We start from the raw sequence: 57,671 nt of genomic DNA, 5'->3' as shown, positions 1-57,671 counted from the left end.
TAGTTATTGTTTAAAAAAATTTCTTTAGTGAAAATATTTAGTAATATCAATATTTTAAAAAATTGATATGATAAAAAACATTCCGCAACTTAATAAAAAATATTGATTTTTTGTACAAATAAGTTAGTATAATTTTTATATTAATAATTCATAAGGAGAATTGATATGAAAGTCAAAAGTATTTCACGGTTCTTTTCAATGAAGAAAGTGACGCTAAGTTTCGTTACCGTATTTATTGGAGTAGGGACAATAGGTTCATTTAATCAGTATGCTGATGCAAGTACGAAAACGCAACAAACACATGTAACTAAGACATCTCCAACTCAAAAGACGACGTCCAATTTTAAACGTTCAGTTAAAGATACGGTTGTTAAATCTAGAGCTACATCAACAAAAAGAGCTATATCACCCAAAACGTCATCAACTAAAAAAACTACAATAGCCAAAAAATCTACAACATTAAATAAAACGCGCACAACAACCAAGACTCAGCCTACCATTCGTAAGAGTTCAACAACTTCAACACGTTCAAAAACAATGCCTACTTCTGTGAAACGCACAACTTCTCATAAAGCAACTACTGTGTCGCCAACTTCTAAAGCTAAAATATCAACAAAAACACAACAATCAACTAAAAGTCATACAACTTCAGTTAAAAAAACACTACACAACTTAGTAAAACAAAATCACCGTCAGTATCAACAAAATCTAAAACAGTTCAATCCTCTACGACAAAGGCACAACCTACTTTAACGACTCAAGTTAGTACAACTACTAAAGCAAAGCAACTTTCAACGTCACCTACTTCTAAAATCAATAATAGTAAAGAATTAGTGGGAGTGGCACCTGTTGAACGTAAAACAGATAAATATCAATCGATGACACAGTTAGAAAAAGAAACAACTGAAGGTGTAGATTGGAGAAAAGATACAAAAAACACAGGGAATCAAGTACTCATTGTGGCTCCACATGGTGGAAGTATTGAACAAGGTACAACAGAATTAACTAAAGCATTAGCGGATAAAGGTAATTATGATTATTATTCATTTGAAGGCATTCGACCTAAAAATAACTCTGAATTACATGTTACGTCTACACATTATGATGATCCGACATTAAATCAAATGATTAAAAACCGTACTGCAACTGTTTCAATCCATGGCGCATCAGGTACTGAGGAGATTATCTATCTTGGCGGGCCTCGTTCAGATTTGAGAAATGCTATAGAGAAGCAACTTGTTAGAAGTGGATTTACTGTTAAAGTTCCACCAGAGTATCTAGGCGGTCAAAATAATAAAAACTTCATTAATAGAGAAGACAATAACACTGGCGTTCAGTTAGAATTAACGACTGCTTTAAGAAAAGCATTCTTTAAAAATGGAGATACTAGTACAAAAAATCGTACGAACAAAGAAAATTGGACACCCACAATGCAAGAGTTCGTTAATGCTTTATATGAAGCTATCAATCAAACCTATCATTAAGTTAAGGTGGCAGAGATGAGATGACAAAGAACTGAGTATATATATTATAAGCTGTAAAATTTTAATAATAACAAATTCAACGGTTATGTCTGAGAATATTTTAAGGACATAACCGTTTTATTTAAAAGCTTTGATAATTGCGATTCATAATCGAAACTTAGTCATTATCTATCTTTAATTTTATAACTCTTGATTTGTAGGACGTATGACTATTTCATTTAAAGATGTATCTTCTTCCGAATTAATTGCATAAGCAATAGCATTTGCTACCCTTTCTGGTGGGACAGCCAAAGCTTCGTAACCTTTACGCACATGTTCAGCAACGTCTTCATCATTAACTGAATCAGGTAAGTTCGTATCAATGATACCAGGTGAAATAACAGTTACTCTAACATTAGATTGTGCCTGTACTTCTTCTTGACGCAGTGTTTCACTTAAGAAACGGACTGCCATTTTAGTTGAGCCATAGATTGCTGAACCAGGTGAAGTTTTATGACCTGCGACAGATGAAATGTTAATAAAGTGTCCAGATTGTTGTTCTCTCATTGTAGGTAACGCTGCGTTGATACCGTATAAAACCCCTTTAATATTAAGATCAATCATATGATCCCAATCTTCAACACGTCCATTACCAATAGGTGAAAGTGCCATAACGCCTGCATTATTCATCCAAACATCAATACGACCATATTGTTGTAAAGTGAATTGGGCTAAAGCTTTAAGATCATCATGTGAAGTCGCATCTGTTACTTTGTAAGTGGCTTCTCCCTCGATATGATTGACAATGCTTTTTAATTTTTCTTCACGACGTGCAGCTAAAACAACTTTATGACCATCTTGTGCAAGACGTTGTGCAGTAGCTTCTCCAATACCACTAGATGCACCAGTTATTACAATAACTTTACTATTATTCATCAATTTCAACTCCTTATAATTGATAATCTATAGTATCCTCCCTTAGACTAGGTCTAAGTCAAAACAGATGCTTTGAAGAGAGGAGACAAAAATTGCGAATTACAGATGTTGCTAACCTTTATCATGTCAGTACGCATGCGATTCGTTTTTATGAAAAGAAAGGACTCATTAACATACCAAGGGATGCACGTGGTCACCGCCAATTTGGTAATGATACTTTAAAAAAATTAGAAGTTATTGTTCATTACAGAAAGGTAAATATGCCTATTGAGGATATTAAGAAAATTTTAACTCATGCACATGACCATGACTTATCAAGTCAGTTATTAAATAAGCTCAAAGTCAATATAGAAAATGATATAACAAAACTAAGACAAAATCTTAAATATGTGAGGAATAAAATAGAAATTCATGAAGCATTGAGAGATAAATGTAATCGTAAATCGTAACTTAAGTTGTAAAATAAATCTATGTATTTTCAAAATTAATAATGAATTTTAGAAAATAAGGGAAAAATTACGTTAATTTGAAATTCAAGTTTTTAAAAATAACTATAAAACGTGTATAATAGTAATTAACTATTGAACATTTTGTTTGTTCAAGAACCGCATCTTTGAAAGGAGTGTTATTAAGATGAAAAAATTAGCAGTTATTTTAGCATTAGCTGGTGCAGCGTTCTATGGTTTCAAAAAATACCAAAATCATGTAAACCAAGCTCCAAACATTGAATATTAAGATTCACTAATGATAATTATATGAAGACACGACTAGGTCGATTGCGACCATGTCGTGTCTTTTTTAATTTTAAAATTCAAAATTATTTTAATTATATACAAAGTAGATAAAATTCCAAATATTAAGTATAATATCTTTCGCGAGTTCTACATATTAAAGATGAAATAATTTAATGTATTTGGGAAGTGAGATATTAAATGAAGATTAACATATTTGGATATAATATCTTCGACAAGGGCGGAACATCAAGAAGTAATATTAACTTAGTGAAAAGCTTATTAGAAATTGGACATGAGGTACACTACTTTAATTATAAGAACTATAATAAAAGTGATATCACAAAACTAATTATTTACGAAGGGTTGAGCACAAAGCATCTTCATATTTATCAATTTAATAGTGGAAAAGAACTTGCTCATGGAGACCTACTTATAATTACTAGAGAAACCTTTTTTAATCATGCATATTTAGTTAAAAAATTAAATAGCAAGATTAAGATTGTTGGTGAAATACATGGTCCATTGGAATATATTAATGAGAATATAGATTTAGCATTAGACTGTATTGATTGTGTTCGAGTGAGTACAGCTAGAATCAAAAATGAGTTTATAGCTAAATATGACTATCATCGGGTTTTTAATCAATACGTAAATGCACAACATATCGATTTAAAATCAGAGCCAATAAATACTAAACGAAATTTTTTAATTAAAGCACGTTTTGAGGACGAAGTTAAAGATATTTCATATATTATTAAATTGTTTAATTACATCATTAAAAACCAAATTGTTGACGATGCTCAACTTTATTTAATAGGATATGGTCCTTCAGAAATGCTTTACAAAAATTTGATAAATTACTATCATCTTAATGATTATATTCATATTAATGAAAAAGAACCAGAGAGTTATATTTATATATCTAGTTCACCATATGAAACGCTCGGCTATTCTATATTAGAAACGATTGCTCAGGGGAATAAAGCTCTAGTTTACTATGGTGATGATAACGTGTTAAAGGATATCTATGCACCATATGAAGCGATACGTTTTTTAACCAAAGATATGATTAAAGATAGTAAAATAATTAAAGACTTTCTAGACTATAAATATAGTCACTGTGATCGACAAAAAGATTATCGACAGTTGGAGAGTACGTTTAAATGCATTAACTATGGACAGGAATTTTTAAATCACGTTGAAACTTTTTCTTCATCTCAACATGTAAAAGTGAAGAAAATTCATCAACATCTCTGTAGTGAAAAACAAATAGATATAGCAAGTCGTTTAAAAGAAAGTCGTTGGATGAATTTAATTAGAAAAAATAAATATTTATTTAATAAATGTAAAACGTACTATGAAAAAAGAAAGCATATGAGCTATATCAAAAATTTAAATCAAATACCTGTAGACGCAGACTCAATATTTATAGAGTCTTTCCATGGTAAGAATTTCAGTGGAGATCCTAAATATATTGCTCTCGCTATTAAAAGACAGTATGCTCATAAAAAAATATATGTGAGTTCAACCAATTCACTTGTCGATATGGAAATCAAACGTTACGGTTTTACACCTGTTCGATTTGGAAGCGAGAAATATATTAAAACGTTTAGAAAGTGTAAGTATGTTTTTATCAATGGTAACTCATGGGATAAAGTGTACAAGTCTTCAGAGCAGATATTTATTCAAACGTGGCACGGTTTTCCATTAAAGAAAATGGTTAATGATTTAAATGAACAGCATGAAAGACAACAACAACTAGAGGCATTCATACCACGCATGAAAAAATGGGATTACATTTTGACATCATCAGATATTAATACGACGTTGTTAGAATCAGCCTTTATGCTAAATAAAAATCCAAATCTTAAAGTTCTAGAATACGGCGCACCTAAGAATGAATATTTAATAAATAATAATAATTTACAAGAGCGCCAGCAGTTACAGCTTAAATATATGTATAAGATAGATGATGATAAAAAATATATATTATATTGTCCCACATGGAGAGGAAATCAAAGAAAAGAAGTCACTCAGATTAATTTAAAAGATTTACTTAAATATTTACCAGAGAATTACGAGATTATTGTGAAACTCCATCCTAATGAAAGTCATTTAAGAACTAGATATAATCAAATAGATAATCGAATTCATTGTTATTTCAATGAACTTGTTGATATTCAAGAACTGTATATTCTGAGTGAATGTATGATTACAGATTACTCGTCGACCATTTTTGACTATATACATTTAAACAAGCCGGTGTTTATTCTTCAAGAAGACGAGCAACAATATAAACAAAGTGTTGGTTTTTATTTTGATTTGTTTGAAGTGGGTGATTTTCTTAAAGCCTCTTTAAATGAACGCATGTTAGCTAAACAAATTTGTAGCACTGATTATATAAATTATTCAAAAGTGGTTCATCGTTTGATGAAACAAGATAGTTCGAAAAGCAGTGAAAAGTTAATGACCAAAATTCTTGGGGAACCAGAATATCCACGTTCATCAATCTGCAAACAACAGATTTCTTAAAGAAAGTTGTTATTTACTGGGAAATAATATAAGTATGGATACTTTGAGACAAGAATCATGTGAATCTTGTCTCAGTTTCATATTTTTGGGTAAACATTTAACATATAGCAATGATAACCAATACAAATTTAATAAGTATACAATCTAACTATTTTTCTAGAACATTAAAACACATTCTAAGGGGGAGTATATGTCTAAAATTTTACTAACTGGTGCATCAGGTTATATTGGTAGTCATCTCAAGAATAAATTAAAAAAAGATCATGAAGTGATAGCTATATCGAGAAATACTCATAATAAAACGGATGAAGAAAATGTCACGTGGAAGTCAGCAGACTTATTTGATTTGGACGAAATTACAAAAGTAATGAAAGATGTAGATACAGCGATTTATTTAGTACACTCTATGATGCCATCAGCAAAATTAACGCAGGCTAGCTTCGAAGATATGGATGTATTGTTAGCGGATAATTTTGCGCGTGCGGCTCAAAAGCAGGGTGTTAAGCATATTGTCTACATGAGTGGTTTAATACCAGAAAATGATGAGCTATCTGCGCATTTAAGAAGTCGACTTGAATGTGAAAAAATTCTTGGTGATTACGGTATACCAGTTAGCACATTACGTGCAGGTTTAATTATTGGTGCAAAAGGAAGTTCTTATCCAATTCTTAAAAGACTAGTTGAGAGATTGCCAGCAATGGTTTTGCCTAGTTGGGCTTACAATAAAATTGCACCTGTTGCCATTGACGATGTGATAGATGGTTTAGCAGCATTGGTGAATCGAACACCCAAAGATAACGAAGCAATTGATATCACAGGTCCTGAAGTGATGAATTATAAAACGCTGATACAGCGCACAGCTAACGTACTTGATAAGCGACTACCTATGCTTGATTTACCTATTATACCCATTATCGTAAGTCGTTATTGGGTACAACTGATTTCAAATGTACCGAAAGAAATGGTATATCCATTAATGAATAGTTTGATTCACGATATGGTACCACATCGAAAACGCGTTGTGTCTAACTTGGCCGTAGGAAATATCACCTTTGAAGATAGTGTGAGAAGAGCACTAAGAGAAGAACAAAAGACTTCTAAGAAAAAGTCGGATTCGAAAAATTCTCAATCATTTGGGCGTATGCATCAAGAAATTAAAGATGTACGAGCCATTACACGGTTTAAAATTCCGGAAGGTTATTCGATTAAAGATGTGACTAAAGAATATGCAAAATTTATCAATAATATCACACTACATCTCGTTAAAGGTACGATAAATGAACGAGAATTTAATATGAATTTGCCCTTCATTAATAAATTCATTTTAAAAATGGAACGTGATGAAGCTGACTCTACAGAAGATATGGTGGTATATAATATTGTGGGTGGCGATTTAGCACATTCAAATGATGGTGGAAATGCACGCTTTGAATTCCGAAGAATAAGAAACACCAATGAGGGTATTATTGCTTTACAAGAATATGAACCTACATTACCTTGGGTAGTATATAAACTAACTCAAGCTAAAGCACACAAGACTGTTATGAATATTTTTAAAAATAAGATGGCACGTTTAGCACAGCAAAAAAATGTGAAAGATGAAAAGAATATGTCTAATCGTGTAACTATTGGAGTAACAGTAGCATCAACGTTCGTTATTGGAAGCGTAGTAGGGTTCCAACTTTTTAAAAAGTATCAAATCAAAAAGAGCACAATGTCGAATGCAGAATTATAAGCGATTTATATTTAATAGTTATTACATTTTATGTGTATAAAATATACTATTTACTTGATAAAGGGACAGTGGTCATAACGACGACTGTCCCTTTCTTATTATATTAAATTTAAACTTTATAACTAATTTTGATTTGATGTTACATTGTTTCCGAAAAAGTCAAATATGTTTTTAGCGCTTTGGGTATTTTCCATATTCCCTTTGAATTTATTAGAACCTGGCCCATATGCATATGTGTTAACATCTACACCTGTATGGCCATTGGTTGTCCAACCTGTGTGTGAAGCATCGTTAATTGGTTTTTGAATTGCATTTTGTAATTTTGTTGTTTGTTCTACAACTTTTTCGTCTTTGTCATCTTTACCTTCTTTTTGTAGTTTGTGAAGGTCGTCTGCTGCTTTTTTGACTTTATCGAGTTGTTTGTTTGGAAAATCAATGCCGTATCCATCTTTAATTACTTTTTTAGGATCTTTTCCATCAGCGATTTGTTTTGTCATATACATTCCAGAATGTTTCATCTTGTGAATAGCCTCTGGATTCCATTTATAATCTTTACCTTTTGCGGTTGATAGACCACCAGTTGAGTGGTCTGCAGTTGCTACAACAAGTGTATCTTTATGTGTCTTTGCATAATTAATAGCATTATCAAAAGCTGTTTCGAAACCAGACATTTCAGACATCACACCAGTGATATCATTAGGGTGGGCAGCTTTATCAATTGAAGCACCCTCAACCATTAAAAAGAATCCCTTATTATTTTTACTTAATTTATTTAGTGCACTGTTTTGCATGTCTACTAGCAACGGATTAGATTGAGGTGCATCTATTTGTAATGGCATATCTTTTTCTGAGAAAGTACCTAAGACTTGCTTGCTTTGTGATTGATTTAATTCATCTTTATTAGAAACGATATCATAACCGTCTTTTTTGAATTTTTTCGCTAAATTTTTATTTTCTTTACCGAAGTATTTTGCTCCGCCACCTAACATCACATCGACTTTATGTTTGCCATTTATTTTATCATTATAAAATTGCTGTGCAATTTCATCTTTTTTATCGCGTGAATCTATATGAGCAGCATATACAGCAGGTGTTGCATCAGTAAGTTCAGCAGTAGTTACTAAACCAGTTGATTTTCCTTGTTCTTTAGCTTGTTCTAGCACAGATTTAATTGGTTTTTTATTTGTATCAACACTAATTGCACCGTTATATGTTTTGTGACCGGTACTAAAAGCTGTTCCTCCAGCAGCAGAGTCTGTAACATTTTCTTTAGGATCATTAGAATAAGTACGATTTGTTCCTTTTAGATATTTATCAAAAGCGGTTGGAGTCATTTTCTTAGCACCAGGCTTATTTTTATAATAGCGATATGCAGTGTTAAAAGAAGGTCCCATACCATCGCCAACCATGAAGATGACATTTTTTGGATTTTTTGTGTTGCCGAAAGCAATGGCTTCGTTTTGTGTTTGCTTAGTTTGAGCACCTTGTTCTGAGCTGCCTGAAGCATAGGATACGTTCACTGTACTTAAAACGGATGCTGCTACGATTGATGAAGCAAGCGTCGTCTTGCCCATTTTATTCATAAATTTCATAAATAAATTGCCTCCCAATATGTATGATAATTTAAGTATAGAAGACAAATTTTGACTGAGAGTTAGTTTTTAGTAAATATAATGTAAAGTAATATTATTTTTACATATTATAAAATTTTATCACTTAAATAAAATGTATGGCTCTATATTCGATGCCCTTTTATATCTCTCAAAGTGATAATATTGTTAAAATAATACCATCATGTCAATGTATTTCTTAGTAATAAACATGTAAAATAATCTATAATAGGTATCATAATTATTAGGGGTTAGAGCCCCTAGGAGAAGGTGAGACAATGATATTTGTAATGTTATCTCCAATATTAATTATTTTGTTTATTGTACTAAGCGTATTAGAAGAAAAACGTAGAAAGAAAAATTCAAAAGAACAAAATTCGAATCATGTAGAACAGCAACAACCTGATTATATCGACAAAGAACAACAGCAAAATAAAAATTCAGATGATGATAAATAAGAGTGAAAAGATAGTGAAAGGTGAACATATATGAAGATTTTCATTGTAGAAGACGATTTAGTGATTGCTGAAAGTTTAGCTAATGAGCTATCTAAATGGAATTATGAGGTTCATGTGGTTGATAATTTTGAAAAGATAATGGAAGATTTTCGCAGAGTAGAACCACAACTCGTATTATTAGATATCAATCTACCAACCCTTAATGGCTTCCATTGGTGCCAAGAAATACGAAAAGTATCTCGTGTGCCTATTATGTTTATTAGTTCAAGAACAGATAATATGGATCAAATTCTGGCTATTCAAATGGGTGGCGATGATTTTATCGAGAAACCATTTAACTTGTCTTTAACAGTAGCTAAAATTCAGGCACTATTGCGTCGCACTTATGATTTATCAATAGCTCGTGATGAAATAGCTGTTAAAGGTTGTAAACTAATTGTTGATGAGGCGAAGCTTAGCAAGGATAATGAACATGTTCAACTTTCCTTAACAGAGCTACAGATATTAAAATTGTTATTTCAAAATGAAAATAAATATGTAAGTCGTACAGCTTTAATTGAGAAATGTTGGGAGTCTGAGAATTTTATTGATGACAATACGCTAGCAGTAAATATGACGCGATTACGAAAAAAATTACTTTCTATCGGTGTCGATAATTTAATTGAGACAAAGAAAAATGTAGGATACAGGGTTTGAGACATATGAAGTTTGCATATATTCAATCGATTCGTAATGAGATTTCAATTATTTTAATAATTCTATTATTTTTTGCACTTATATTTTATGTATTTTCTTTACCTTTTGATGCATACGTACTAGCAATCAGTATCATATTACTATTGATGTGTGTACGTTGGTGGATAAAGTATTTAAATTTTAAAAAGAACGAACATCTTAAAGATAAAGTGGCATATTTAGAACATGAGTTAGCACATGTTAAGAATCAGCAAATTGAATATCGTAATGATGTTGAAAGTTATTTTTTAACATGGGTACATCAAATTAAAACACCTATCACTGCCTCACAATTACTTTTGGAGAGAAACGAGGAGAATGTAGTTAATCGTGTTAGACAAGAAATTGTGCACATTGATAATTATACAAGCCTCGCATTAAGTTATTTAAAATTATTAAATGAAGAGTCAGATATGACAATTACCAAAGTGACAGTTGATGATTTGATTCGGCCGTTGATTTTAAAATATAGAATTCAGTTTATTGAACAAAAGACGCAAATCCATTATGAAAAAAGTGAGGACATCATTTTAACCGATACACAATGGGCTTCTATAATGATAGAGCAACTTTTAAATAATGCTTTAAAATATGCTAAAGGTAAAGATATATGGATAGATTTTGATGTTGCCAATCAAACTCTACAGATTAAAGATAATGGTATTGGGATTAGTAAAGCAGATATTCCTAAAATTTTTGATAAAGGATACTCAGGATTTAACGGTAGATTGAATGAACAATCAACAGGTATAGGTTTATTTATAGTGCAACACATTGCAAATCATTTAAATATACAAGTAACTGTACAATCAGAGTTAAATCAGGGGACAGTATTTTTTATACATTTTACTAAAGAAAAATAATAAACTTTCAAAATTGTAAGTTTGCCAATGATATTTGTAAGATATTATGAATGTTATTGGCATTCTTTTTATTTTATGATGTAGTAGAAAGGGAGAAAGGAGTTTGCATAGTGTTATTAGAGGTTAAAAATGTAAAAAAGGTCTTTGGCAGAGGTATGAACACGACAATAGCTTTAAATCAAATGAACCTTGAAATTGATGAAAATGAATTTGTAGCAATCATGGGCGAGTCAGGTTCAGGTAAATCTACATTACTCAATTTAATTGCTACTTTTGATCGTACAACTGAAGGATTAATAAAGTTAGACGGGTTGCCGCTTAATCAATTGAAGCATAAAGACATTGCACGCTTTCGCAGAGAAATGATGGGATTTGTGTTTCAAGATTTTAATGTGTTGAATACGATGTCGAACAAAGATAATATTTTGATGCCTCTTGTACTTGCAAATGAACGTCCGAAAATAATGCAAAAACGCTTAACGGAAATAAGTGAACAATTAGGAATTGAAGACTTGCTTGAAAAATATCCGTCTGAAATATCTGGGGGACAAAGACAACGGATAGCTATAGCCCGTGCGTTGATAGCACGACCTAAATTATTATTAGCTGATGAACCCACTGGTGCACTTGATTCAAAAACCTCTAAAAACCTTATGTGTTTATTTCGAAAAATTAATCAAAAGCATCAAACTATATTAATGGTGACACATTCAAATATTGACGCGTCATATGCGAACCGTGTCATCTTTATCAAAGATGGTCGTTTATATCATGAGATTTATCGTGGTGAAGAATCGCAAACAGATTATCAAAAGCGTATTGCCGATAATTTGGCCATATTGAATGGAGTAGGTGACTAATATGACTTTCAAGATTTTGTGGAAAATGATTAAACAAAATTTTGTTAATCAACGTCATATCATTGTTCCATTTATTAGCGTAATAAGTATTTTATTCGGTATTGAATACATATTGTTATCGTTAACCACTAACATTTATTTTAATGAGCATCATCCTGAATTAAAAATATCTGCGATGATTGGAATAGTGTTTATGACGATGTTATTATTCATATTTTTAATTTATGCAAATCACTTTGTTATGAATCGTAGGAAAAAGGAATTTGCCTTAAATATGGTTCTTGGCATGGAGAAAAAACATCTAAGACTCATCATCTTGATTGAACTTCTCATTCAATTTATTATATCTGCAATATTGAGCATTGTTGGAGGTTACTTATTTGGTGAGCTCTTTTTTATGTTATTTAATAAACTAGTTAATACGCATCAACCTCAGTTGTCAGATTATCCATTTGATGTTTTGTCAATGAAAATCACATTAACCATGCTACTCAGTTTGATGATCATATTGTTTGTTATTAACAATTTTAAAATATCATTTAAAAACTCCTTACAGTTACTGCTTAAAAATAAAAGTAAGACACATGAAAAATCCCGTGTACTGTTAATAATATTTTTAATTTTAGGATTAATTTTTATAGGAATGGGCTATTATTTAGCTATAAAACCTAACACGGCTATCGGTTCCTTGGGGATTATATTTTTTGCGATTTTGTCAACGCTTATCGGTACCTATTTGCTTTTTGTTAGCTTAGGGTCAATAGTTTTAGAAATGTTACAAAAATTAGATCATTATTATTATAAACCCAATCATTTTTTCTTTATTGCAGGACTTAAATCACGCGTAAAATCTAGTGCGATTGGTTTAGCTACGATTTCATTTATGTGTACATTTCTGATTGTTACGTTAAGTATGACAGTCTCAACTTATAGAAATATGGATCACAGGTTTGAATTTGCATTTAAAAATGATTACGCAGGTTATTATATTGGTGATTTTCATAAAAATAGCAAAATTCAACGTAAGATAGAAAATTTAAAAAAAGATATTCGCCAAGAAGTTCCAACTGGTCAATTTAAAATTTATGCACGAGGTATGGTGGGAGCTGAATTGCAGGGAGGCTTAAAACATAAAAAGCTAAAAAGACAAACTGTATCGAGTGGTTTATTTAATTTTGGAAATAAGCGAAAATTCAACTCCTTTATTTCTATATATAATAAAAGTGATTACAATAAAAACAATAAAAAAATAAAATTAAATGATGATGAAATTGCAATTAGTACAAGTGTGTCATTATTTAAAAAAATGAAAACGCTCAATATATTCGGGAAAACATACAGAGTTAAATATATTGAGTCTACAAATATGGATAACTTACTCTATGCAGATGGTATAACTTTAATTGTGAATCAACAACAACTGATGGATCGTATTGTTAATGAATATCGTAATCATAATGATGAAAATTTAATCATCACTCCTAATCAAGTACAAACTGCCGTTGAATTTAATGTATTAAAAGAAAAGGATAAGTTGAATCATCGCATTAAGAAAATAGGGGTTCAACATGATATTGAATTTCAAGTGAAAAAACAAAATCTATTGATGTGGAAACAAGTCAACTCAAGTTTAGTTTTTGTTGGAAGTGTTGTATCTCTAGTTTTATTGATAGGTATATTTCTTATGATGTATTATAAACAAGTTTCAGAAGGTCATGAAGATAGAGATGCATATATAACGATGAAACAACTTGGATTAGATGAAAATTTAATCAAAAAAACAATTAATAAACAAGTAATATGGGTATTTCTCATTCCTGTAATTGTTGCAATTATACATACGTTAGCTGCTTTTCGCATCATATACTCTGTATTAGGAATCGTTGGTCAATATGACTTGGGACTATATGCTACAAGTTATGTAGGTGTGATAGTTGTATTTATTATTTTTTATTCAATGATGTACTGGATTACTTCTAGAATTTATTATACGATGATAAACGGTAAGCATTAATATTTATATATTTTAAGAAAGATAAATTACAATATATCTAATTTAATGCATATGTTTAAAAAAATTAGGGAATTAAATGAATAGGTGAAAAGGAGGAACAAGAATGATACAACGTAAAGGTGAATTAATACTTTCATGGATTGGCAATGGATTACATCTGTTGTATGTATTTTTAATAGGCATATTTTTCATAATGACACAAACAAGTGATTTTAAAAATGGAATGATTCAAGGATTTATAGAAGAAAATCCAGGGGAATATGATTTAGCATACCAAACTTATAATATTATGTTAGGTTTAGGTGTCGTTTTCATTATTATACTTCTCATTTTATTAATTGTATCAATAGTTGCCGCTATTTTAATTGGTAAAAATGCAAAAGTATCAGGAATATTACTCGTTATTACAGGAATCATTGGTCTCTTTTTAAGTTTTATGGCTGGTGTCTTATGGTTAATAGCAGGTATCATGCTTTTAGTACGTAAACCACAAACACAAAATGACCAAATCAATTCTCAATACAGTAATGACATACATTCACATGTTGTGCCAGAAGAAAAGAAACGTGAACAACAACAATATAATATGAATGAACCACATATTGGTCAACCATCAACATCTCATCATGATCACGCCTTGAATGATCAAAATAAACGAGAAAACCATAATCATGATAATCAACCATACAAATAGTACAAACGATTTAAAGGTTGAATACCTATATCAAATGTTTTGATGTTTGAAATTTTTATTATAAATAAATGAATTGAAAAATGCTTGTTACTGACTGTTTCGAATCATAGTCAGTTGTACGGGAGCGAGACGACGAATCTGAAAAGAATCGGTCTCGCTTTTTTAGTATAAAAATTTAATTATTATTTTAAAATGATGAAGTGATTTCTATAGTTAAATTTAGTGCAAGGATACTTTAAAAAATATATTGGAAAAATGCCGCTATTAAAAAATGTTCTAAAGTGTACAATTCATTTTAAAAACAAAAAAGAAGTTTTAAAATTTATATTTCTGTCTATATATGAGTTGTGCACGAAATGACAAACCCAATTCACATATGAAACATTTATCACTTTACAATAATATGTTGTTAAGTTGATGTAGATACATTCATTGTTTTACGTATAAGTCACTATCGTTGTTTTTTAGGATCTATTTTAATTATATCCAATCGACAAAAGTGGAAAGGAGTAACATATTAAATGAATTGGATATCGATTATTTTATTTATTATGGTCGTAGGTGGCATTTCTTTTTATGCCTATTTGCAATCAAGAAAAATTAAAACGAATAGTTCAGATGGTTATTTTATGGGAGGAAATAGCCTTACTGGATTTACAGTTGCTTCAACAATTATCATGACCAATTTGTCGACAGAACAAATTGTTGGGCAAAATGGTTAAAGCTATGCACAAGGAATGGAAGTAATGGCTTGGGAAGTTACGGCTGCCGTAGCAGTTGTATTGTTGGCATGGGTCTTTCTTCCTAAATATTTAAAATAGGGTGTTAATACAATTTCTGAGTTTTTGGAATTACGTTATGATACATTTACTAAACGTTTTGTCTCCATTTTATTTATCTTCACCTATGTCGTATCTTTCTTGCCTGTAGTATTGTACTCTGGTTCACTAGTGTTCAATAAAATGTTTAAAGTTGATAAATATTTAGGTGTAAGTAGTTCAACAGCTGTCATCATTATTTCATCTATTATTGGTATAATTGGTATTATTTACTTATTTGTAGGTGGTTTATCGTTAAGTGCTTTTAGTGATTCAATTTATGGCATGGCTTTAATCATAGGTGGACTTGCGATTACAATATTAGGTCTAGGTCAATTAGGAGATGGCAACTTCCTACATGGCTTCGACAAAATCGTGCAAGACACACCTGAGAAATTGAATGGTTTTGGTAAGGTGGACTCGGATGTTGTGCCTTGGCCAACCCTATTCTTTGGTATGTTCTTTAACAATTTATTCTTCTGGTGCGCAAACCAGATGATAGTTCAAAAAGCACTCGCAGCTAAAAATTTAAAAGAATCTCAAAAAGGTGCAATATATTTAAGCTTATTTAAAGTGTTCGGACCATTATTTACAGTCTTACCAGGTGTAGTAGCATTTAACTATTTTAATGGTAGTCTTGATAAATCAGATAACGCTTACCCTGCACTTGTAACTTCAGTATTACCAGAATGGGCATTCGGCTTATTTGGTGCGGTTATTTTTGGTGCAATATTAAGCTCATTTGTTGGCTCATTGAATAGTACAACTACACTATTAACACTCGATTTCTATCAACCTATTTTTGGAAAAAATAAATCAGATAAACATATTGCTCGAGTAGGCCATATTGCTACTGTAGTCATTGGAGTTATTGTTGTAGCACTTGCACCAGTCATCTCATTATTCCCTAGTGGTCTTTATGCATTAGTTCAACAGTTTAATGGTGTGTATAGTATGCCTGTGCTAGCTTTGATTTTAGTCGCTTTCTTTTCTAAACGCACATCTAAATTGGGCGCTAAAGTGACACTCTTCACACATATAATTTTATATGCCATCATCAGCTTTGTATTTACAGAAATTAATTATCTATACACATTTAGTGTATTATTCTTTGTAGATTTAATTATAATTTTGATCTTTAACAAAGTTAAACCATCTAGTGAGTTTGATTTAAACACGCATCAACCGAAAGTAGATATGACGCCTTGGAAATATCGTTACGTTGCAGGTATTATTGTTCTTGCATTAGTAGTAGTAAGTTATATTATCTTCTCACCACTCGTGTTAGCAAAATAAATGTTACAATTAAAACTTAATGAGTAACAAAACAAAAGTGTACGTTAAGAACGTTTATCAGCGTGATAACGTGCACTTTTTAACTATGAATAGAGTTGATTTAAAAATTAGAAAGGAGGGACAACGACGATGCAAACAGTCGGAATTATACCTTCACCAGGTATAGCGCATCAACATGCAAAAAATATAATTCCAAATGTTAAACAGTTATTGTCAAAGCGGACTAAACATAATCGATGGAATTTCGAAATCAAAGTCGATCTCATGATAGGATCTGCAGAGGATATACATGAAAGTGTTGAAAAAGCAGCACAAATTAAAGAGGCACATCAGTGGGATTACGTTGTTTGCCTGACAGATTTGCCAAGTATTTCAGATAATAAAGTGGTAGTCAGCGACTTTAATAGTGACAAACATGTTGCAATGCTATCATTACCGTCACTAGGTTTTATTGATTTAAAGCGCAAGCTAGTTAAAACGATGACTTCATTGATTGAACAATTATATTATAATCAACCGAAAAACAAAAATGCGCCACATCCTTTTGTACGCGTGAAGGCTGTAGAACCAGACGAAGACGCAACATCAAAGCAACGATATATTAATATTTTATTTATCATAAGTTGGATTCAGTTAATTGGTGGACTGACACGAGCAAATCAGCCTTGGAAAAACATCTTTAATTTTAAGAAAATCATTTCAGTTGCCTTTGCAACAGGAACTTATGTCTCCATATTTTCAATGCCATGGGAATTAAGCGTGATTTATTCACCGCTTCGACTTATCATATTGATGGTGATTGCCATACTTGGGATGGCCGGATGGCTATTCTATGCGCATCAATTGATTGAAAAGAAAACTGCTAAATCTCAGCGTGTATATCGATATATTTATAATTCAACCACACTTGTTACACTAAGTTTGATTACACTCATAAATTATGTCATTTTGTATTTATTGTTAATCATCAGTATCACACTCTTTGTCCCTGTGGAATTATTTAATAGTTGGACGAGTGCCCAAGCACAATTTACGTTCTCAAATTATATGAGATTGATTTGGTTTGTATCATCATTAGGGCTTTTAGCTGGGGCTATGGGATCAACTGTTGAAAATGAAGAGAAAATACGTCGTATTACTTATTCTTATAGACAATATCATCGCTATAAAGAAGCTGAGCAAGAACAAAAAGAACAAGAAACTTCTCGTGATGTATCACAACAAAATGTCGAACAACAAACTTCAAGTAAAGATGGAAATAATGAACAATATGAAGGTAAAAAACAAGGACATAGAGAGGAGGATGACGCATGACAAATCAAAAAACTGTGGGTCTAGTCGTCGCTCCAGGTGTTACTGAACATCTTGCAGAAAATCTTATACAAGAAATGCCTAAAATGTTATCTACGCATTATGATCATCAGCAAGAATGGATTTTTGATTTAGTTACTGATCCGCTTACTGGTTTTGCTGAATCTGTAGATGAAATTTTTGAGAAAGTAGCTGATTATCACGATAAGAGACAATGGGATTATGTGATAGCAATTACAGATTTACCGATGTTTGCTGACAAGCAAGTGATGGCATTAGATATTAATATGGAAAATGGTGCAGCTATTTTCTCATACCCGGCATTTGGCTGGCGTCCAGTTAAAAAACGTTTCAAGCATGCGATTTATAATATTATTCAAGAATTAAATGAAGCTGAACAAGAAAGTCGTAATTATGATAATAATAATCAAATAGAAAATTCAGTGAAAAAGCAATTTCCGCTCTCTAAAATAGACAAAGAAACAATATATATGAAAGAAACAGACTCTTATCACTTAAGATATTTATCTAGTTCACGTTCTAGAGGCATGTTTCGTCTTGTTAGTGGAATGACCTTTGCGAATAATCCATTAAATATGATGGCAAGTTTAAGTAATATAGTAGCTATTGCATTTACTACAGGTGCATTTGGACTTGTATTTACAACGATGTGGCAAATGGCTTATAACTTTTCAATGTGGCGCTTATTTGGAATTTCAATTATTGCGATTATTGGAATGTTAATATGGATAATGATGTCACATGAGTTATGGGAACCAGTTAATAAAAGCAATCATAAGCAAATTACTTGGTTATACAATCTTACAACAATAATGACATTGATTTTTGCCATTATCATTTATTATATTATTCTATATTTACTCTTCTTAATTGCTGAAATCGTATTATTGCCATCAGGATTTTTAGGTCAGCAAGTTGGATTAAAAGGTCCTGCAGGCATTGATTTGTATTTAAGTATTCCATGGTTTGCAGCTTCAATTTCGACAGTTGCAGGTGCAATTGGAGCTGGTTTACTTAATGATGAACTCATTAAAGAGAGCACATATGGATATCGTCAACGCGTAAGATACGAAGAGCAACGTCGATAAAAGCAGTCGCTTTTATCGACGTTTTATTTTGCAATACGAAAATTAACAGTTTATCTGTCATAGAATATAGCGATTTTATGAGAATTAATTTAAAATATTGATAACAACTTTTTTATAGAGATAACTTGAAAGTAGGGATTGAATTGATTTGTTCTAATTGTGGGTCACATTTAGAGAAGGATGATAAATTTTGTGTTAATTGTGGACAGAGTGTGTTAGATAATCCAAAGACAAAAACTGAACATTTTTTTAGTAGTCAAGAAAGACAATGTCCAAAGTGTCACAAAGTAGTAAATGTCGATGATAAGTTTTGTATTAATTGTGGTCATTTTCTTCAGCAAACATTATCAAATGCAAATGACAACATAGGGTCACATACATATTCAAACACAAAACCTGAAATTGAAAATGAAACTGCAGATCGCATTCGATTAACAGAAGAAGCCAAGCATCTATTTAATAACACAACGAAATCAATAGGTAGGCTAGCAGGGAATGATGAAAGTTTAAAATTGAATTTGCGTGATATGTTTTCTGAGGTGTTTAAATCTCACACCAAAGATGAAGCGGATGATGTATTTATTGCTGGAACAAAGCGTACGACGCCACATATTAATGAAGTTTCCGAAGAGTGGGGGAGACCTTGGGTATTCTCGCGTGTATTTTTAGCTTTAGGTATCACTTTCCTAGCGTTATGGGTATTAACAAATGTATTTGGTAATGCCAATGCCATACCAGGAATGATATTTATTGGCGCACTATTAGTTCCTATTTCAGGGTTAATCTTCTTCTTCGAATCTAATGCATTTAAAAATATTAGTATCTTTGATGTAATGAGCATGTTTTTTATTGGTGGTGTATTGTCACTTATTAGTACAATGATTTTATATCAATTTGTTACATTTAGTACTGAATCGCAATATTATGGAATTATGACTATAACAGATGCATTCATAGTAGGATTTGTTGAAGAGGTTGGAAAAGCAACTGTTGTTATTTTGTTTATCAATTATTTAAAAACAAATAAAATACTCAATGGATTACTTATCGGTGCTGCTGTTGGTGCAGGGTTCGCGGTGTTTGAATCAGCCGGTTATATATTTAGGTTTGGATTTAATTTAGTTGATGGAGTTAATAATATTACTGAAATTACTATACAAAGAGGTTGGACAGCTTTAGGCGGTCACCTCGTTTGGGCAGCTATTGTTGGTGCTGCGGCAGTAATAGTGAAAGAAACAAACCATTTCGAATGGTCGAATATCATCGATAAACGTTTTATATTTTTCTTTTTTGTGGCAGTGACATTGCACGGAATATGGGATACGGAAATAACACTTTTAAGTAGTGGTTATTTAAAATATATTCTATTAATTATAATTGCATGGCTATTTATATTTATACTTATGAAAGCAGGGCTAACTCAGGTGAATCAGTTGCGTGAGGAATACAATCGTTTAGAGGAAAGGTGATATAAATGAAATTCTGCCCTCATTGTGGAAATCCGGTAAAAAAGGAACAGTCATTTTGTAATAAATGTGGAAAACATTTACAGACATCGACACAAAGAAAAAGTGAAAATCAAATTGAACATATGCGTGAACAGCAATCGTATATTTCTCGTGAGGAAAGACAAGATCATGATTCAACATTTTATAAAGGACAGAAACATACAGGTTGGTTGATTGTACTATCAATTATATTTGTCTTGTTGATAGCAGCACTATTGTATGGTGCGTACTATGCTTACAATCATTATATTAGTGATGAGCAAAGTCATCAAACAACACAGTCTCAACAATCAAATGAAAGTAATCAAAATAGGGACCAATCTACTGGTCCAAGCATTGATGTTTTTAGTAATGACTTTGATCAAGGTTATATGAAGTCAGCTTCAACAAGTGGATATAGAGGTGTTTATAATGGAATGACACGTGAAGAAGTTGAAGATAAATTTGGAACATCCAATGGTTCTGTAGAAAGTTTGAAGTGGAGTTATGAAACATATGGTGATTTAGCTGTAGCCTACGATGATAATGAAGTTGTTAGCGTAGGTGTAGCACCTAATCATATTTCAGAAGATCAATTTTTAAGTATGTATAATGAACCGGATGATAGAAATTCAAGCCAGCTCATTTATGATAGTAACAAAGATAATGACTTCTCTGTGTTAGTTAATGTTAAAAATGGAGACGTTACCGTCATTGAAAATGTAAATCAAATTTAAATATAACGCTTATGGAAAGCCTAAGAACTCAAAGAGTGTCTTGGGCTTTTTCTATGATTAGTGGTCAGGGTATCTTGAATATAGTATTATTCCAAGTCTTTTTAACTTTATAGTTGATGTTTAAATAAGAAAATTTTATTTGTGAGCATATATATTGTGAAAATGTGCGAGTCATTTTACACTATAATCAATCGCGCGCGATTGAAAAGAGGTGAATATGTGAAACAAGAACAAATGAGGTTAGCGAATCAGCTTTGTTTTTCAGCATATAATGTAAGTCGTTTATTTGCTCAATTTTATGAGAAAAAGTTAAAACAGTTTGGTATAACTTATTCTCAGTATTTAGTATTACTGACGTTATGGGAAGAGAATCCTCAAACATTAAATTCAATCGGTAGACATTTGGATTTATCCAGTAACACTTTAACTCCATTACTAAAAAGACTTGAGCAATCTGAATGGGTTAAAAGAGAACGTCAACAATCTGATAAACGACAGTTGATAATTACGTTAACTGACAATGGACAACAACAACAAGAAGCAGTTTTTGAAGCAATTTCAAGTTGCTTACCACAAGAATTTGATACAACGAAGTATGATGAAACGAAGTATGTGTTTGAAGAACTAGAGAAAACATTAAAACATCTCATAGAAAAATAAGAAAGGATGAGAGTTAATGAAACAATATGATGTAGTATTTTTAGGAAGTGGTCATGCAGCTTGGCATGCTGCGTTAACATTAAAGCAAAGTGGTAAGCAAGTAGCTATAGTTGAAAAAGATACCATCGCCGGTACATGTACTAACTATGGTTGTAATGCGAAAATTTTATTAGAGGGACCTTATGAAGTGCTTGAAGAAGCCAAACAATATCCTAATATTATTGATAGTCACAGTTTAGAAGTGAATTGGAAGAATTTAATGCGTTACAAAGAGCAAGTCATTAATCCTATGTCTGAAACCCTCACATCTATGTTTGAACAACAGGGAATTGATGTAATCATGGGGAAAGGTAAAATTGTAGATGCTCATACAATAGAGGTAAATGATACAACATTACAATCAGATTATATTGTTATAGCAACTGGACAACATAGTCATCAATTAGATATCGAAGGTAAAGAATATACGCATGATAGTCGGGAATTTTTATCAATGCAATCTTTACCGAATAGTATAACTTTTATTGGAGCAGGTATTATCAGTATTGAATTCGCTTCTATCATGGTCAAATCTGGTGTAGAGGTCAATGTGATTCATCATACAAATCAGGCACTTGAAGGGTTTAACGAATCTCACGTCAATAAATTAATTCAAAAGTTAAAAGATGAAGGTGTTAAATTTTACTTTAGTGAGAATACCAAGTCAGTTAGACCGAATGCGCAACGTTTTATAGTAGAAACTGAGTCTGGAAAAATGATTGAAACAGATTATGTACTGGATGCAACAGGTAGAAAGCCTAATGTTGAGCAAATAGGTTTGGAAAAAGTGGGTATACAATTTAGTGATAGAGGTATTGAGGTTGACGATTATTTAAGAACAAATGTAAAAAATATATATGCAAGTGGGGACGTTATCGATAAAATGATTCCTAAGCTTACTCCTACAGCTACATTTGAGTCTAATTATATCGCTGCCCATATCCTTGGATTGAATACAGAGGCCATCCAGTATCCACCAATACCTTCAGTGCTTTATTCATTGCCTCGTTTATCTCAAATAGGTGTCACAGTAAGCGAGGCTAAGAAAGATGATACGTATATAATTAAAGATATACCATTCGGAAGACAAATGGTATTTGAGTATCAAAACGAAACAGAAGCTGAAATGTCAATTGTATTAGATAGTCAAAAACGTTTAGTAGGAGCAGAGATTTATGGGAATGACGCTGGTGATTTGGTTAATCTCCTAGTCTTTATCATTAATCAAAAACTTACTGCACACGATTTAAATCAAAATATTTTTGCATTTCCTGGAGCTTCCAGTGGCGTTATAGATTTATTGAAATTGGCGATGATGTAGAGGTGTAACTAAATGAGTATTTATGATATTGCGGTAGAGAATTATGATGGTTCTACCTATTTACTAAAAAAATATAAAGGGAAAGTGCTCATTATCGTAAATACTGCAACTAATTGTACTTTGAATGATCAATTTAATAAATTAGAAATGCTTTATAAAAAATATCATAAGTATGGTCTTGAGATTTTGAGCTTCCCCTGCAATGATTTTAATAATCAGGAGCCAGGATTAATCAAAGATATTTATCGCGTATATAAATATAAGTTTGGTATTACTTTCCCCATCCATGCTAAGATTAACGTTAATGGAGAGCATGAGCACCCTTTGTACATATTATTAAAATGTAAACAACCAGGATTATTTGGTTCGCAAATTAAGTGGAATTTTACTAAATTTGTAGTCGATCAACAGGGAAATATTGTTAAACGATTTTTACCTTGTGATAATCCTAACCAAATGGAGGAATTAATAAGACAATTATTAAAATAAATGCCTGTCTTATACTTGAATTAAAGAATAAAATAATCTTGTTTCATTTGTAATATTTTGAATGAAGCCACGATAAACGAATGGAAAAGAAATTATTAAAGAGTCTGCCATATCATATGTGTAGGCTCTTTAAATTTTTTTATGAGCATATAGGACAAAAAATTTAAATTAATCTCATCTTTATTTCGATAATTTCTCGAGTTACCTTGACTTTCGTTATAAAAGTAGTTAAAGTATTAAACATAATTATTCTGACAATTCTGATATGTTTTGTTGATTTGGATGGGTTGATAAGGTGATAGGGGGGCTCCACAAATGTCTATAAAAAGAATTACTTATGACAATTTTCAAAACGATCCATTTATAAATGAATTAGATATTAATGATGAGACAAAAGGTGCTTATGAGATTTTAAAATGGGCATATCAAACTTATGAAAATGATATTGTTTATTCTTGCAGTTTTGGTGCTGAGAGTATGGTTTTGATTGACTTGATTTCTCAAATTAAACCCGACGCACAAATTGTATTTTTAGACACTGATTTACATTTTCAAGAAACATATGACTTAATAGATAGGGTGAAAGATAAATATCCACAATTACGCATTAAAATGAAAAAACCGGAACTTACGTTAGAGGAACAAGGTGAGAAATATAATCCTGCTTTATGGAAGAATGATCCTAATCAATGTTGCTACATACGCAAGATTAAACCTCTAGAAGACGTATTATCTGGTGCTGTAGCTTGGATATCAGGTCTTAGACGAGCACAATCACCAACACGAGCACATACAAATTTCATTAACAAAGATGAAAGATTTAAATCAATTAAAGTGTGTCCCTTAATCTATTGGACAGAAGAAGAAGTATGGTCTTATATACGTGATAAGGACTTACCTTATAATGAATTACATGATCAAAATTATCCAAGTATTGGTTGCATTCCATGTACATCACCCGTATTTAATTCTAATGATTCACGTGCTGGTCGTTGGTCAAATTCTAGTAAGACTGAATGCGGATTACATGTAGCTGATAAACCATAAGAGATAGTCAAAAAATTTTAATTTAAAAACATAGTATTCCGATAAGAAATAAGGAATTGTTTATTAAAAGCTGATACAGCTTTATTTATAAGCGATTATCTTGAGTAATCAAAGTTTGTATTGCACTTTGATATTATGAATTGTCTTTTCGATTTTAGTTATCATTTGAGTATTACATTTACTGAAAATAATAAATGGTACATACTAGAATTGAAGATATAATTAATAATTTTCAAATATAGACATATATAAACTAATGACAAATATCGGAATAACAAAGTATAAGAGGTGGATAAGATTGAACTTAAGTGTTACCAATAGTCCTTTTACGGAAGGGCAAGCTAAACAAATCAATGAATTGCTTCACACTTTATCACCTAACCAACAAGTATGGTTAAGTGGCTATCTGATGGCAAATCAACAATCAAATACATCTACAGATTCTGTAGACCAACATAACTTAGATGACAATACAGAAGCGATGCTACATGAAAAGGAACCTTCAGTTGAGCCGGAAGCGAGATCGATAACGATTTTATATGGATCTGAGTCTGGTAATGCGCAAGGACTTGCAGAAATATTTGAACAACGTTTATCTGATATTGGAAATGACGTTACGCTCAAATCAATGGATGACTTTAAACCTAAGAATTTAAAGAAAGTAGAAGATTTATTTATTATCACATCTACACATGGCGAAGGAGATCCACCAGATAATGCTGTTGAATTACATGAATACATCCACGGACGTAAAGCGCCAAAATTGGATGGGGTGAGATTTTCAGTATTAGCATTAGGAGATCAAACCTATGAATTCTTCTGTCAAACTGGTAAAGATTTTGATAATCGTTTGGCTGAATTAGGGGCAGAAAGACTTTATCAACGTACTGATTGCGATGTTGATTATGAAGAAGACGCTGAAAAGTGGATGGCCAATGTTATTAATACGATTGATTCAACACCAGCTGGTACTGAAAGTGAACAAGTTGTTAGCGAATCTATAAAATCAGCAAAGGAAAAGAAATATAGTAAGTCTAATCCTTACGATGCTGAAGTATTGACCAACATTAATTTGAATGGTAGAGGTTCAGACAAAGAGACAAGACATATTGAGTTATTACTTGATAATTTCGGTGAAGAATATGAACCGGGGGATTGTGTAGTTGTCTTGCCTCAAAACGATCCAGCTATCGTAGACTTACTTATTAGCACATTAGGTTGGAGTCCAGAAACACAAGTTTTAATTAACGAGGATGGAGATACTTTAAATCTTGAAGAGGCATTAACATCGCATTTCGAAATTACTAAATTAACAAAACCGCTAATAGAAAATGCTGCGATATTTTTTGATAATGAAGAGCTTTCTGAAAAAATTCAAGATAAAGAATGGATTCAAAACTACGTTGAGGGACGGGATTTGATTGATTTATTAAATGACTTCGCAACGACAGAACTACAACCTGAAAATTTACATCAATTATTAAGAAAGTTACCACCTAGAGAGTACTCAATATCTAGTAGTTATAAAGCAACACCAGATGAAGTTCACATTACTGTTGGGGCAGTTAGATATCAAGCACACGGTCGCGAACGTTCAGGAGTTTGTTCAGTTCAATTTGCAGAGAGAATACAAGAGGGCGATACAATTCCTATCTATTTAAAACGAAATCCGAATTTTAAGTTTCCGCAAGATGAATCAACACCTGTGATTATGATAGGTCCTGGGACAGGTGTTGCACCGTTTAGATCCTATATGCAAGAACGAGAGGAACTAGGTTTTGAAGGAAATACATGGTTATTCTTTGGAGATCAACACTTCACTACAGATTTTCTGTATCAAACGGAATGGCAAGAATGGCTTGAAGATGGAACTTTATCAAAATTAGATATTGCTTTTTCTAGAGATACTGATAAAAAAGTGTATGTGCAACATAAAATTGCAGAAAATAGTGAACAATTTAATCGATGGATTGAAAATGGCGCTACTATTTATGTATGTGGTGATGAAAGTAAAATGGCAAAGGATGTTCATCAAGCGATTAAAAATGTGTTAATCAAAGAGCAAAACCTATCTGAAACAGATGCAGAAGAATACTTAAAACAAATGAAAAGAGATAAAAGATATCAAAGAGACGTGTATTAATAGAAGGGACGGGGGATACATGGTTAATACAAATAATCATATTTCGGAAGAATTAGATAAAAATCTTGATGAAATGGAATTTTTAAAAGCAAATAGTGACTTTTTGCGTGGAACTATTGAACAAAGTTTAGCTAATCCAATCACTGGATCCATTACACAAGATGATGCAAAACTGCTAAAGTTTCACGGAAGTTATATGCAAGATGACAGGGATTTAAGAGATGAGCGTCGTAAACAAAAACTTGAGCCTGCATATAGTTTTATGATTCGAGTTCGTGTACCCGGGGGGAAAGCGACTCCTGAACAGTGGATTGCTATGGATGATATTTCTAATCAATATGCCAATCATACGATTAAATTAACAACACGCCAAGCATTTCAATTTCATGGCATTCTTAAACGTAATTTGAAACAATCAATGAAAAATATCAATCATGCAGTACTTGATTCTATTGCTGCATGTGGAGATGTTAATCGTAATACAATGTGCAATCCTAATCCTTATCAATCTCAAGTACATAAGGAGATTAATGATTATGCAACGCGTATAAGTAATCACTTACTTCCAAGAACAAATGCATATCATGAAATTTGGCTTGATGGTGAAAAGGTTTTAGATTCTAGTGAGGAAAAGGAACCTATTTATGGGAATACGTATTTACCACGTAAATTCAAAATAGGTATTGCGGTACCACCATCTAATGATATTGACGTCTATTCTCAAGATATTGGTTTAATCGCTATCGTTGAACAAGATGAGTTAATTGGATTTAATGTGACTATCGGTGGCGGTATGGGTATGACTCATGGTAATACAGAAACATATCCTCAACTTGGACGTCTCATAGGTTTTATACCTAAGGAAAAGGTTGTAGATGTATGTGAGAAAATACTTACAATACAACGTGATTATGGTAATCGTGAAAATCGAAAAAATGCACGTTTTAAATATACAGTGGACCGTCTAGGAGAAACTTGGGTGACTGAAGAATTAAACCGACGATTAGGTTGGGAAATTAAAGCGCCACGTGATTTCGAATTTGAACATAATGGTGATCGATTAGGTTGGATTGAAGGTGTTAATAATTGGAACTTCACTTTATTTATACAAAATGGGCGTGTGAAAGATACTGAAGACTATTTGTTAAAAACAGCCTTAAGAGAAATCGCAGAAATCCATACTGGAGATTTCAGATTATCACCTAATCAGAACTTAGTTATTGCAAATGTTTCTCCCGAGAAAAAGGAAGAAATACAAGCTATTATTAATAAATATAAGTTAACAGATGGCAAAAATTATACAGGACTTAGAAGAAATTCTATGGCTTGTGTTGCTTTCCCAACGTGTGGTTTAGCTATGGCAGAATCTGAAAGATATCTTCCTTCATTAATTACAAAAATTGAAGATTTACTAGATGAGTCTGGTTTAAGAGAGGAAGAAATAACGATTCGTATGACAGGTTGTCCTAATGGATGTGCAAGACCAGCGCTAGCAGAAATAGCTTTTATCGGTAAAGCACCTGGTAAATATAATATGTACTTAGGTGGTAGTTTTAAAGGCGAACGTCTAAATAAAATATATAAAGAGAATATCGACGAAAATGAAATATTAGAAAGTCTACGTCCATTGTTATTGCGTTATAGTAAAGAGCGTCTTGACGGAGAACACTTTGGGGACTTTGTAATTCGTGCCGGTGTGATAGCCAAAGTTCATGATGGTCGCGATTTTCATAGCTAAACGAGAGGGGTAGTGTTTCATATGGGGAAAGTATATTTAGTTGGAGCTGGACCTGGCGATCCAGAATTAATAACATTAAAAGGTTTAAAAGCCATTAAAGAAGCCGATGTCATTCTTTATGACCGACTTGTAAATAAAGAAATACTTAATTATGCTTCTCCTTCTACTAAGTTCTTCTATTGTGGTAAGGATCCTCACAGGCACTCCTTACCGCAGGAAGAAACAAATAAAATGATGGTAACCTTAGCCAAAAAAGGGCACACAGTTACACGTTTAAAGGGTGGCGATCCATTTGTTTTTGGACGTGGCGGAGAAGAAGCAGAGGAATTAGCATGTCATAATATCCACTTTGAAATTATACCTGGAATTACATCGGGAATTGCAGCACCAGCATATGCTGGAATTCCAGTAACACATCGTGATTATAGTTCTTCTGTAGCATTTGTAACTGCAGTGAATAAACCTGGTATGGATAAAGGCAAATACTGGCAACATTTGGCCAATGGTCCTGAAACTTTATGCATATATATGGGGGTTAAGAGACTCAGTGAAATTTGTGAGTTGTTAATACAATATGGCCGTTCGTCAGAAACACCAGTAGCTCTCGTGCATATGGGAACGTCAAAACAGCAAATGACAGTGACTGGGACACTGGATACAATTCAAGAACGAGCACATCACATTCAGAATCCAGCAATGATTATTGTAGGCGAAGTGGTTAAGATGAGAGAAAAAATTAATTGGTTTGTAGAACAAGCAACTGTTCAAAATGAAACGTTAACGGAAATGTCATCAACTTAGCGCATACATTTAACGCAACAATAAAAATCATGGATAAATATCATGTTATAAAGAGTATTAATAAAAGTGTATAGGAGGAAATCATCATGAATATGCCCTTAATGATTGATTTAAGTAACAAGAAAGTCGTCATTGTAGGTGGAGGTAAAGTTGCAACACGTCGTACTACAAGTTTATTAGCTTATACAAACCATATTCATGTTGTAAGTCCAACAATTACTGATACATTACAAAAATATCTAGAAACGAAGCAAATCACTTATGAAAAGAAACTCTTCGAACCACAAGATGTTAAGAATGCTGATATGGTCATCGCGGCTACTAATCAATCTGATGTTAACAACGATGTGAGGGCAGCTTTGTCTAAGAACGTATTGTTTAATCATGCAGGACAAGCAGACCTAGGAAATATAACGTTCCCTAATTTCTTAAAAAGAGATAAATTAACAATAAGTGTATCAACTGATGGTGCAAGTCCTAAATTAGGTCAACGAATTATTAAAGATTTAAAGGTTACATACAACGAAGACTATTCAATGTATATTCAGTTTTTATATGAAAGTAGACAGTATATTAAATCACTTAAAATTGAGCCATCTGATAAACAAGCGTTACTCGAGCAAATTTTGTCAGACAAATATTTAGATGAGAAGAAGCAACAAGATTTCATCCGATGGCTAAAATCACAAGTCAAATGAAGAATGGGGGCATATGATATATGCGCAAAGTATTAATTTTCGCAATTGCGGGATTTTTAGCACAACTTGTTGATGGATCATTAGGCATGGGATTTGGCGCTTCATCGTCATCAATATTATTAACTTATGGTATAGCACCGGCAGTAGTGTCAGCAACCGTTCATTTTTCTGAAATTGCAACAACAGCTGCATCTGGGACATCACATTGGAGATTTGATAATGTTCATAAACCAACAATGTTGAAGTTAGCTATACCCGGCTCAATAAGCGCCTTTATCGGTGCAGGTGTTTTGACATTTATTCATGGTGATTATATTAAACCGTTCATTGCATTATTCTTGTTAAGTATGGGATTTTATATTTTGTATCAATTTCTATTTAAACGTGCACATGAACATCATCATCATGTGGGAGATTTGAGTAGCTTTAAAGTAATTCCACAAGGTTTTGTGGCAGGATTTTTAGACGCAATCGGTGGTGGTGGTTGGGGACCAGTTAATACACCACTCCTGCTCTCAAGTAAAAAAATTCAACCACGATATGCGATTGGAACGGTCTCAGCAAGTGAATTTTTTGTTACGTCATCTGCTGCTTTAAGTTTCATCATCTTTTTAGGAATCACTCAAATTAATTGGTTTGCTGTAATTGCTTTGAGTCTCGGTGGAATGGTAGCGGCACCTATTTCAGCGTATTTAGTTAAAGTGTTACCTATTAACATTCTTGCAATTTGTGTCGGAGGTTTAATCATTTTTACAAATAGTAATGCATTATTAAGCTATTTTGTAAAAGATAGCACTATTTCAAATACAGTTCGATTCATTATTATTATTGCAATCATTATTTTGCTTGTTTTTCAAGTCGTTCGAAACAAGAAATTATCTTTTTCTTACAAGAAAAGCCGAGTAAACAAATATAATTAATTAGAAAAGGGGATTTGATTATAATGTCTAACAATGAAACAATAACCAATTATACAATTAAACCTCATGGAGGAGAACTTATCAATCGTGTTGTTGAAGGAAACGAACGTGAACGTTTGATTGAGGAAGCATTAAAGTTTAAACCGATTACTTTAAATCCTTGGGGAATATCGGATCTAGAGCTCATAGGTATTGGCGGATTTAGTCCCCTTACAGGATTTATGAACAAAGAAGACTACACTAAGGTGATAGAGGAAACGCATTTAAGCAATGGCTTGGTCTGGAGTATTCCTATCACTTTACCTGTAACAGAATCTGAAGCAGATAAACTTGATATAGGTGATGATATCGCTTTATATGGTGAAGATGGACAGTTATATGGAACGCTTAAATTAGAAGAAAAGTACACATATGATAAAGAAAAAGAAGCGCGTTTGGTATACGGAACAACTGAAGAAGCGCATCCTGGAGTTAAAAAGGTTTATGAAAAAGGAAATATTTATTTAGGTGGTCCTATTAAACTATTAAATCGTCCGAAACATGATGCGTTTTCAAATTATCATTTGGATCCTTCAGAGACAAGACAATTATTTCATGATTTAGGTTGGAAAACTGTCGTAGGTTTTCAAACGAGAAATCCAGTGCATCGAGCACATGAATATATTCAAAAATCAGCACTAGAAATTGTTGATGGTCTACTTTTAAATCCACTAGTTGGTGAAACAAAGTCAGACGATATTCCAGCGGATGTACGTATGGAAAGTTATGAAGTGATATTAAAAAACTATTATCCTGAAGATAGAGCACGTCTAGTCATTTATCCTGCTGCAATGCGCTATGCCGGACCACGTGAAGCGATACTTCATGCAACTGTCCGTAAAAATTATGGTTGTACACATTTTATTGTGGGAAGAGATCATGCTGGTGTAGGCGATTATTATGGTACTTATGAAGCACAAGAACTGATTGCTCAATTTGAAGATGAGTTAGGTATTCAAATTTTAAAATTTGAACATGCCTTTTATTGTGAAGCTTGTGGTAATATGGCAACTGCTAAAACATGTCCGCATGACGCTTCTCAACATTTACATTTAAGTGGTACTAAAGTAAGGGAAAAACTGCGTAATGGCGAATCATTACCAACTAAATTTTCAAGACCAGAAGTTGCCGAAGTTCTAATTAAAGGTTTGCGAGAAAAATAAATCAGGAGTGTTAAAATGAGTGAATCAAATCATATTACATGGCATGACTCAGAAGTCACGAAGAAACAAAGACAGCATAGAAATGGACACAAAAGTGCTGTAATTTGGTTTACAGGGCTATCTGGGTCAGGTAAATCAACGGTTTCTGTTGCCTTAGAGAAAGAATTATTTAATGAAGGAAAACAAACATACCGTTTAGATGGTGATAATGTGCGTCACGGTCTTAATAAAAATTTAGGATTTAGTCCTGAAGATCGTTCAGAAAATATTCGACGCATTGGAGAAGTAGCAAAATTAATGGTAGACGCTGGAGCTTTAACAGTTACTGCTTTTATCTCCCCATATAAAGAAGACAGAGAAGGTGTTAGAGCATTACTAGAGGATAATGAGTTTATAGAAGTATATACAAAATGTAGTGTTGAAGAATGTGAAAAGAGAGATCCGAAAGGATTGTATAAAAAAGCACGATCTGGGGAAATACCTGAATTTACAGGTATAAGTGCACCTTATCAAGCACCTGAAAATCCTGAAATCACTATAGATACTGAACACGACACTATTGAACAATCAGTGGAACAAATTATACGTTATCTTAAAGAACACCAATATATTTAAATTGATATTTCATCATATAGAGTAGGAGAGAATTAAAGATTCTTAATCTTACTCTTTTTAATTTTAAAAGTATACTGGAAAGTTTTGAACATATCATAATTTTTAAAGAAAAGCACTTGGTCAGGTATACTTACTTCTAATTAAGTAAGAAGATGTTATTTCTAAATGATATCAATAGTATACTTATGAGTCATGATTTATGCTTAGTTTGTGATTATCTAAATACAAATATAATTTAAATTTATAAAAAGCTAATTATTGATGTGTGATTAAAGTGAAATAAAAAGGGAAAATATTTTTAAAGAGATATTGAGTGATTTATCATAAAAAATAAGAGGATGGTGATATAACATGGCATTTAATATTTGGATGTGGATTTTACTTGTATTATTTATTGTTGGGACAATAGCTGTAATTCTCATTTTAACAGTTGGCTCAGTGTTAGAAGAGCGTTCATATGACCGTCGATCAGAAGATGAAAAGCGCAAAAATTTAGAAAAAAATCTTGAGATGTCAAAGGGGCATACAGATGAATCGCAAGAGTCGAGCAACGGGGAAGAACAAGTAACACAAGAGCATTCTCATCATGGCGTTCAAGATCATCAACAAACACATCAAAATATAAATCAATCAACACAAGATAATAGAAATAATTAGATAGGTGAAAGGGAAAAGGTAAATGCTTTTTTCGGTTATTTATTCCCAATTTATACGAAGATAATTACTAGAATTACCAAAAGTGAAGATATTATAAATTTTAACTGAATTAATAACTAACTATATGTTATAGAAGCCTGAGAACATTGACGTCTCAGGTTTTTATATTGATTACAAAACTATCTTTATCTCACATAGAGTTCACTAAACGTTAATAATCTTTATGACATTTTAGTTAACGACTTAGTAATCGATTGTAATACTATATATAGTGTTTTATTTTATTGATATATACTATATATAGCGAAGGGTGACAAAATGACTACTTTAGAAACATCATTAACTCGATTAATCACAAAAGATCCAACTATATTAAATGAAAATGCAAATAAAGATAGTAATACATTCTCAACAATGCGAGATTTAACAGCTGGAACGGTATCAAAGTCTTATGCACTCGATCATTTACTTCCGAAGCATGTTGCTCATGCACATCAATCGGGAGATATTCATTTTCACGACTTAGATTACCATCCATTTCAACCATTAACCAATTGTTGTCTCATAGATGCAAAAGATATGTTAGAGAATGGCTTTGAGATAGGTAATGCTAATGTTACAAGACCTCAATCAATACAAACCGCCTCAGCACAACTTGTACAAATCATTGCAAACGTTTCAAGCAGTCAATACGGAGGTTGTACTGTCGATCGTGTTGACGAATTACTAAGTAAATATGCACAAATGAACGCACAATATCATAGGGAAGTAGCGAATGATTTCGTTCAACCTGACAAAATTGAGAATTATGTGGACACGCAAGTAACTAAAGATATTGGTGATGCGATTGAAAGTTTAGAGTATGAGATCAACACACTATATACTTCCAATGGACAAACGCCATTCGTTACTTTGGGATTTGGTTTAGGAACAGATCAATTAAGTCGAAAGATTCAACAAGCAATTTTACATACTCGTATTAAAGGTCTCGGTAAAGATAGAGTCACTGCAATTTTCCCTAAACTTGTATTTTCGATAAAAAAGGGTATTAACTTTGGTCCAGAAGATCCTAACTATGATATTAAGCAACTTGCATTGGAATGTTCAACAAAACGCATGTATCCCGATATTTTAAATTACGATAAACTAGTGGAACTGCTTGGTGATTTTAAAGCACCGATGGGATGTCGTTCATTTTTACCAAGTTGGAAGAATGATGAAGGTCAATTGGAAAATAATGGACGGTGTAACTTAGGTGTAGTGACGCTGAACGTACCGAGAATTGCAATCGAAGCAGATGGTGACATGCAACAGTTTTGGGATATCTTTGAAAAACGCATGCAATTGTTACATGATGCACTTGTGTATCGAATTGAAAGACTACAAGATGCTATTCCGGATAACGCGCCTATTTTATATAAAAGTGGTGCATTTAAAAATAAACTCACTTCAGAAGATACTGTCGAATCATTATTTACAAATCAACGCGCTACAATTTCAATGGGGTATATCGGTTTATACGAAGCAGCAACATTATTTTATGGACCAAATTGGGAACATAATCCTGAGGCTAAAACATTCACATTAGACATATTAAGAGAAATGAAACGTTATCAAGTAGAGTGGACGAAACAATATGATATTTGGTTCAGTATATACAGCACACCTAGTGAATCACTCACAGATAGATTTTGCCGATTGGACAAAGATAAATTTGGATCTATTCCAGATGTTACTGACAAAGGATATTACCAAAATTCATTCCACTATGATGTTCGTAAAGATGTAACGCCGTTTGAAAAACTAGATTTTGAAAAGGACTATCCTTACTACGCAAGTGGTGGATTCATTCATTATTGTGAATATCCAAAGTTAAATCATAATCTTAAAGCTTTAGAAGCAGTATGGGATTATGCTTATGATAAGGTAGGTTATTTAGGTACGAATATTCCTATTGATCACTGTTATCGTTGTGGCTATGATGGAGATTTTGAAACTACTGCTAACGGATATAAATGCCCACATTGTGGCAACAATGATCCTAAAACAGTTGACGTTGTAAAAAGAACATGTGGTTATTTAGGAAATCCAGTTCAAAGACCAGTTATTGAAGGACGACAAAAAGAGATATGTGCGAGAGTGAAACACATGAAGGAACCTCGTTCATGAATATTTTAAACATTAAAGAAGGTCACCACTATATAGCTAAAATAGAAAGTCATAGCTTTGTAGATGGTGAAGGTGTTCGATGCAGTGTATATGTTTCCGGATGTCCTTTTCAATGTAAAGGTTGTTATAACGTTCAAGCCCAAAATTTTAAATACGGAGAACCATTCGAACTAGAAATGCTTGAAGAGATTTTAGATTATTGTGCGCCTTCTTATATCGAAGGCTTAAGCATACTTGGTGGAGAACCATTTTGTAATTTGTCTATCACACTCCAACTCGTTGAAGCTTTTAGACAACGATTCGGTCATACAAAAACAATTTGGGTGTGGACTGGCTTTTTATTTGAATATTTGAAACAGCAAAACGATGCGCGCAAGTCATTACTCGAACATATTGATGTATTAGTTGATGGTATGTTTATTCAACATTTATATCGTCCGAATCTTCCATATAAAGGATCACTTAATCAACGTGTGATTGATGTTCAAGCTTCCTTAAAAAAAGAACAGGTCATTGAATATCTAACTAAATAGTTTATGATAATAATTGTAATTAATTTTTAAGATATCTCTTAGAAAAATAGCCCAAAATAAATGTTATGGTTCATTTGTTTTGGGCAATCTTTGTTATAAGTTATCAATGAGATGAACAGGAATGTTATCACATGTATAACGACAGTTTTAAAGAGTATAGTTAATTTTATTTTTAAAGTAAATTTTTATCACTTTTTATTAGGTGGATGTGATTTGTTGCAATTTATAGACTGAAAAGTGACAAACATTAAACATCTAAAAAGTAAAAGAAATAATATTATACTTATATATATACTAATTACATATTAAAGTGATAAAATATTGAAGTGAAAATTGTTCGGCATAAGTTAGGAGATTCTTCCATGTTATTGTTTATCATAGAAATCATAATCATGATTCTAGCGATATTATTAGGATTAAGAACTGCTGGTGCACTGGGATGTGGCATCTTTGCTATAGTAGCGCAACTTATTATGATATTTGGATTCCAGTTACCTCCAGGTTCAGCACCAGTGACGGCAGTCTTGATCATATTATCTATTGGTATAGCAGGTGGTACGTTACAAGCTACTGGTGGTATTGACTATTTAGTTTACATTGCTTCACGTGTGATTGAACGCTTTCCAAAATCAATTATATTTATAGCACCAATGATTGTCTTTGTCTTTGTTTTTGGAATTGGTACTGCAAATATAGCTCTTTCACTTGAACCTATCATCGCTAAAACTGCACAAAAAGCACGAATTCAGCCTAAACGCGCATTAACTGCTTCGGTACTAACCGCCAATTTAGCCCTACTTTGTAGCCCGGCAGCTTCCGCTACAGCTTATATTATTTCAGTATTAGCAGGGTATGAAATATCGATGGGTAAGTATTTAAGTATTGTTTTACCTACAGCTTTAATTAGTATGTTAATGCTTAGTACATTTTGTACATTTGTAGGACGAAAAGAACACGTGCGTGATGAATCAGAACGTTTAGTTCAGATGCCAGAAGTCGAAATCAAAAATGACTTTTCATTAAAAGTAAAAATAGGTGTTATCTCATTCCTATTATGTGTCATGGGTATATTAACGTTTGGCATATTTCCTAATCTCATGCCGCAATTCAATGTGAATGGAGATGTAGTTAAAGTTGAGATGACTGAAATTGTTCAGTTCTTTATGTATCTCAGCGCTACAATTAATTTATTATTAATAAAAATCAATACTTCTGATATTCTGTCATCGAATATTACTCAGTCTGCAATGGGAGCACTCTTTGCAGTTCTTGGCCCAGGTTGGTTAGGTGCAACAATATTTAATGCTCCACATAACTTAAAAATATTGAAAAATGATATTGGGTCAATTATTAGTGAAGTACCTTGGCTTGTTATCATACTTGTTTCTGTAGTTGCAATGATTGTCATTTCTCAAACAGCTACAGCATCAATTATGGTACCGATAGTTATGAGTTTAGGTATACCCCCCATCTATTTTGTTGCGATGGTACAAACATTAAATGTGAATTTCGTTATTCCAGCTCAACCGACACTATTATTTGCTGTAGAACTAGATGAAACTGGTAGAACAAGACCTACGAGCTTTATGATACCAGGATTTTTTGTTATAACAGTATCCGTCATTACTGGATTTGTTATTAAAACCATTTTAGGATATTAATCAATTTTTATAAGTTGGAATTTAATCGCTATATATAGTTCTTTAGATACTTCATCTCATAGAGTAAGGTATTTGAATGACTAAATATTGGCGATTTTTTTATTTATAGATTAAGAGTGAGTATAAGTGGAGAAAAAAATTTAAAATAAATATATATACGTTAAAAGTGTATAAAAATACAATATGAAATATTGTAAAGTTCGTTCATTTTGTTAAATTTTAACTTAACACTATTGTCATAGCAATTTAAGATGAATGTTTGAGAGGCGTAAATTATATAATTATTCAAATGAGATTTTGATGATCCATGTATGTAATTTGCATTATTATTAAAAATTCGTTATTGTCTTTTTTGTGAATCACTATCCATTGAACGTAATTTAAAGTAAAGATTCATAAATTAATATTAGGGGGATCACATTTGAAAAAGGAAAAAGTTATGGACTGGACGACCTTCATAGGCGTAGTCATTGTGTTACTTTTTGCTGTTATACCTATGATGGTTTTTCCGAAAGCAAGTGAAATAATCATTACCGATATCAATAGTGCCATTTCTAATTCAATTGGATCGGTATATCTCTTTATGGGACTGGCTATATTTTGTTTTGTTTTATACATAGCATTTGGTAAGTACGGGAATGTCACGTTAGGAAAAGCGACTGACAAACCTGAATTTAATAATTTCACATGGGCAGCCATGTTATTCTGTGCCGGTATTGGTTCGGATATTTTATATTGGGGTGTTATTGAGTGGGCATTTTATTATCAAGTACCTCCTAACGGTGCAAAATCAATGTCTGATCAAGCTCTTCAATATGCAACTCAGTATGGTATGTTTCACTGGGGACCTATAGCCTGGGCAATATATGTGCTACCAGCATTGCCAATTGGTTATTTAGTTTTCGTTAAGAAGAAACCCGTCTATAAAATTAGTCAAGCTTGTCGACCAATTTTAAAAGGACATACGGATAAATTATTAGGAAAAATCGTAGATATTTTATTTATTTTCGGTTTGCTCGGTGGTGCTGCAACATCACTCGCTCTAGGCGTGCCAATGATCTCAGCTGGTATTGAACGATTGACTGGTTTAGATGGATCTAATATGATTTTACGTTCAATCATCTTACTAACTATTACAGTTATTTTCGCAATCAGTTCTTACACAGGTTTGAAAAAAGGTATTCAAAAATTAAGTGATGTTAACGTTTGGTTATCATTTTTATTATTAGCATTTGTATTCATTGTAGGTCCAACTGTGTTTATTATGGAAACTACAGTTACAGGGTTCGGTAATATGATAAAAGATTTCTTCCATATGGCGACATGGATGGAACCATTTGGTGGCATAAAAGGTCGTAAAGAGACGAATTTCCCTCAAGATTGGACAATATTCTACTGGTCATGGTGGCTCGTTTATGCACCGTTTATTGGATTATTTATCGCACGTATCTCAAAAGGACGTACACTTAAAGAAGTTGTATTAGGAACAATATGCTATGGAACATTAGGTTGTGTATTATTTTTCGGTATTTTTGGTAACTATGCTGTATATCTACAAATTTCTGAGCAATTTAATGTAATAAGCTATTTAAACAATCATGGTACAGAGGCAACAATCATAGAAGTAATGCATCAACTACCATTCTCGACAATTACTATTATCTTATTCTTAATATCAGCTTTCTTATTCTTAGCAACAACATTCGATTCTGGTTCATATATTTTAGCAGCAGCGTCACAGAAAAAAGTGATAGGAGAACCGTTACGTGCTAATCGTTTATTCTGGGCGTTTGCGTTATGTTTACTACCGTTCTCTTTAATGCTAGTTGGAGGAGAACGTGCATTAGAAGTATTGAAAACAGCATCATTACTTGCTAGTGTACCTTTAATTGTTATATTTACGCTTATGATGATTTCGTTCTTAATTATACTCGGACGAGATCGTATCAAGTTAGAAAGACGTGCAGATAAGCATAAAGAAATTGAAAGACGTTCTCTAAGAATAGTTCAGGTCAAAGATAAACCTGAAGATGATAACTTATAAAAAATAGCCAAGCAATAATGTTAAGTCATTATCGCTTGGCTTTTTATTTTTAATCATGATGATGTTGTTCATCTGGAATTGGAAAATAGTTAAAGATTTCTCCTGACTCTAAAGCTTCACTTAATTGAGCGAGCCACTTGTAATAAATTTTAGAGTGGTCTAACTGCGCTTTTACATTTATTGCTTGGTTTTTAACTTCCTCGTCTATATCATTCTTTTCAAGAATTGGGTAAATGATATTTTCTGCATCTTTAATAGCTTCCATATTAGTGTCAATTTCACGTTCCCATTTTTTAGTGAAAAAGTTGCGGAAGAAAGTGAAGAAATCTTTCTCTGCAATAAAATGTTGCTTTCGGCTACCACGCGTGAATTGTTGTTTGACGATATCGTATTCTTGTAGTTTTTTTACACCTGTACTCATACTAGGTTTACTCATTTGCAGTTGTTGTCGCATTTCATCAAGTGTCATACTTCCTTCAAAAACCATAATGCCATACAGGTTACCTACACTACGGTTGATACCATACAAATCCATGGTTTCACCGATTGAGTTGATAACTAAATCTTTAGCTTCTTCGATATGTTGACTGTCATTGTTATTATAATCCATCACTGCACCTCCATTTTAATCCATTATTCAGCTTAGGTGGGACGCACTAGATACTATGATTTTATGATGATTGTAAATAATACATCTATTGCTTTGAGTTGTAGTTCGTTCGTGAATATAAAGCATAGTTACATTGAAAGTTTATAATCATCAAAATCAAATGTTAGTTATCGATTTGAATTGTTAATGTCTATACTACTGTTTGACTATCTCAATGCCGTAATCTATAAACGGCTATAAAAACCTATACTATATGTCCCATTTCTAATAAATACACACGAGAATCATTATAAAGCCTTTTATGAAAAAAAGAAAAGTAATTTTCTGAACAAAAATTATTTCTTAAACATAGATAAGTTTGATTGTAAAATACAAACATTTTTAAAGAAATTGACACTTTTTCATCAATTATGATAACATAACTCTGTAAAATTCGTTAAATAAAAATTTAACAAACTTAACGGAGGTCGTTTGATGGAACTTGTAGATAAATTATCAAATCGTCAATATATTGATGGAGAATGGGTTGAAAGTTCAAATAAAAACACAAGAGATATTATAAATCCTTACAATCAAGAAACAATCTTCACTGTAGCTGAAGGAACTAAAGAAGATGTTGAAAGAGCAATTTTAGCTGCTAGAAGATCTTTCGAAGACGGTGAATGGTCACTTGAAACAAGTGAAGTCAGAGGTAAAAAAGTGAGAGCCGTTGCTGATAAAATTAAAAAAAATAGAGAAGAGTTAGCTAAATTAGAAACATTAGACACTGGTAAAACTTTAGAAGAATCCTACGCTGATATGGATGATATTCACAATGTGTTTATGTACTTTGCTGGTTTAGCTGATAAAGATGGCGGTGAAATGATTAACTCACCAATTCCTAATACAGAAAGTAAAATAGTTAAAGAACCTGTAGGTGTTGTTACTCAAATTACACCTTGGAACTATCCATTACTTCAAGCATCTTGGAAAATTGCGCCAGCTTTAGCAACAGGTTGCTCATTAGTTATGAAACCAAGTGAAATTACTCCGTTAACAACAATTCGTGTATTTGAATTGATGGAGGAAGTTGGTTTCCCAAAAGGAACAATTAATTTAGTACTTGGTGCTGGATCAGAAGTGGGCGACGTGATGTCAGGTCATGAAGAAGTCGATTTAGTTTCATTTACAGGTGGTATTGAAACAGGAAAACACATTATGAAACAAGCAGCTAATCACGTAACCGACGTTGCATTAGAATTAGGCGGCAAAAATCCTAATATTATTTTTGATGACGCTGATTTCGAATTAGCTGTAGACCAAGCACTTAATGGTGGATATTTCCACGCTGGTCAAGTGTGTTCTGCTGGTTCTAGAATCTTAGTTCACAATGATATTAAAGATAAATTTGAAAAAGCTCTTATTGATCGCGTAAGCAAAATCAAATTAGGTAACGGTTTTGATCAAGATACTGAAATGGGACCAGTTATCTCAACAGCACACCGCGATAAAATTGAAGGTTATATGAAAGTTGCGAAAAAAGATGGAGCAACAATTGCTATTGGTGGTAAACGTCCTGAACGTGAAGACTTACAAGCGGGATTATTCTTTGAACCTACTGTAATTACAGATTGTGATACATCAATGCGTATTGTTCAAGAGGAAGTCTTTGGACCAGTTGTGACTGTAGAAGGATTTGCTGACGAAGAAGAAGCTATTCGCTTAGCAAATGATTCAATTTACGGTTTAGCAGGTGCTGTATTTACTAAAGATATTGGTAAAGCACAACGTGTTGCGAATAAATTGAAACTTGGTACGGTTTGGATTAACGATTTCCATCCATACTTTGCGCAAGCGCCATGGGGCGGTTACAAACAATCAGGTATTGGTAGAGAATTAGGTAAAGAAGGATTAGAGGAATATTTAGTAAGTAAACATATTCTTACAAATACTAATCCAGAACCAGTGGATTGGTTTAGTAAATAATAATACATTGCTTATATACAGTAAATGACTTATAAATACAAAATGCTACATGAAGTGAGTACTTACAAAGGTATGGTGCTCACTTCAATAAATGAAACCTTTTAAGAAAGAGATGTTAACAAACAAAGAAAACAAATCAATTTTTGGAGGTCTTTAACGATGAGAAGAAAACGCGATTCATACGATTATGTCATTATTGGTGGTGGTAGTGCAGGTTCAGTTCTTGGTGCACGCCTTTCAGAGGATAAAGATAAAAATGTTTTGGTATTAGAAGCTGGACGTAGTGACTATTTCTGGGATTTATTTATTCAAATGCCAGCAGCATTGATGTTCCCATCAGGTAATCGTTTTTATGACTGGGAATATCAAACTGACGAAGAACCACATATGGGACGTAGAGTTGATCATGCGAGAGGTAAAGTATTAGGTGGCTCAAGTTCTATTAACGGTATGATTTATCAACGAGGTAACCCAATGGACTATGAAGGATGGGCAGAACCTGAAGGAATGGACACATGGGACTTTGCGCATTGTCTACCATACTTCAAAAAGTTAGAAACAACATATGGTGCAGCGCCATATGATAAAGTTAGAGGTCATGATGGTCCAATCAAATTAAAACGTGGACCAGCTACTAATCCATTATTTAAATCATTCTTTAACGCAGGTGTTGAAGCGGGCTATCATAAAACTGCAGACGTTAATGGTTACAGACAAGAAGGATTTGGCCCATTTGATAGCCAAGTACATCATGGACGTCGTATGTCTGCTTCAAGAGCGTATCTACGCCCAGCATTAAGACGTAGAAACTTAGATGTTGAAACACGTGCGTTCGTAACAAAATTAATATTTGATGAAAATAATAGTAAAAAAGTAACAGGCGTGACTTTCAAGAAAAATGGTAAAGAACATACTGTTCATGCAAATGAAGTCATTTTATCTGGCGGTGCTTTCAATACGCCACAACTATTACAATTATCAGGTATTGGTGACTCAGAATTCTTAAAATCAAAAGGTATTGAACCACGTATGCATTTACCAGGTGTTGGTGAGAACTTCGAAGATCACTTAGAAGTATATATTCAACATAAATGTAAACAACCGGTTTCACTACAACCTAGTCTTGATGTTAAACGTATGCCGTTCATCGGTTTACAATGGATTTTTGCACGTAAAGGTGCAGCGGCGTCTAACCACTTTGAAGGTGGCGGCTTCGTAAGATCAAATGATGATGTTGATTATCCAAACCTCATGTTCCACTTCTTACCAATTGCTGTAAGATATGATGGTCAAAAAGCACCAGTAGCACATGGTTACCAAGTACATGTTGGACCAATGTACTCCAACTCAAGAGGTAGTTTGAAAATCAAATCTAAGGATCCATTTGAAAAACCAAGTATCGTGTTTAATTACTTATCTACGAAAGAAGACGAAAGAGAATGGGTTGAAGCAATTAGAGTAGCAAGAAATATATTAAAACAAAAAGCTATGGATCCATTTAATGGTGGCGAAATTTCACCAGGACCACAAGTTCAAACGGATGAAGAAATTTTAGATTGGGTACGAAAAGATGGAGAAACTGCATTACATCCATCTTGTAGCGCGAAAATGGGACCTGCATCTGACCCAATGGCAGTAGTCGATCCATTAACTATGAAAGTACATGGTATGGAAAATTTACGTGTCGTTGATGCTTCAGCAATGCCTAGAACAACAAATGGTAATATTCATGCGCCTGTATTGATGTTAGCTGAGAAAGCAGCGGATATTATTCGTGGTAGAAAACCGCTTGAACCTCAATATGTTGACTATTATAAACATGGTATTGATGATGAAAAAGCAGGTGCAATGGAAGATGATCCATTCTATCAATATTAAAATGATAGATGAAAAGTTAAATTAAAAATTTAATTAAATGTATATTTTCAGCTCATTTATTCGTTATTTATAAAATGACCTGAGACAAATCGTTGTCTCAGGTTTTTACATATATAACAGTATTTATAAATGAAATTTCATTAAATGAGGTAATTATGCATACTTGAGGTCATAATTTATAAATAGTATATATGCATATATTTAGAAAAATAATAATTGAATAGTAAATGTTACTTCAGATATTTATAAGATAATCAAGTCGCACATTTTAGGTGCCATAGAGATAATTATGTTTACTTCTATATGTAGTAGGTTTGATATTCTGTTTAATTAATTAGAGAAAATAAGAGCAATGAAAAGTTTATGTTTTTTATGTGTCAATAACACTTTTCAGCTACTATATCACTTAGTTTTTCTTACTTTGATAAGTTACTAAGAATATATATGTATAAGTTAAGTACATAGAGTGTCGGTTTGGATTTAATGTTTTATATAATAAATCATGGTAGTATGTATTTATATCATATTGAAGAGGTGATAAGGTGAGTTTTTATCATTTTATACAAAATTTCGTTGGTGATGAAACACCTTTAGGTAAACTAGCCGCATGGATTAACCAAGATGAAGATTTCCCTATAGAGGAAACAACAGCACATAATATATTAAACTATTTTAATCAGTTAAATTATTTTGATGACGATTGTATTGAAACTGTAAAACGCTCACTATCACTATATGAACAAAGTAAAGTAGCCCTATAATATTAAATTGAAATGAAGGGATGTCTTATGTTAGTTAGCGATACAAATAAAACATATATAATAGAAGAAACTCGTAATTCATTCATAATTGAAAGGAATAATGATCAACAGCATTACGAAGTATTAGAATCAATTAACAGCTTATCTAATGATTCATTTTGTGTGTTAAATCACTTATTCGTCAATGAAGGTAATGAAGAGGTGTTTGAGTCACGGTTTTTAAAGAGAAATCAACATTTGCAAGATGTGCCTGGTTTTAAAGCGTTAAGATTTCTTAGACCGGTAGTCAAAGGGAGACATTACATTATCATCACGCTATTGAACAGTAGACAAGCTTTCTATGATTGGCAAAATTCAAAAGCATATGCGCAAACTCATAAAAAACGTGGAACTCAAAAAGGTGTCGATCATCGTATAGTCAATAGAGATTTATCCTATAATATAAGAATAGAGTTAGAAAGTCTTAATAACTAAATTTGTGTTGAATATATGAATGATAAAATATAAAAACGGCATAATATGTTATTAAATTTATTAAGAATAAAAATTTGAGAATACTTTTAATGAATTGTACACACGTAAAAGTCTATTTGACTTGTTCAAATAATATAAGATAAATGAATGTAACAAAAAGTTAATGATAAACCTGTACATTGTTTTATGTTTCAGGTTTTTCTTATTTGAAAATTTGTTAGTTGATGTTGAATGATATGAATGTTTTTAAGAGGTTTGATAGATTATAAACCTTTGGTAGTTTTTAGATGAAAGTATATTGAAAGGAAGTACACTTATGAATAAATCAAATTTACTAGCACCTGAGAAATATAATATTGTTTCAGAAATAGAAAAATATGCTTCAGAAGATCATAAAAAAGCCATTATTTACAAGGATAACGAGCATGAAAATATTTCTGTAAGTTATAAAGAACTTATCAGTAATGCTAATAAAGTAGGGAATGTATTCCTCAATCATGGGCTGAAAAAGGGAGATAAAGTTCTCATCATGATGCCACGTGCAATCGTTACATATGAATTATATATTGCAGCATTGAAACTGGGGATAGCGATTGTTCCAAGTTCAGAAATGTTACGAACAAAAGATTTACAATATCGAATTACTCACGGTGAGATTGATGCAGTTATTTCATTTGATTCTCTAACTAAAGAATTCGAAAACGTTAAAGAATATGACCAATTAAAGAAATTTATAGTAGCTGGTCACAAAGAAGATTGGGTTTCAATAGAAGATGAAAAAGAAAAAGTAAGTGATGACCTTAAAGGCGCAGATACAACACGAGATGATTTGGCGATTCTTTCTTATACATCAGGTACAACAGGTAATCCAAAAGCAGTAACGCATTCACATGGATGGGGGTATGCCCATTTGCAAATGGCACCAAAACATTGGTTATGCATACAAGAGAATGATCTTGTATGGGCAACTGCAGCACCAGGGTGGCAAAAGTGGGTGTGGAGTCCATTCTTATCTGTTTTAGGGATGGGAGCAACAGCATTTGTCTATAACGGTCGTTTCCACCCTGAAACATATCTCGAGTTACTTCAAAATTATCAAATCAATGTTCTATGTTGTACACCAACAGAATATCGTATGATGGCTAAACTTAGTCATTTAGAACAGTATAATTTAGAACATTTACACAGTGCGGTGTCTGCGGGTGAACCTTTAAATCGAGAAGTTGTTGAACAATTTAAACGTCATTTTAATATTACTGTTCGAGATGGATATGGACAAACGGAAAGTACATTGTTGATTGGATTTCTAAAAGATACTGAACCACGTATGGGTTCAATGGGTAAAGGTATACCTGGTAGTTTTGTTACTGTCATTGATGATGATGGTAAAGAGGTTGGCCCAAATGTAAAAGGTAATATTGCCGTGCCTTTAGACTTACCAGCCTTATTTAAAGGTTATTTTAAAGATGAAGCACGCACAAAAGCAGCTTCAACAGGTGATTATTATGTTACTGGAGACCAAGCTCATATTGATAATGATGGTTATTTCTGGTTCGAAGGTCGCCGTGACGATATTATTATTAGTTCAGGTTATACCATTGGACCTTTTGAAGTAGAAGATGCATTAACAAATCATGCAGCTGTTAAAGAATGTGCTGTTGTAGCAAGTCCGCATGACATTCGTGGAAATATTGTTAAAGCATTTATCATCTTGCAAGATGATTATGAAGCAAGTGATGAGTTAATCCAAGAATTACAAGTATTCTGTAAAAATGAAGTAGCACCGTATAAATATCCAAGAGCAATTGAATTTGTTGAAAATCTACCAAAAACAAATTCAGGTAAGATACGTCGCGTTGAATTACGTGATGCAGAAATTAAAAAATATAAACAATAGTATTCATCGCATTAAGTATGAATGAAAATATTTCCTGGGACACTTATACAATGTCTCAGGTTTTTTATTTTGACTATCAGAGACTAATATTAGAAATATGCATTAGTATAATTTAGTTAATGTCATGAGACAGGGAATTCAATATGAATTTTGTCCTGCTTTTTACGATTACATGAGTATAACCTAATCAATGATGAATTGAAAAATAGAATCATGAATAAAAAAGCATTAAATTAATACTTTTGATATATTTAGAACAAATTTAATGAAAGCCTTTTCTTAAAAGTGTTGTAATTCCGTTTTTATTATGACATACTTGTAAATAAATAGTATGACATAATAAAAATAAGAGGTGGTCAAGAATGACACAATTCGTTTATGCATTTAATGAAGGAAATATAGCTATGAAAGACTTACTTGGTGGTAAAGGTGCCAATCTTTCAGAGATGAAGAGACTCGGACTACCAGTACCTGATGGTTTTACAATTACGACTGAAGCTTGTATTACCTATTTAAAACAAAATGAAAAACTACCTACAGAAGTAAAGACACAATTAATTGATCATTTAGCAGCTTTTTCTAAACGAACTGGAAAGGCCTTTTCTTCTGATGACAACTTGTTATTAGTATCAGTACGTAGTGGTGCAAAAATTTCCATGCCAGGAATGATGGATACAATTCTTAATTTAGGACTTAACGATGATAATGTAAAAAAGCTTATTGACAAAACAAATGATGCACGCTTTGCATATGATTGTTACCGTCGTTTACTACAAATGTTTGGAGAGGTTGTTTATGGTATTCCAATGACAGCTTTCGATACATATTTTAATGATTTTAAAACGAAGCATCGTTATCAAAATGATGCTGAAATTCCGGCAGAAGGACTACAAACTATATGTGAAAGATATAAAGAAATTTATGTAGAAGAGGCATATAAACCTTTTCCACAAGAACCGTTAAAGCAATTAGAAGAAGCAATTGAAGCAGTATTTAAATCTTGGGATAATGATCGTGCACGTGTATATAGAGATTTAAATGATATTCCACATGATATTGGTACAGCTGTAAATATTCAGGAAATGGTATTTGGTAATAGTGGTGCAAATAGTGGTACGGGTGTTGCATTTACAAGAAATCCAGTTACCGGAGAAAATCATTTATTCGGGGAGTACTTACTTAATGCTCAAGGTGAAGATGTTGTTGCAGGTATTCGTACCCCTAAGGATATTGACACTTTAAAACAACAAATGCCAGACGTGCATCAAGAGTTCGTTGATGTAACTAAACAACTTGAAAAGCATTACAAAGATATGCAAGATATAGAATTTACAATTGAAAATGGGAAACTTTATTTATTACAAACACGTAACGGAAAGCGCACTGCTAAAGCAGCAATAAAAATTGCTGTGGATTTAGTTCACGAGCAATTAATTACACGTGAAGAAGCAGTATCAAAAGTAGAAGTAAAATCAATCGACCAATTATTACATCCTAATTTTAATGAAGAGTCATTAAAGCAAGCGACAGTGGTTTCTAAAATGGGCTTACCAGCTAGTCCCGGTGCAGCAACAGGAAAAGTAGTCTTCTCTGCTGAAGAAGCAAAACTTCAAGCTGAAAATGGTAATAAAGTAGTGTTAATGCGACCGGAAACATCACCTGAAGATATTGAGGGGATGGTAGCAAGTGAAGCAATCGTAACAACTCATGGTGGTATGACATCACACGCTGCTGTTGTAGCAAGAGGAATGGGTAAATGTTGTGTGACAGGATGTTCGAATGTAGAGATAGATACAGTGAACAAAACAGTATATTATCCTGAAGGTGAATTACATGAAGGGGATATCGTTTCTGTAGATGGTTCAGCTGGTGATTTATATTTAGGAGCAATTGAAACAGTCAATGCTGAACATAGTGAAGAGTTCGATCAATTTATGACTTGGTCTGAAGAGATTGCAAGACTGCAAGTTAGAATGAATGCTGAAACACCACAAGATATAAAAGCTGGATATAATTTTGGCTCTAAAGGAATAGGTTTAGTTCGTACTGAGCACATGTTCTTTGGACCTGAACGTTTAATAGAAATGCGCCGTTTTATTTTAGCTTCAAATCATGACGAACGTGTACAAGCTTTAGAAAAAATTAAAACATATCAAGTAGAAGATTTTGAAACAATTTTCAGATTATCTCAAGATAGACCTACGATTGTTCGTTTACTTGATCCACCGTTACATGAGTTCTTGCCATCATCTGAAGAAGATATAAACAATGTTTCTCAACAGCTGAATGTATCTTCAGAGTTCTTACGCAAACGAATCGTTGACTTAAATGAGGTCAATCCAATGCTTGGTCATCGTGGTTGTCGTTTGGCTGTGACTTATCCAGAGTTATATGAGATGCAAGTTGAAGCTATCATTGAAAGTGTTATTAAGCTTCAAAAAGAGGGGATAACGTGCCTGCCAGAAATTATGATTCCTCTCGTGTCAACAGTAGAAGAATTTACAACTTTAAAAGAACGATTAGTTAATACAATTACACATTTAGAAAAAGAATCTCAACAAGATATACAATATATGATAGGTACTATGATTGAAACGCCTAGAGCATGCTTGATTGCGAATGACCTTGCGAAACATTGTGATTTCTTCAGTTTTGGTACTAATGATTTAACACAATTGACATTTGGTTTCTCTAGAGATGATGCAGGAAAATTCATAAATGTGTATACTGAAAATAACATTTTACAGCTTGACCCATTCCAAACTTTAGATAGAGAAGGTGTAGGACGACTAATTCAATTAGCCGTTGAACAAGCTAAAAATACCAATCCAGAGATTAAAATTGGTGTATGTGGTGAGCTTGGTGGCGATGCAAAATCAATTCGTCAATTTAACCAATGGGGAATTGATTATGTTTCATGTTCACCATTTAGAGTTCCGGGTGCAATTTTAGCTACAGCTCAGAGTCAAGCGGAGGAAAGCGAGCGATAAGGTGAAGGATAATAATGAAGTATTAAAGTTATTTATAGTTTCAGATTCAATAGGAGAAACAGCGCAACGGATGATTCATGCAACGTTGACACAGTTTCCAGATTTAACTCAAGTAGAAATTAAGAAATTTCCGTATATTAAGGACGAACAAGAATTTTTAAATGTCTTACAATTAGCTAAAGAACAGAATGCAATTGTTGCAACAACATTAGTGAGTGAGTCATTTAATGCATTAGGTCATCAGTTTGCAAATGAACATCAAATTCCCTATGTAGATTACATGTCTGAGTTAATTAGTATAATTAAAAAACATACACACGCTAAACCATTAATGGAAAGTGGTGCGTTGCGTAAGCTTAATGATGAGTATTTTAAGCGTATAGAAGCAATTGAGTATTCAGTGAAATATGATGATGGTAAGCATTTTACAGATATTGGAGAAGCGGATGCTTTAATAGTAGGTGTATCACGTACCTCTAAAACGCCATTAAGTATGTACTTAGCTAATAAAGGATATAAGATTGCAAATATTCCTTTAGTCCCTGAAGTGGCTATTCCAGATAATGTATTTCAACAAAAGAATTTAAAGGTATTTGGATTAACAGCAAGTCCCAATTATATCGCAAATATACGACGTAATCGTGCAGAAACATTAGGACTATCTTCAGAATCTAATTACAATAGTTTAGAGCGTATCAAAAAAGAATTATCTTATGCTGAAGAAGTTTTTAGAAAATTAAATGCAACGGTAATTAATACAGAATATAAATCGATAGAGGAATCGGCATTTTATATTGAAAAGTTTCTAGCTAAACGTTAAATGTTCATAAAAATATATATCATAAAATTGTCATAAATTTACTATTAACAATTTACTTTTCAAAGTGCTTGCTTTAACATATATATGTAAAAGCTATTAGATTTGATTCTTTTCTAAGGTTTTGAGGTTATAAAGTAATATAACAAGAATGATGACGTCTAATTAGCTGGAAAGCAATTTGATAACTACTACACAAGAGGTGAACATTATGGCTATGTCTGACAAAAAAGACGTCGTGTTAATCGGTGCCGGTGTACTAAGTACTACATTTGGTTCTATGTTGAAAACGATTGCACCTGATTGGGACATTCATTTATATGAACGTCTAGATCGTCCTGGTATTGAAAGTTCAAATGAACGTAACAATGCAGGAACAGGGCATGCAGCTTTATGTGAATTGAACTATACTGTACAACAACCTGATGGTTCAATTGATATTGAAAAAGCTAAAGAAATTAATGAACAATTTGAAATTTCTAAACAATTCTGGGGACATTTAGTTAAATCAGGAGAAATTCAAAATCCTAAAGAATTTATTAATCCATTACCTCATATTAGTTTTGTTCGTGGTAAAAATAACGTTAAATTCTTAAAAGATCGTTATGAAGCGATGAAGCAATTCCCTATGTTCGATAATATCGAATATACTGAAGATATTGAAGAAATGAGAAAATGGATTCCATTAATGATGAAAGGCCGTGAAGATAAGGGCTACATGGCAGCGAGTAAAATAAACGAAGGAACTGACGTAAACTACGGTGAATTAACTCGTAAAATGGCTCAAAATCTTAAAAACTCACCAAACGTTGAAGTGCAATACAAACATGAAGTTGTTGATTTTGAACGTTTGTCTAATGGTAAATGGTCAGTTAAAATTAAAAATCTAAATAATGGACAAGTATTCGAACATCAAACTGATTATGTGTTTATCGGTGCTGGTGGTGGCGCAATTCCACTATTACAAAAAACTGGCATTCCAGAAAGTAAACATTTAGGTGGATTCCCAATCAGTGGACAATTTATTGCTTGTACAAATCCACAAGTTATTGAACAGCACGATGCCAAAGTTTATGGTAAAGAACCACCTGGTACACCACCAATGACGGTACCTCACTTAGATACACGTTACATTGATGGTGAAAGAACATTATTATTTGGGCCATTTGCAAACGTGGGGCCTAAATTCCTAAAACATGGTTCTAACTTGGATTTATTCAAATCAATTAAACCATATAACATTACGACTTTACTTGCTTCTGCAGTTAAAAACTTACCATTAATTAAGTATTCATTTGACCAAGTCATTATGACAAAAGAAGGTTGTATGAACCATTTACGTACGTTCTATCCTGAAGCACGTGATGAAGATTGGCAAGTTTACACAGCTGGTAAACGTGTACAAGTTATTAAAGATACTGAAGAGAATGGTAAAGGATTTATCCAATTTGGTACTGAAGTGGTTAATTCTGAAGACCACTCAGTTATTGCATTACTAGGCGAATCACCAGGAGCATCAACTTCAGTATCAGTAGCACTAGAAGTTTTAGAGAAAAACTTCCCTGAATACGCGAAAGACTGGGAACCTAAAATCAAGAAAATGATTCCTTCATATGGTGAATCACTTATTGATGATGTTCAATTAATGAGAAAAATACGTAAACAAACATCTAAAGATCTTGAATTAGGATTCTATAATAAAGCAAAATAAAAAGATATAGCGTTATCTATTAATCCTTATTAGGTAAAGTTGCTGTATTTAATATTTTAAATGCCTGAGACAATGAGTGTCTCAGGCATTTTTATATATTAACAGTCGATGGTTAATTTGCAGATGAAAGGGATTTAAATCAAGATTGTTAACTATCATATCCTATGATAAGGCAGCGAAAAAATTTCAATACAAAGTATATTTCATATCTTTTCTTTAATTGATAGATAATTAATGAAAATTCATTTTGTAAAATTAATAAATAAAAATATGTATAGGTAACTATATATTCAAAACCTTAAATAGTGTATTATAAAGTTATAAATAGCAATTTAAAACTAATCAATATTTAATTGTTATTTCTCTGTATATAAAAATTAAAAGGAGATAGAATATGAAAAAATTTTTGGGAATTTTATTAATTGTGATGTCAATTGCTCTTGTGGGATGTTCAAATAGCAATGATTCAGATCAATCTTCTAATGAAAAGTCATCATCTAAAAGCTCTGAGAAAAAAACGGACGTGGCGACTGAATATACAAAAGAGGACGAATATAAAGAACTAGAAAAAGAAGCTAAGGATCTTAAACAAAAGCCAGTTCTTAACGAAATCGATGCACTTATTACAGAAAAAGGTTTTACAAACAAAACGGGATTGCAAGGCTGGGAAGACTATAAAAAATTAATGGATAAGGTAACACTTGCAGATTATAAATACACAAAAGAATCTAAAGGATCATCCATTGAAGAAGTTAATAAGTTCTTTAAAGATAAAAAAGGTGTAGAGATTAAACGAATGAAAAGTAAGGAAAAAAATATTAAACATATCAATTATATGTATGTAGATCCAGATGGTAAAAAAGCAGGTAAAAATAAGCAACCTATGTCCTACGCTCAAATACTTGCAACATTTAAAGAAGGTAAATTAGTAGCTACAAATATTCAACCTGGATTTTTTGCTTTAGACAAAAAGAAAATGGTTAAAGCTAAAGACTTAGAAGAAGTTAAGACATTGGAAGATTTAACGCGTTTGAAAGATCCTAAAGCGACATCATATGGTATTTTACAGACGAAATATAAAGGAAAACCATACACTCAAGTTTCAATATTAGGCAGTGATTCTGATGAAGAGAATGATATTTCCTCAGCCATATTAGCTTATTATCTATTTTCACCAACGGAATTAGATAATGATGATAATCATAAATACGTTGAAGTTGCATCAGCGCCGTTCTTAAGTGCTCAAAACGATTTTTCATCTTATCAACTTGGTGTATTTAAAAAAATTATCGAAAGTAGTATGTCGTTCGATGAATAATCAAAGGACAAAATGTGTGTAAAGTATAAAAAAACCGTGTGGTCAGATTAATCTACCACACGGTTTTAATATTTCTCTAGACAATGTGATGTTGTTAAGAGAAAACATTGTTCGTTATGAACTGATAAATAATTAGTTTTTATTTACTGACGCATCATAGATTGAATCTACAGCATCGCCTAATGCTTTATCGAATTCTTCTTGTGATTGGCTAGCACGTAAGTCACTTGCTAATGCACGTGAGAAGCTTGCAATTAATTCATCGTTATCTTTTAACAATTTGTTAGCTTCATCTCGGCTGTAACCACCTGATAATACTACTACACGTACAACATTAGGGTGGTCAGCTAATTCTTTATATAAGTTAGCTTCTGTAGGAATAGTTAATTTTAGCATAACTAATTGATCATCGTTTAATGAATCTAAACCTTTTTTGATTTCAGCTTTTAAAACTTTCTCAATTTCAGATTTATCTTTAGCGTTAATATTAACTTCTGGTTCGATAATAGGTACTAAACCTTTAGCGATGATTTTTTTAGCGAATTCAAATTGTTGTTCAACAACATCTTTGATTCCTTGTTCATTAAGTTCAAGGATGTTAGAACGCATTTTAGTACCGAAGATATGACGTTCATTTGCACGATCTAAAGTTTCATCTAAATCATCAATTGGTTTCATTAATTGTACGCCATTTTTCTCTTCAGCAAGACCTTTGTCGACTTTTAAGAAAGGAACAACGCCTTTGTCCGCTAAATAGTCTCCAGTGTATTTACCTTCAACTTCGCGATCCATAGTTTGTTCGAATAAAATCGCACCTAAAATTTTATCAGGTGAAAATGAAGGTGAAGTTACAACACGTGTACGCATATCGTGAACAAGTTGGAACATTTCGTCTTCATTACTGTATTGGTCTTCATTCACACCATATTCTTTAAGTGCTTTAGGTGTACTACCACCACTTTGGTCTAATGCAGCAATGAATCCTTTACCATGAGTCATTTTTTCTAATTGTTCTTTATTCATACTTTCCACTCCTTAATATAACTTTCATATACAGTATGATAAAAATTACTTTTTATCTCAAGTTTTTCTACTTAAAAATGATGAAAAATCACATAATTGTTGTAATTAACTATGATTTAGATGTGTAAAATATAAATAAATCGTAACAATGATTTTCCTTAAATGCATCATATCGTCAGAAACACCGACGAATAAAATTGAAAAAGTTTAACTGGTGCAATTTAATTATCAACTGATAATGGTTAAATCAACCTAGGACAACATTAGATATCCTATGCTTATAAGTACTTTATCTTATATCAGATTAAGAGATTTAGAATAACATCTTATCGCTACCAAATGTATCTCCCAATGCTTGTTGAGCTAAAACATTAAGGTAATGCCATGGTCTATCATAATCAGGTTGGAAGAAGAAATCTTGGACAGCGAGTTGTTCAAGTGTGAAACCAGCAGATATAACTACTGAAATTGTATTAATAGAAGCAGTAATATCTTCTTTTGACATGACTTGACCACCAAGTATACGGTGAGTGTCTTTATCATAAATAATTTTCATATGAATTTTCGTATCATTTTGCATAAATTGAGGACGAATCAATTCTTCTACATATGTTTGACCTAAATTGCCATCATAATTATCGATTTCTGTACCGTGAATGCCAGTTTGTCCAAATTTATAATCAAATAATTGTAAACCTGAAGTACCAGAAACACGTGGCATTGTCATTTTTTTACCCAACATGTTTTTTGCTGCGACAACGCCTTGGCGTCTTGAATTTGTTGCTAATGCAATATAACGATCCTCAGATACTGGTGCAAAAGGAACTAATGTCGCATCGCCACCTGCATAGACATCTTTAGCAGATGTTTGTTGTTGGTGGTTAATGTTTATAATTCCTTTTTTACCTAAATCTATTTTATCTTTTAGCCACTCGGTAGCCGGTTCGACACCTACAGCAAATAAAACAGTATCTGCATCATATTCATTTTTGTCTGTAACTACAGTAGTTACTTCGCTATTTTGATTTCCTGAAAGTGATTGTACTGTTTCGCCACCTTTAAAATGAAGACCGTGTTGCTGTGCATTTGTTTCTAATACATCTGTAAACTCTTTATCTAAGTAAGTGTTTAATATACGATCAGCGACATCTACGATTGTAGTATCTATGCCTGCTTTAGCAAAAGCTTCAGCAGCTTCAATACCTATATAGCCACCTCCGACTACAACAGCCTTTTTGGCATCTTTCATGCGTTCTTTAATTTGATTTGCCCAATCGCGTCCACGCATAAATAATACATGTTTATATTTTTCAATTCCATCGACTGGAGGTGTAACAGGTTTACCGCCGGGACTTAGGAACAATTTATCATAAGAATAAGTTGATGTTTGACCTTGGTGTTCAACTGTAACAGTCTTATTGTCAGTATCTAAATCTGTGACTGTGCTATTCGTATGAATGTTTACACCTTGTGCCTTATAAGAGTCAACGGATGCGTAATGTAAATCATCTAGTGATGATGAGATGTCTTCAAGATAACTTTGAATACCACAAGATAAAAAGGACGGTTGATCTGCACTTTCAAAAACTTGAATATCAGCATTTTCATCTTCTTTAAGCAATGTTTGGATTACTTCATATCCTGAATGAGATGTACCTACCACAATATATTTCATTATGATGTCCTCCTTTTATTTATAAAAACGTATAGATTACGTTAGTTTTAGCAATTACATTATGATGTTTACCCAGGTAGTTAAATTCTATTCAACGTTATTGAAAAAGTGATATATTCTTCAAAATTTTGTAAAAGAATTGGGGATTCGTTCATGTTCGATTAATATGAAACTTAAGTCATTGACTCAAGGATTTTTACATATGGGTAGTTGATAGTGGATTAAAATGCGCTATTATCAAGCTTGTTTCAATATTTATGTTATTGGTAGGAGAGTGTGTTCAAAATATTTTACAAACTATAGTTTAGTTATACTTTTAGTTACTTAACTATTTATTTTACAAATATTGAAATTAAAAGGAGAGATTGGCACATAATTTCTAGCAAAATAACCAGTAAATGAGTTTTTTATAAATTCATTTAC

The 57,671-nt window shown here is 32.6% G+C and carries 44 protein-coding genes and 2 pseudogenes; 41 read left to right on the top strand and 5 right to left on the bottom strand.

What is annotated here, in order from left to right; translation table 11 throughout:
• The first annotated feature begins 165 nt into the window (after nucleotides 1-165).
• Nucleotides 166-1,484: pseudogene (locus HMPREF2663_RS11115) on the top strand (poly-gamma-glutamate hydrolase family protein).
• A 180-nt stretch (nucleotides 1,485-1,664) separates the two neighbouring features.
• Here the strand turns inward: HMPREF2663_RS11115 and HMPREF2663_RS11110 are convergent.
• Entirely contained in the window at nucleotides 1,665-2,399 is a 735-nt protein-coding gene (locus HMPREF2663_RS11110; protein ID WP_002458301.1) for an SDR family oxidoreductase, read from the bottom strand.
• A 92-nt stretch (nucleotides 2,400-2,491) separates the two neighbouring features.
• On the opposite strand from HMPREF2663_RS11110, the gene HMPREF2663_RS11105 reads away from it, so the two are divergent.
• The 4 genes from HMPREF2663_RS11105 to HMPREF2663_RS11090 all read left to right on the top strand — a co-directional run bounded on the left by HMPREF2663_RS11105 (nucleotide 2,492) and on the right by HMPREF2663_RS11090 (nucleotide 7,400).
• Nucleotides 2,492-2,848 (top strand): MerR family transcriptional regulator, encoded by a 357-nt coding sequence (locus tag HMPREF2663_RS11105; RefSeq protein ID WP_058703135.1) that lies wholly within the window; start codon nucleotides 2,492-2,494, stop codon nucleotides 2,846-2,848.
• A 184-nt stretch (nucleotides 2,849-3,032) separates the two neighbouring features.
• Entirely contained in the window at nucleotides 3,033-3,134 is a 102-nt protein-coding gene (locus tag HMPREF2663_RS11100) for an SE2200 family small protein (RefSeq protein ID WP_002437978.1), read from the top strand.
• Nucleotides 3,135-3,331: 197 nt separating this feature from the next.
• Nucleotides 3,332-5,665 carry a CDP-glycerol glycerophosphotransferase family protein gene (locus tag HMPREF2663_RS11095; protein ID WP_070846429.1) on the top strand — a complete coding sequence of 778 codons (2,334 nt, stop codon included), beginning with the start codon at nucleotides 3,332-3,334 and terminating at the stop codon, nucleotides 5,663-5,665.
• 190 nt (nucleotides 5,666-5,855) lie between these two features.
• Nucleotides 5,856-7,400 (top strand): NAD(P)H-binding protein, encoded by a 1,545-nt coding sequence (locus tag HMPREF2663_RS11090; RefSeq protein ID WP_070846427.1) that lies wholly within the window; start codon nucleotides 5,856-5,858, stop codon nucleotides 7,398-7,400.
• Nucleotides 7,401-7,522: 122 nt separating this feature from the next.
• Here the strand turns inward: HMPREF2663_RS11090 and HMPREF2663_RS11085 are convergent, their stop codons facing one another.
• Entirely contained in the window at nucleotides 7,523-8,992 is a 1,470-nt protein-coding gene (locus HMPREF2663_RS11085) for an alkaline phosphatase (protein ID WP_002496676.1), read from the bottom strand.
• A 296-nt stretch (nucleotides 8,993-9,288) separates the two neighbouring features.
• Between HMPREF2663_RS11085 and HMPREF2663_RS11080 the strand changes: the two genes are divergently transcribed.
• The 27 genes and pseudogenes from HMPREF2663_RS11080 (at nucleotide 9,289) to HMPREF2663_RS10950 (ending at nucleotide 40,129) form a co-directional block, all read left to right on the top strand.
• Nucleotides 9,289-9,468: a hypothetical protein gene (locus tag HMPREF2663_RS11080; protein WP_002501358.1), complete on the top strand. Its 180-nt coding sequence runs from the start codon at nucleotides 9,289-9,291 to the stop codon at nucleotides 9,466-9,468.
• Nucleotides 9,469-9,498: 30 nt separating this feature from the next.
• Nucleotides 9,499-10,164 carry a response regulator transcription factor gene (locus HMPREF2663_RS11075; RefSeq protein WP_002475664.1) on the top strand — a complete coding sequence of 222 codons (666 nt, stop codon included), beginning with the start codon at nucleotides 9,499-9,501 and terminating at the stop codon, nucleotides 10,162-10,164.
• A gap of 5 nt (nucleotides 10,165-10,169) precedes the next feature.
• On the top strand, nucleotides 10,170-11,066 hold the full coding sequence (locus HMPREF2663_RS11070) for a sensor histidine kinase (RefSeq protein WP_002475631.1): 897 nt from the start codon (nucleotides 10,170-10,172) through the stop codon (nucleotides 11,064-11,066).
• A 110-nt stretch (nucleotides 11,067-11,176) separates the two neighbouring features.
• Complete coding sequence (locus HMPREF2663_RS11065) at nucleotides 11,177-11,926, top strand: ABC transporter ATP-binding protein (RefSeq protein ID WP_002490451.1); 750 nt, start codon at nucleotides 11,177-11,179, stop codon at nucleotides 11,924-11,926.
• Nucleotide 11,927: 1 nt separating this feature from the next.
• The gene (locus HMPREF2663_RS11060; RefSeq protein WP_070846425.1) at nucleotides 11,928-13,940 is read left to right on the top strand and encodes an FtsX-like permease family protein; all 2,013 of its coding nucleotides are present in this window, start codon (nucleotides 11,928-11,930) and stop codon (nucleotides 13,938-13,940) included.
• Between the two features lie 103 nt (nucleotides 13,941-14,043).
• On the top strand, nucleotides 14,044-14,634 hold the full coding sequence (locus HMPREF2663_RS11055; protein WP_002458290.1) for a DUF4064 domain-containing protein: 591 nt from the start codon (nucleotides 14,044-14,046) through the stop codon (nucleotides 14,632-14,634).
• A 521-nt stretch (nucleotides 14,635-15,155) separates the two neighbouring features.
• Nucleotides 15,156-16,748: pseudogene (locus tag HMPREF2663_RS11050) on the top strand (solute:sodium symporter family transporter).
• A gap of 129 nt (nucleotides 16,749-16,877) precedes the next feature.
• On the top strand, nucleotides 16,878-18,062 hold the full coding sequence (locus HMPREF2663_RS11045; RefSeq protein ID WP_070846423.1) for a 5,10-methylene-tetrahydrofolate dehydrogenase: 1,185 nt from the start codon (nucleotides 16,878-16,880) through the stop codon (nucleotides 18,060-18,062).
• The gene (locus HMPREF2663_RS11040; RefSeq protein WP_020363894.1) at nucleotides 18,059-19,168 is read left to right on the top strand and encodes a hypothetical protein; all 1,110 of its coding nucleotides are present in this window, start codon (nucleotides 18,059-18,061) and stop codon (nucleotides 19,166-19,168) included. Before HMPREF2663_RS11045 ends, HMPREF2663_RS11040 begins: the two co-directional genes overlap by 4 nt.
• Nucleotides 19,169-19,311: 143 nt before the next feature.
• Complete coding sequence (locus HMPREF2663_RS11035; RefSeq protein WP_070846421.1) at nucleotides 19,312-20,637, top strand: PrsW family glutamic-type intramembrane protease; 1,326 nt, start codon at nucleotides 19,312-19,314, stop codon at nucleotides 20,635-20,637.
• Nucleotides 20,638-20,642: 5 nt separating this feature from the next.
• A complete protein-coding gene (locus tag HMPREF2663_RS11030) occupies nucleotides 20,643-21,392 on the top strand; it encodes a zinc-ribbon domain-containing protein (RefSeq protein ID WP_002458285.1) in 750 nt (249 codons plus the stop codon).
• Between the two features lie 219 nt (nucleotides 21,393-21,611).
• Nucleotides 21,612-22,052: a MarR family winged helix-turn-helix transcriptional regulator gene (locus HMPREF2663_RS11025; protein ID WP_070846418.1), complete on the top strand. Its 441-nt coding sequence runs from the start codon at nucleotides 21,612-21,614 to the stop codon at nucleotides 22,050-22,052.
• 16 nt (nucleotides 22,053-22,068) lie between these two features.
• Nucleotides 22,069-23,412 (top strand): dihydrolipoyl dehydrogenase family protein, encoded by a 1,344-nt coding sequence (locus tag HMPREF2663_RS11020; RefSeq protein WP_070846417.1) that lies wholly within the window; start codon nucleotides 22,069-22,071, stop codon nucleotides 23,410-23,412.
• 12 nt (nucleotides 23,413-23,424) lie between these two features.
• On the top strand, nucleotides 23,425-23,901 hold the full coding sequence (locus HMPREF2663_RS11015) for a glutathione peroxidase (protein ID WP_070592527.1): 477 nt from the start codon (nucleotides 23,425-23,427) through the stop codon (nucleotides 23,899-23,901).
• A 315-nt stretch (nucleotides 23,902-24,216) separates the two neighbouring features.
• On the top strand, nucleotides 24,217-24,948 hold the full coding sequence (locus HMPREF2663_RS11010) for a phosphoadenylyl-sulfate reductase (RefSeq protein WP_002458282.1): 732 nt from the start codon (nucleotides 24,217-24,219) through the stop codon (nucleotides 24,946-24,948).
• 298 nt (nucleotides 24,949-25,246) lie between these two features.
• Nucleotides 25,247-27,091, top strand: coding sequence for an assimilatory sulfite reductase (NADPH) flavoprotein subunit (locus tag HMPREF2663_RS11005; protein WP_002458281.1), 1,845 nt, complete (start codon nucleotides 25,247-25,249; stop codon nucleotides 27,089-27,091).
• A gap of 19 nt (nucleotides 27,092-27,110) precedes the next feature.
• A complete protein-coding gene (cysI, locus tag HMPREF2663_RS11000; RefSeq protein WP_002447027.1) occupies nucleotides 27,111-28,829 on the top strand; it encodes an assimilatory sulfite reductase (NADPH) hemoprotein subunit in 1,719 nt (572 codons plus the stop codon).
• Nucleotides 28,830-28,850: 21 nt separating this feature from the next.
• Nucleotides 28,851-29,630 (top strand): uroporphyrinogen-III C-methyltransferase, encoded by a 780-nt coding sequence (gene cobA / locus HMPREF2663_RS10995; protein ID WP_002447028.1) that lies wholly within the window; start codon nucleotides 28,851-28,853, stop codon nucleotides 29,628-29,630.
• An 86-nt stretch (nucleotides 29,631-29,716) separates the two neighbouring features.
• On the top strand, nucleotides 29,717-30,328 hold the full coding sequence (locus tag HMPREF2663_RS10990; protein WP_038812669.1) for an NAD(P)-binding protein: 612 nt from the start codon (nucleotides 29,717-29,719) through the stop codon (nucleotides 30,326-30,328).
• A 20-nt stretch (nucleotides 30,329-30,348) separates the two neighbouring features.
• On the top strand, nucleotides 30,349-31,248 hold the full coding sequence (locus HMPREF2663_RS10985) for a sulfite exporter TauE/SafE family protein (protein ID WP_002458277.1): 900 nt from the start codon (nucleotides 30,349-30,351) through the stop codon (nucleotides 31,246-31,248).
• 23 nt (nucleotides 31,249-31,271) lie between these two features.
• The gene (sat, locus tag HMPREF2663_RS10980) at nucleotides 31,272-32,450 is read left to right on the top strand and encodes a sulfate adenylyltransferase (protein ID WP_070592525.1); all 1,179 of its coding nucleotides are present in this window, start codon (nucleotides 31,272-31,274) and stop codon (nucleotides 32,448-32,450) included.
• 15 nt (nucleotides 32,451-32,465) lie between these two features.
• Nucleotides 32,466-33,065 (top strand): adenylyl-sulfate kinase, encoded by a 600-nt coding sequence (gene cysC, locus HMPREF2663_RS10975; RefSeq protein WP_001830609.1) that lies wholly within the window; start codon nucleotides 32,466-32,468, stop codon nucleotides 33,063-33,065.
• Nucleotides 33,066-33,416: 351 nt separating this feature from the next.
• On the top strand, nucleotides 33,417-33,722 hold the full coding sequence (locus HMPREF2663_RS10970) for a hypothetical protein (RefSeq protein ID WP_058703144.1): 306 nt from the start codon (nucleotides 33,417-33,419) through the stop codon (nucleotides 33,720-33,722).
• Between the two features lie 318 nt (nucleotides 33,723-34,040).
• Nucleotides 34,041-35,891, top strand: coding sequence for an anaerobic ribonucleoside-triphosphate reductase (gene nrdD, locus HMPREF2663_RS10965; protein ID WP_002475640.1), 1,851 nt, complete (start codon nucleotides 34,041-34,043; stop codon nucleotides 35,889-35,891).
• A complete protein-coding gene (gene nrdG, locus HMPREF2663_RS10960; RefSeq protein WP_002475643.1) occupies nucleotides 35,888-36,424 on the top strand; it encodes an anaerobic ribonucleoside-triphosphate reductase activating protein in 537 nt (178 codons plus the stop codon). Before nrdD ends, nrdG begins: the two co-directional genes overlap by 4 nt.
• 362 nt (nucleotides 36,425-36,786) lie before the next feature.
• A complete protein-coding gene (locus HMPREF2663_RS10955; protein WP_001830664.1) occupies nucleotides 36,787-38,085 on the top strand; it encodes an anaerobic C4-dicarboxylate transporter in 1,299 nt (432 codons plus the stop codon).
• A gap of 421 nt (nucleotides 38,086-38,506) precedes the next feature.
• Nucleotides 38,507-40,129: a BCCT family transporter gene (locus HMPREF2663_RS10950; protein WP_002447035.1), complete on the top strand. Its 1,623-nt coding sequence runs from the start codon at nucleotides 38,507-38,509 to the stop codon at nucleotides 40,127-40,129.
• A 49-nt stretch (nucleotides 40,130-40,178) separates the two neighbouring features.
• Here HMPREF2663_RS10950 and HMPREF2663_RS10945 read toward each other — a convergent pair whose 3' ends face one another.
• A complete protein-coding gene (locus tag HMPREF2663_RS10945) occupies nucleotides 40,179-40,739 on the bottom strand; it encodes a choline uptake/conversion transcriptional regulator CudC (RefSeq protein WP_002447036.1) in 561 nt (186 codons plus the stop codon).
• Between the two features lie 474 nt (nucleotides 40,740-41,213).
• Here HMPREF2663_RS10945 and betB point away from each other — a divergent pair, with 474 nt between their 5' ends.
• The 9 genes from betB to HMPREF2663_RS10900 all read left to right on the top strand — a co-directional run bounded on the left by betB (nucleotide 41,214) and on the right by HMPREF2663_RS10900 (nucleotide 54,550).
• Nucleotides 41,214-42,704, top strand: coding sequence for a betaine-aldehyde dehydrogenase (gene betB / locus HMPREF2663_RS10940; protein WP_002447037.1), 1,491 nt, complete (start codon nucleotides 41,214-41,216; stop codon nucleotides 42,702-42,704).
• Between the two features lie 159 nt (nucleotides 42,705-42,863).
• On the top strand, nucleotides 42,864-44,582 hold the full coding sequence (betA, locus tag HMPREF2663_RS10935) for a choline dehydrogenase (protein WP_001830593.1): 1,719 nt from the start codon (nucleotides 42,864-42,866) through the stop codon (nucleotides 44,580-44,582).
• Between the two features lie 542 nt (nucleotides 44,583-45,124).
• Complete coding sequence (locus HMPREF2663_RS10930; RefSeq protein WP_002458270.1) at nucleotides 45,125-45,343, top strand: sterile alpha motif-like domain-containing protein; 219 nt, start codon at nucleotides 45,125-45,127, stop codon at nucleotides 45,341-45,343.
• Nucleotides 45,344-45,370: 27 nt separating this feature from the next.
• A complete protein-coding gene (locus HMPREF2663_RS10925) occupies nucleotides 45,371-45,817 on the top strand; it encodes an antibiotic biosynthesis monooxygenase family protein (RefSeq protein WP_070846415.1) in 447 nt (148 codons plus the stop codon).
• 316 nt (nucleotides 45,818-46,133) lie between these two features.
• A complete protein-coding gene (mbcS, locus tag HMPREF2663_RS10920) occupies nucleotides 46,134-47,714 on the top strand; it encodes an acyl-CoA synthetase MbcS (protein WP_002447040.1) in 1,581 nt (526 codons plus the stop codon).
• A gap of 362 nt (nucleotides 47,715-48,076) precedes the next feature.
• The gene (gene ppdK, locus HMPREF2663_RS10915) at nucleotides 48,077-50,704 is read left to right on the top strand and encodes a pyruvate, phosphate dikinase (protein WP_070846413.1); all 2,628 of its coding nucleotides are present in this window, start codon (nucleotides 48,077-48,079) and stop codon (nucleotides 50,702-50,704) included.
• 1 nt (nucleotide 50,705) lies between these two features.
• Entirely contained in the window at nucleotides 50,706-51,524 is an 819-nt protein-coding gene (locus HMPREF2663_RS10910) for a pyruvate, water dikinase regulatory protein (protein WP_002447042.1), read from the top strand.
• 208 nt (nucleotides 51,525-51,732) lie between these two features.
• Nucleotides 51,733-53,232 (top strand): L-lactate dehydrogenase (quinone), encoded by a 1,500-nt coding sequence (gene lqo / locus HMPREF2663_RS10905; RefSeq protein ID WP_002496700.1) that lies wholly within the window; start codon nucleotides 51,733-51,735, stop codon nucleotides 53,230-53,232.
• A 394-nt stretch (nucleotides 53,233-53,626) separates the two neighbouring features.
• Nucleotides 53,627-54,550, top strand: coding sequence for a hypothetical protein (locus HMPREF2663_RS10900; protein WP_070846411.1), 924 nt, complete (start codon nucleotides 53,627-53,629; stop codon nucleotides 54,548-54,550).
• 132 nt (nucleotides 54,551-54,682) lie between these two features.
• Here HMPREF2663_RS10900 and HMPREF2663_RS10895 read toward each other — a convergent pair whose 3' ends face one another.
• Nucleotides 54,683-55,573 carry a fructose bisphosphate aldolase gene (locus tag HMPREF2663_RS10895; protein ID WP_002458264.1) on the bottom strand — a complete coding sequence of 297 codons (891 nt, stop codon included), beginning with the start codon at nucleotides 55,571-55,573 and terminating at the stop codon, nucleotides 54,683-54,685.
• A 313-nt stretch (nucleotides 55,574-55,886) separates the two neighbouring features.
• Nucleotides 55,887-57,248, bottom strand: coding sequence for an FAD-dependent oxidoreductase (locus HMPREF2663_RS10890; protein ID WP_002458263.1), 1,362 nt, complete (start codon nucleotides 57,246-57,248; stop codon nucleotides 55,887-55,889).
• Between the last annotated feature and the right edge of the window lie 423 nt (nucleotides 57,249-57,671).

The organism is Staphylococcus sp. HMSC077D08, from assembly GCF_001837945.1.
Taxonomy (GTDB): Bacteria; Bacillota; Bacilli; order Staphylococcales; family Staphylococcaceae; genus Staphylococcus; species Staphylococcus epidermidis.
This window is presented reverse-complemented; position numbering and strand designations above follow the sequence as displayed.

What these genes read in the sequence shown, in the direction of transcription:
- HMPREF2663_RS11015 (WP_070592527.1), top strand. Translation starts at nt 23,425, where the DNA reads ATGAGTATTTATGATATTGCGGTAGAGAATTATGATGGTTCTACCTAT.
- HMPREF2663_RS10945 (WP_002447036.1), bottom strand. Translation starts at nt 40,739, where the DNA reads ATGGATTATAATAACAATGACAGTCAACATATCGAAGAAGCTAAAGAT.
- HMPREF2663_RS11020 (WP_070846417.1), top strand. Translation starts at nt 22,069, where the DNA reads ATGAAACAATATGATGTAGTATTTTTAGGAAGTGGTCATGCAGCTTGG.
- mbcS (WP_002447040.1), top strand. Translation starts at nt 46,134, where the DNA reads ATGAATAAATCAAATTTACTAGCACCTGAGAAATATAATATTGTTTCA.
- HMPREF2663_RS11080 (WP_002501358.1), top strand. Translation starts at nt 9,289, where the DNA reads ATGATATTTGTAATGTTATCTCCAATATTAATTATTTTGTTTATTGTA.
- betB (WP_002447037.1), top strand. Translation starts at nt 41,214, where the DNA reads ATGGAACTTGTAGATAAATTATCAAATCGTCAATATATTGATGGAGAA.
- nrdD (WP_002475640.1), top strand. Translation starts at nt 34,041, where the DNA reads ATGACTACTTTAGAAACATCATTAACTCGATTAATCACAAAAGATCCA.
- HMPREF2663_RS11030 (WP_002458285.1), top strand. Translation starts at nt 20,643, where the DNA reads ATGAAATTCTGCCCTCATTGTGGAAATCCGGTAAAAAAGGAACAGTCA.
- HMPREF2663_RS11085 (WP_002496676.1), bottom strand. Translation starts at nt 8,992, where the DNA reads ATGAAATTTATGAATAAAATGGGCAAGACGACGCTTGCTTCATCAATC.
- HMPREF2663_RS11075 (WP_002475664.1), top strand. Translation starts at nt 9,499, where the DNA reads ATGAAGATTTTCATTGTAGAAGACGATTTAGTGATTGCTGAAAGTTTA.
- HMPREF2663_RS11010 (WP_002458282.1), top strand. Translation starts at nt 24,217, where the DNA reads ATGTCTATAAAAAGAATTACTTATGACAATTTTCAAAACGATCCATTT.
- HMPREF2663_RS11045 (WP_070846423.1), top strand. Translation starts at nt 16,878, where the DNA reads ATGCAAACAGTCGGAATTATACCTTCACCAGGTATAGCGCATCAACAT.
- HMPREF2663_RS11100 (WP_002437978.1), top strand. Translation starts at nt 3,033, where the DNA reads ATGAAAAAATTAGCAGTTATTTTAGCATTAGCTGGTGCAGCGTTCTAT.
- HMPREF2663_RS10990 (WP_038812669.1), top strand. Translation starts at nt 29,717, where the DNA reads ATGAATATGCCCTTAATGATTGATTTAAGTAACAAGAAAGTCGTCATT.
- HMPREF2663_RS10895 (WP_002458264.1), bottom strand. Translation starts at nt 55,573, where the DNA reads ATGAATAAAGAACAATTAGAAAAAATGACTCATGGTAAAGGATTCATT.
- ppdK (WP_070846413.1), top strand. Translation starts at nt 48,077, where the DNA reads ATGACACAATTCGTTTATGCATTTAATGAAGGAAATATAGCTATGAAA.
- lqo (WP_002496700.1), top strand. Translation starts at nt 51,733, where the DNA reads ATGGCTATGTCTGACAAAAAAGACGTCGTGTTAATCGGTGCCGGTGTA.
- HMPREF2663_RS11060 (WP_070846425.1), top strand. Translation starts at nt 11,928, where the DNA reads ATGACTTTCAAGATTTTGTGGAAAATGATTAAACAAAATTTTGTTAAT.
- HMPREF2663_RS11090 (WP_070846427.1), top strand. Translation starts at nt 5,856, where the DNA reads ATGTCTAAAATTTTACTAACTGGTGCATCAGGTTATATTGGTAGTCAT.
- HMPREF2663_RS10900 (WP_070846411.1), top strand. Translation starts at nt 53,627, where the DNA reads ATGAAAAAATTTTTGGGAATTTTATTAATTGTGATGTCAATTGCTCTT.
- betA (WP_001830593.1), top strand. Translation starts at nt 42,864, where the DNA reads ATGAGAAGAAAACGCGATTCATACGATTATGTCATTATTGGTGGTGGT.
- HMPREF2663_RS11095 (WP_070846429.1), top strand. Translation starts at nt 3,332, where the DNA reads ATGAAGATTAACATATTTGGATATAATATCTTCGACAAGGGCGGAACA.
- cysC (WP_001830609.1), top strand. Translation starts at nt 32,466, where the DNA reads ATGAGTGAATCAAATCATATTACATGGCATGACTCAGAAGTCACGAAG.
- HMPREF2663_RS10970 (WP_058703144.1), top strand. Translation starts at nt 33,417, where the DNA reads ATGGCATTTAATATTTGGATGTGGATTTTACTTGTATTATTTATTGTT.
- cobA (WP_002447028.1), top strand. Translation starts at nt 28,851, where the DNA reads ATGGGGAAAGTATATTTAGTTGGAGCTGGACCTGGCGATCCAGAATTA.
- HMPREF2663_RS10890 (WP_002458263.1), bottom strand. Translation starts at nt 57,248, where the DNA reads ATGAAATATATTGTGGTAGGTACATCTCATTCAGGATATGAAGTAATC.
- sat (WP_070592525.1), top strand. Translation starts at nt 31,272, where the DNA reads ATGTCTAACAATGAAACAATAACCAATTATACAATTAAACCTCATGGA.
- HMPREF2663_RS10955 (WP_001830664.1), top strand. Translation starts at nt 36,787, where the DNA reads ATGTTATTGTTTATCATAGAAATCATAATCATGATTCTAGCGATATTA.
- HMPREF2663_RS10925 (WP_070846415.1), top strand. Translation starts at nt 45,371, where the DNA reads ATGTTAGTTAGCGATACAAATAAAACATATATAATAGAAGAAACTCGT.
- HMPREF2663_RS10985 (WP_002458277.1), top strand. Translation starts at nt 30,349, where the DNA reads ATGCGCAAAGTATTAATTTTCGCAATTGCGGGATTTTTAGCACAACTT.
- HMPREF2663_RS11055 (WP_002458290.1), top strand. Translation starts at nt 14,044, where the DNA reads ATGATACAACGTAAAGGTGAATTAATACTTTCATGGATTGGCAATGGA.
- HMPREF2663_RS11110 (WP_002458301.1), bottom strand. Translation starts at nt 2,399, where the DNA reads ATGAATAATAGTAAAGTTATTGTAATAACTGGTGCATCTAGTGGTATT.
- cysI (WP_002447027.1), top strand. Translation starts at nt 27,111, where the DNA reads ATGGTTAATACAAATAATCATATTTCGGAAGAATTAGATAAAAATCTT.
- nrdG (WP_002475643.1), top strand. Translation starts at nt 35,888, where the DNA reads ATGAATATTTTAAACATTAAAGAAGGTCACCACTATATAGCTAAAATA.
- HMPREF2663_RS11070 (WP_002475631.1), top strand. Translation starts at nt 10,170, where the DNA reads ATGAAGTTTGCATATATTCAATCGATTCGTAATGAGATTTCAATTATT.
- HMPREF2663_RS11040 (WP_020363894.1), top strand. Translation starts at nt 18,059, where the DNA reads ATGACAAATCAAAAAACTGTGGGTCTAGTCGTCGCTCCAGGTGTTACT.